Annotated in this window: 47 protein-coding genes and 1 riboswitch (1 of these 48 running past the window's edge); of the genes, 34 read left to right on the top strand and 13 right to left on the bottom strand. The window is 59.0% G+C overall.

What is annotated here, in order from left to right:
• Both ACIF4X_RS17515 and ACIF4X_RS17510 read left to right on the top strand, forming a co-directional pair.
• Positions 1-115, top strand: the 3' end of a protein-coding gene (locus ACIF4X_RS17515; RefSeq protein WP_397483104.1) for a hypothetical protein. 593 nt of this gene lie to the left of the window's left edge; the window shows 115 of its 708 coding nt (coding positions 594-708); its start codon lies off the left edge, out of view; its stop codon occupies positions 113-115.
• Positions 116-173: 58 nt separating this feature from the next.
• Positions 174-974: a hypothetical protein gene (locus ACIF4X_RS17510; RefSeq protein ID WP_397483103.1), complete on the top strand. Its 801-nt coding sequence runs from the start codon at positions 174-176 to the stop codon at positions 972-974.
• Positions 975-978: 4 nt separating this feature from the next.
• Here ACIF4X_RS17510 and ACIF4X_RS17505 read toward each other — a convergent pair whose 3' ends face one another.
• The 4 genes from ACIF4X_RS17505 to ACIF4X_RS17490 form a co-directional block, all read right to left on the bottom strand.
• On the bottom strand, positions 979-1941 hold the full coding sequence (locus tag ACIF4X_RS17505) for a hypothetical protein (protein WP_007915727.1): 963 nt from the start codon (positions 1939-1941) through the stop codon (positions 979-981).
• Between the two features lie 31 nt (positions 1942-1972).
• Positions 1973-2785 (bottom strand): aldo/keto reductase, encoded by an 813-nt coding sequence (locus ACIF4X_RS17500; protein ID WP_397483102.1) that lies wholly within the window; start codon positions 2783-2785, stop codon positions 1973-1975.
• Positions 2782-3957, bottom strand: a complete 1176-nt coding sequence (locus ACIF4X_RS17495) for an NAD(P)/FAD-dependent oxidoreductase (protein ID WP_397483101.1) — start codon at positions 3955-3957, stop codon at positions 2782-2784. The genes ACIF4X_RS17500 and ACIF4X_RS17495 overlap by 4 nt, the downstream gene beginning before the upstream one ends.
• A 199-nt stretch (positions 3958-4156) precedes the next feature.
• Positions 4157-4489, bottom strand: a complete 333-nt coding sequence (locus ACIF4X_RS17490) for a multidrug efflux SMR transporter (protein WP_007915730.1) — start codon at positions 4487-4489, stop codon at positions 4157-4159.
• A gap of 109 nt (positions 4490-4598) precedes the next feature.
• On the opposite strand from ACIF4X_RS17490, the gene ACIF4X_RS17485 reads away from it, so the two are divergent.
• The gene (locus ACIF4X_RS17485; RefSeq protein ID WP_397483100.1) at positions 4599-5495 is read left to right on the top strand and encodes a LysR family transcriptional regulator; all 897 of its coding nucleotides are present in this window, start codon (positions 4599-4601) and stop codon (positions 5493-5495) included.
• Between the two features lie 11 nt (positions 5496-5506).
• A complete protein-coding gene (gene waaA / locus ACIF4X_RS17480; protein WP_397483099.1) occupies positions 5507-6781 on the top strand; it encodes a lipid IV(A) 3-deoxy-D-manno-octulosonic acid transferase in 1275 nt (424 codons plus the stop codon).
• A 90-nt stretch (positions 6782-6871) separates the two neighbouring features.
• Here the strand turns inward: waaA and ACIF4X_RS17475 are convergent, their stop codons facing one another.
• Entirely contained in the window at positions 6872-8305 is a 1434-nt protein-coding gene (locus tag ACIF4X_RS17475; RefSeq protein ID WP_242208834.1) for a TolC family outer membrane protein, read from the bottom strand.
• A gap of 206 nt (positions 8306-8511) precedes the next feature.
• Positions 8512-8617, top strand: a riboswitch (TPP riboswitch).
• Positions 8618-8763: 146 nt separating this feature from the next.
• Here ACIF4X_RS17475 and thiC point away from each other — a divergent pair.
• Positions 8764-10656, top strand: coding sequence for a phosphomethylpyrimidine synthase ThiC (thiC, locus tag ACIF4X_RS17470; protein ID WP_093430149.1), 1893 nt, complete (start codon positions 8764-8766; stop codon positions 10654-10656).
• Positions 10657-10803: 147 nt separating this feature from the next.
• Positions 10804-12096 (top strand): putative hydroxymethylpyrimidine transporter CytX, encoded by a 1293-nt coding sequence (gene cytX, locus ACIF4X_RS17465; RefSeq protein WP_397483098.1) that lies wholly within the window; start codon positions 10804-10806, stop codon positions 12094-12096.
• Here the strand turns inward: cytX and ACIF4X_RS17460 are convergent.
• Positions 12065-12811: an RsiV family protein gene (locus ACIF4X_RS17460; RefSeq protein WP_397483097.1), complete on the bottom strand. Its 747-nt coding sequence runs from the start codon at positions 12809-12811 to the stop codon at positions 12065-12067. The genes cytX and ACIF4X_RS17460 overlap by 32 nt on opposite strands.
• 225 nt (positions 12812-13036) lie before the next feature.
• Between ACIF4X_RS17460 and ACIF4X_RS17455 the strand changes: the two genes are divergently transcribed.
• The 9 genes from ACIF4X_RS17455 (at position 13037) to ACIF4X_RS17415 (ending at position 22521) form a co-directional block, all read left to right on the top strand.
• Positions 13037-13654 carry an NUDIX domain-containing protein gene (locus ACIF4X_RS17455; RefSeq protein WP_397483096.1) on the top strand — a complete coding sequence of 206 codons (618 nt, stop codon included), beginning with the start codon at positions 13037-13039 and terminating at the stop codon, positions 13652-13654.
• On the top strand, positions 13645-14097 hold the full coding sequence (locus ACIF4X_RS17450) for a DUF1249 domain-containing protein (protein ID WP_397483095.1): 453 nt from the start codon (positions 13645-13647) through the stop codon (positions 14095-14097). The genes ACIF4X_RS17455 and ACIF4X_RS17450 overlap by 10 nt, the downstream gene beginning before the upstream one ends.
• A 97-nt stretch (positions 14098-14194) precedes the next feature.
• Positions 14195-15010, top strand: coding sequence for a 3',5'-cyclic-AMP phosphodiesterase (gene cpdA / locus ACIF4X_RS17445; protein ID WP_397483094.1), 816 nt, complete (start codon positions 14195-14197; stop codon positions 15008-15010).
• Positions 15011-15293: 283 nt separating this feature from the next.
• Positions 15294-15902: a YqiA/YcfP family alpha/beta fold hydrolase gene (locus ACIF4X_RS17440; protein WP_397483093.1), complete on the top strand. Its 609-nt coding sequence runs from the start codon at positions 15294-15296 to the stop codon at positions 15900-15902.
• Between the two features lie 41 nt (positions 15903-15943).
• Positions 15944-17851: a DNA topoisomerase IV subunit B gene (gene parE, locus ACIF4X_RS17435; protein WP_397483092.1), complete on the top strand. Its 1908-nt coding sequence runs from the start codon at positions 15944-15946 to the stop codon at positions 17849-17851.
• The gene (locus ACIF4X_RS17430) at positions 17851-18840 is read left to right on the top strand and encodes an esterase-like activity of phytase family protein (protein ID WP_397483091.1); all 990 of its coding nucleotides are present in this window, start codon (positions 17851-17853) and stop codon (positions 18838-18840) included. Before parE ends, ACIF4X_RS17430 begins: the two co-directional genes overlap by 1 nt.
• Positions 18837-19361, top strand: coding sequence for a TIGR02281 family clan AA aspartic protease (locus ACIF4X_RS17425; protein WP_397483090.1), 525 nt, complete (start codon positions 18837-18839; stop codon positions 19359-19361). The genes ACIF4X_RS17430 and ACIF4X_RS17425 overlap by 4 nt, the downstream gene beginning before the upstream one ends.
• A gap of 7 nt (positions 19362-19368) precedes the next feature.
• Positions 19369-21633 (top strand): DNA topoisomerase IV subunit A, encoded by a 2265-nt coding sequence (parC, locus tag ACIF4X_RS17420; RefSeq protein WP_397483089.1) that lies wholly within the window; start codon positions 19369-19371, stop codon positions 21631-21633.
• 177 nt (positions 21634-21810) lie between these two features.
• Entirely contained in the window at positions 21811-22521 is a 711-nt protein-coding gene (locus ACIF4X_RS17415) for a membrane integrity-associated transporter subunit PqiC (protein WP_397483088.1), read from the top strand.
• A 387-nt stretch (positions 22522-22908) separates the two neighbouring features.
• On the opposite strand, the gene ACIF4X_RS17410 is transcribed toward ACIF4X_RS17415, so the two are convergent.
• Entirely contained in the window at positions 22909-24414 is a 1506-nt protein-coding gene (locus ACIF4X_RS17410) for an AhpA/YtjB family protein (RefSeq protein ID WP_397483087.1), read from the bottom strand.
• A 134-nt stretch (positions 24415-24548) separates the two neighbouring features.
• Here ACIF4X_RS17410 and serB point away from each other — a divergent pair, with 134 nt between their 5' ends.
• On the top strand, positions 24549-25763 hold the full coding sequence (gene serB / locus ACIF4X_RS17405; protein WP_008079219.1) for a phosphoserine phosphatase SerB: 1215 nt from the start codon (positions 24549-24551) through the stop codon (positions 25761-25763).
• 118 nt (positions 25764-25881) lie between these two features.
• Here serB and ACIF4X_RS17400 read toward each other — a convergent pair whose 3' ends face one another.
• Positions 25882-27636, bottom strand: a complete 1755-nt coding sequence (locus tag ACIF4X_RS17400; RefSeq protein WP_397483086.1) for a molecular chaperone — start codon at positions 27634-27636, stop codon at positions 25882-25884.
• A 220-nt stretch (positions 27637-27856) separates the two neighbouring features.
• On the opposite strand from ACIF4X_RS17400, the gene ACIF4X_RS17395 reads away from it, so the two are divergent.
• On the top strand, positions 27857-28258 hold the full coding sequence (locus tag ACIF4X_RS17395) for a lectin OAA (RefSeq protein WP_397483085.1): 402 nt from the start codon (positions 27857-27859) through the stop codon (positions 28256-28258).
• A 68-nt stretch (positions 28259-28326) separates the two neighbouring features.
• On the opposite strand, the gene asd is transcribed toward ACIF4X_RS17395, so the two are convergent.
• The 3 genes from asd to ACIF4X_RS17380 are packed head-to-tail and all read right to left on the bottom strand — an operon-like array spanning position 28327 to position 31602.
• Positions 28327-29187, bottom strand: coding sequence for an archaetidylserine decarboxylase (asd, locus tag ACIF4X_RS17390; protein WP_077570589.1), 861 nt, complete (start codon positions 29185-29187; stop codon positions 28327-28329).
• An 18-nt stretch (positions 29188-29205) separates the two neighbouring features.
• A complete protein-coding gene (gene rhdA, locus ACIF4X_RS17385) occupies positions 29206-30021 on the bottom strand; it encodes a thiosulfate sulfurtransferase (protein WP_397483084.1) in 816 nt (271 codons plus the stop codon).
• A 42-nt stretch (positions 30022-30063) separates the two neighbouring features.
• Positions 30064-31602, bottom strand: coding sequence for an HDOD domain-containing protein (locus ACIF4X_RS17380; protein WP_397483083.1), 1539 nt, complete (start codon positions 31600-31602; stop codon positions 30064-30066).
• Positions 31603-31768: 166 nt separating this feature from the next.
• Here ACIF4X_RS17380 and motA point away from each other — a divergent pair, with 166 nt between their 5' ends.
• The 3 genes from motA (at position 31769) to ACIF4X_RS17365 (ending at position 34952) form a co-directional block, all read left to right on the top strand.
• A complete protein-coding gene (gene motA, locus ACIF4X_RS17375) occupies positions 31769-32620 on the top strand; it encodes a flagellar motor stator protein MotA (RefSeq protein WP_007952169.1) in 852 nt (283 codons plus the stop codon).
• Between the two features lie 3 nt (positions 32621-32623).
• Complete coding sequence (gene motB, locus ACIF4X_RS17370) at positions 32624-33697, top strand: flagellar motor protein MotB (protein WP_397483082.1); 1074 nt, start codon at positions 32624-32626, stop codon at positions 33695-33697.
• Between the two features lie 91 nt (positions 33698-33788).
• Positions 33789-34952, top strand: coding sequence for a sterol desaturase family protein (locus ACIF4X_RS17365; RefSeq protein ID WP_397483081.1), 1164 nt, complete (start codon positions 33789-33791; stop codon positions 34950-34952).
• A gap of 48 nt (positions 34953-35000) precedes the next feature.
• Here the strand turns inward: ACIF4X_RS17365 and rsgA are convergent, their stop codons facing one another.
• Positions 35001-36032 carry a small ribosomal subunit biogenesis GTPase RsgA gene (rsgA, locus tag ACIF4X_RS17360; protein WP_025110158.1) on the bottom strand — a complete coding sequence of 344 codons (1032 nt, stop codon included), beginning with the start codon at positions 36030-36032 and terminating at the stop codon, positions 35001-35003.
• A gap of 107 nt (positions 36033-36139) precedes the next feature.
• On the opposite strand from rsgA, the gene orn reads away from it, so the two are divergent.
• The 7 genes from orn (at position 36140) to ACIF4X_RS17325 (ending at position 48894) form a co-directional block, all read left to right on the top strand.
• Complete coding sequence (gene orn / locus ACIF4X_RS17355; RefSeq protein WP_034151653.1) at positions 36140-36682, top strand: oligoribonuclease; 543 nt, start codon at positions 36140-36142, stop codon at positions 36680-36682.
• Between the two features lie 507 nt (positions 36683-37189).
• Complete coding sequence (locus ACIF4X_RS17350) at positions 37190-38215, top strand: hypothetical protein (protein ID WP_397483080.1); 1026 nt, start codon at positions 37190-37192, stop codon at positions 38213-38215.
• Between the two features lie 65 nt (positions 38216-38280).
• Positions 38281-38892 carry a trimeric intracellular cation channel family protein gene (locus tag ACIF4X_RS17345; RefSeq protein ID WP_397483079.1) on the top strand — a complete coding sequence of 204 codons (612 nt, stop codon included), beginning with the start codon at positions 38281-38283 and terminating at the stop codon, positions 38890-38892.
• 172 nt (positions 38893-39064) lie between these two features.
• On the top strand, positions 39065-40096 hold the full coding sequence (locus ACIF4X_RS17340; protein ID WP_397483078.1) for a hypothetical protein: 1032 nt from the start codon (positions 39065-39067) through the stop codon (positions 40094-40096).
• Between the two features lie 186 nt (positions 40097-40282).
• A complete protein-coding gene (locus ACIF4X_RS17335) occupies positions 40283-42712 on the top strand; it encodes a hypothetical protein (protein WP_397483077.1) in 2430 nt (809 codons plus the stop codon).
• A gap of 340 nt (positions 42713-43052) precedes the next feature.
• The gene (locus tag ACIF4X_RS17330; protein WP_397483076.1) at positions 43053-44039 is read left to right on the top strand and encodes a hypothetical protein; all 987 of its coding nucleotides are present in this window, start codon (positions 43053-43055) and stop codon (positions 44037-44039) included.
• A gap of 82 nt (positions 44040-44121) precedes the next feature.
• On the top strand, positions 44122-48894 hold the full coding sequence (locus ACIF4X_RS17325; RefSeq protein WP_397483075.1) for an RHS repeat-associated core domain-containing protein: 4773 nt from the start codon (positions 44122-44124) through the stop codon (positions 48892-48894).
• Between the two features lie 25 nt (positions 48895-48919).
• Here ACIF4X_RS17325 and queG read toward each other — a convergent pair whose 3' ends face one another.
• A complete protein-coding gene (queG, locus tag ACIF4X_RS17320; protein WP_397483074.1) occupies positions 48920-49993 on the bottom strand; it encodes a tRNA epoxyqueuosine(34) reductase QueG in 1074 nt (357 codons plus the stop codon).
• Between the two features lie 63 nt (positions 49994-50056).
• Between queG and ACIF4X_RS17315 the strand changes: the two genes are divergently transcribed.
• From ACIF4X_RS17315 to hflX, 7 genes are all read left to right on the top strand, one after another.
• Positions 50057-51556, top strand: a complete 1500-nt coding sequence (locus ACIF4X_RS17315) for an NAD(P)H-hydrate dehydratase (protein WP_397483073.1) — start codon at positions 50057-50059, stop codon at positions 51554-51556.
• Positions 51544-52014, top strand: coding sequence for a tRNA (adenosine(37)-N6)-threonylcarbamoyltransferase complex ATPase subunit type 1 TsaE (gene tsaE, locus ACIF4X_RS17310; protein ID WP_007915806.1), 471 nt, complete (start codon positions 51544-51546; stop codon positions 52012-52014). Before ACIF4X_RS17315 ends, tsaE begins: the two co-directional genes overlap by 13 nt.
• A gap of 57 nt (positions 52015-52071) precedes the next feature.
• Positions 52072-53445, top strand: a complete 1374-nt coding sequence (locus ACIF4X_RS17305; RefSeq protein WP_397483123.1) for an N-acetylmuramoyl-L-alanine amidase — start codon at positions 52072-52074, stop codon at positions 53443-53445.
• Positions 53446-53453: 8 nt separating this feature from the next.
• A complete protein-coding gene (gene mutL, locus ACIF4X_RS17300) occupies positions 53454-55355 on the top strand; it encodes a DNA mismatch repair endonuclease MutL (protein WP_397483122.1) in 1902 nt (633 codons plus the stop codon).
• Complete coding sequence (gene miaA, locus ACIF4X_RS17295) at positions 55355-56326, top strand: tRNA (adenosine(37)-N6)-dimethylallyltransferase MiaA (RefSeq protein WP_397483072.1); 972 nt, start codon at positions 55355-55357, stop codon at positions 56324-56326. The genes mutL and miaA overlap by 1 nt, the downstream gene beginning before the upstream one ends.
• Before the next feature lie 95 nt (positions 56327-56421).
• Positions 56422-56682, top strand: a complete 261-nt coding sequence (hfq, locus tag ACIF4X_RS17290; protein WP_007902656.1) for an RNA chaperone Hfq — start codon at positions 56422-56424, stop codon at positions 56680-56682.
• Between the two features lie 12 nt (positions 56683-56694).
• On the top strand, positions 56695-57671 hold a 977-nt coding region (gene hflX, locus ACIF4X_RS17285), incomplete at its 3' end, for a ribosome rescue GTPase HflX (RefSeq protein ID WP_397483071.1).

Here is a 57671-nt window from a genome sequence, read left to right as displayed (position 1 = left end):
ACTCTGGGGTGGCCATGCGTGGGATTATGAGCGCGACTGGCTGCAGCAATCGGACATCATCGTGGTGCCGCTGCAACCCCGGCGCTGGTGGCAAAAGCTGTTTCGGCAAAAGTAAGCAACAACGTGTATCCGGTTGCCGGCAGGCCCGAACTACTTTCAAAAGGTGCTGTTGAGTGTTGAAAATTGCCGTAGCTTTTTTCGGGATCCCGAGAAATTCGCCGATCTGTTTCCCCTCCATCGAACAGAATGTTCTGGCGCAGTTGCCTGCGGGCAGCGATGTGAAGTGCTTTTATCACCTGTATAAAATCGATGAGGTGCAGAACACACGGTCTGGCGAAAAAGGCGAACTGTCGGCAGACAACTACCAGCCCTTCGAGTCGATGACCGGTGCGCTTACTTCGACCGAAGGAGTGCTGGAGCGCTGGGATTTCGATCAGGTTAAAGCGCAGGGCGACACTTGGGCCGATGACTATGCGTCGCTGCGCAATCTGATCTATCAGCTCAACTCGCTGCACACCGTGACCGCAATGATCGAATCCTTCGATCCGGATTTCGTTGTGTTCGTGCGCCCGGATAACTTCTTCCACACCGCGTTGCCTGGCTATGTGTTCAATCATCCGCAGGCACGGCGACACAACGCCTACATCCCGGACTGGCAGTGGTGGGGAGGGTTGAACGACCGCTTTGCGGTGTGTGGGCGCGATACTTATGTCGCGTATGGCAAGCGGATTGAGCGCATTTTTGAATTCTGCAAGGCGACAGGTCGCAAACTGCATTCCGAACGCTTGCTCAAATATGCGCTGCAGCAGGTCGATGCCAAGATCTGCACGCTGCCGACTCAGGCATCACGAGTGCGCATTACCGGCGTATTTGCCGAGGAGTCGTTCTCGCCCAAGCGCGGCATGGGCAAGCGCGAGAACCGCTACTTCCATTTCTTCGCCGCGTTGCGCACGTGGTGGGATCGCCGCCGCTAAACTGCTATTTGGCGGTTTTTTTGCCCAGCCCGACCAATCGCAACGCCTTGATACTCAACTGCTTGAGCCCCTGACGCGGGGCTTTCGCCGGTTGCAGGCCCTGTTGCACCAGCCAGTCCTTCCAGCGAATCCGCTCCTCGCGCACGACCCAGCCGGTTTGTGTGGCAAAACTCTCGGCCAGATAAAGACCACGAGTACTGGCAGGAACGAGTTTGTCGCGCTTGAGCGTGTACAACTCGGCCAGTGGCGCGCCGTCCTTGAGTGGCATCAAGTACAGGTCGGGGCGCTTGCGGTCGAGTCGGGCCACCAGTTGATCACCCTCCAGACGCTCGTCGACGTGGAACAGACTCAGGGACTTGGCTTCCTTGGGGACATCCAGGCGCAAATCGTAGATCAATTGCAGTGACGCGGTCGGGAGATGCACGTAGGCCCTTGGCCGTTCGAGCAACTGCAGATTGGCGCTGCGTATAGGCCGCGCCGAGCCGGACAACGGGGTCAGCCGAAACGGCAGGGCTTCGCGATAATGCAGGGCCGCAGAGTAGGGGGCTGGCAGCCAGGTGTCGTTGAAGCGCCCGCCGAGCCAGCCTTCCGGTGTCTCGAGCAAACACTCTTCAGCAATTTCCTGAATGGCCGTGTGTAACGGGATATTCAGTTCATGAGCCGGCACGTAACCGGAAATCAATTTGAGCACGACGTCGCCACGGTCCTGTCGGCGCTGGCGCACCAGCACCCAGTAATCGCGATTCTGCCAATGCAGTGTCAGACGTACCGAAACGCCAAGATTGGCCAGCTCCAGCGAGAAACGCTCAGTGTCGGCCACGCTCACCGGTTTGCGCCGTTGCAGGGTTTGCGCGAAATTCAGCGGCATGCCGACGCTCTGATAGGTCAGGCCTTCGGGCGTGGCTTCGACGAACAATGGCAGGGTCTTGAAGTTGCTCGGGTTCTTTCTGATGAGCGTGCGCGGCATATCGGCTCCTGCTTAAGGCCGCGGGGCGGCGTCAATGACCACGAAGGACCTGGGCAACGGTCGCAACGTTGTGGGCGAGGTGCAGCGGATTGATCGTCCCGACAATAGCACTGGCCACGCCAGGTTGTGCGAACAGCAATTCGAAGCTGGCGCGCACCGGGTCCACGCCCGGGCTGAGGCACACGTGACCGCTGGCCAAGGCTTTTTTCACCAGAATGGCTTTGCCGTGCGCAGCAGCATAGTCAATGACAGCCTTCTCGTTTTGTTCGTTCAGATTGTAGGTGACCATCGCGCAGTCGCCTTGCTCCAGTGCTTTCAAGCCACCTTCGACAGTCTTGCCGGAGAAGCCAAAGCCGCGAATCTTGCCTTCGGCCTTGAGCGCCGCGAGAGTCGCGTAAACCTCTTCGTGTTCGAGGATCGCCATGTCATTGCCGTCGGAATGCACCAGCACGAGGTCGATAAAATCGGTTTCAAGACGTTGCAGGCTGCGCTCGACGGACATCCGCGTGTGCGCTGCGCTGAAATCGTGATGCGAGAGGCCGTCGGCGAACTCTTCGCCAACCTTGCTGACGATCACCCAATCCTTACGCTGGTCGCGTAGCAGCGGGCCAAGGCGTTCTTCGCTGCGGCCATAGGCCGGGGCGGTGTCGATCAGGTTGATGCCCAATTCCCGCGCCTGACGCAGCAGCATCCGCGCTTCGTCATCACCGGGAATCTGAAAACCGTTGGGGTATTTCACCCCTTGGTCACGGCCGAGTTTGACCGTGCCCAGGCCCAGTGGCGAAACCGTCAGGCCGGTGCTGCCCAGCGGGCGATGAAAGTCATGCAGGCTGGCAATGGTCATGGCAGCAGTTGCTCCCAGGCGGGAACGCCCATCGGTGGTTTTGGCAGGGCCGGCAATGGTTCGCTGGCGTGCGGCTCGATGCCGTCGCGTTCCAGAGAGGCGATGACGCGATCGGCGAAGTCTGGCGCCAGCGCCAGTTTGGTTGGCCAGCCGACCAGCAGGCGGCCCTGTTCGGCAAGGAAGGCGTTGTCCGGGCGAGTCAGCCCGGTTTGCAGCGGCTCGGCACGGTCAACCCGCAGGGTCGCCCATTGGGTAGTGCTGAGGTCGATCCACGGCAACAACTGCGCGATCTCTTTCTGCGCGGTGGCGATCTGCTCGGCCGGCTCGCGGTTAACACCTTCGCTTTCGGCGATGTCGCCGCCCATGTACCAGACCCACTGACCGTCAGCCGCCGGGTGCGTGGTCACGGTGATCCGCGGTTTGGTGCCGCCACCGAGGCAGTGGGCGTACAGCGGTTTCAGGCCCGGGCCTTTGGCGATGATCATGTGCAGCGGACGGCGTTGCATGGCCGGCTGGCTCAGACCGAGGTCTTCAAGCAATTGCGCGGTACCGGCGCCGGCGCTGAGGACGATGCGCTGGGCGCGGATCTCGCGGCCGTCGACTTTCAAACCGACCAGCACGCCCGCTTCCAGCAGCGGCTCGATGGTTTGCCCGGCGAGCAGGCCATCGCCGGCCAGATCGGCGAGGCGCTGAATCAGGCTCGGCACGTCGACCACCAGTTCGGCGAGGCGGTAGACCTTGCCCTTGAAGCGCTTGTCTTGCAGGGCCGGAGGCAGTTGCTCGCCCTTGACCTGATCGACCCGACCACGCACGGCTTTGCTGGCGAAGAAACTGGTGAGGTTGCCGGCGAGGGTGCCCGGCGACCATAGATAGTGAGCTTCGGAGAGCAGGCGCACACCGGACAGATCCAGTTCGCCATTACCGGCCAACGCTTCACGCCAGCGGCGCGGCATGTCGGCGATGGCCTCCGAGGCACCGGTCAGCGCACCGTGCAGTGCGTACTTGGCGCCGCCGTGGATGATGCCCTGGGACTTCACACTTTGCCCGCCGCCGAGGCTGGCGCTTTCCACCAGCACGGTCGAAAAACCCTGACGGCGCAGACGCGCATTCAGCCAGAGGCCGGCGACACCAGCGCCGACAATCAGAACGTCGGTGGAAATAACGGATGGCATGCAGCGACCTCAGGTGTTCAAGACGAGGGCGCAGTATACAGACTCGGGAAAGGGGCGGATTTGTCGATGATCAACAGAGGGAACGCAGAACCAAATGTGGGAGCGAGCTTGCTCGCGAAGAGGGTGTCAGATAGCAATCATGCGACTGACGAACCGCTTTCGCGAGCAAGCTCGCTCCCACAGGGATTGTGTTTGGATTTTAATGGCCGGCGGTTTTCGAGAACAGCTGGATCACGACGACGCCCAGCACGATCAGCGCCATCCCCAGCATTGCCGGGATATCCAGTTTCTGCCCGTAGATGAACAGCGCCGCGACGCTGACCATCACGATGCCCATGCCGGCCCAGACCGCGTAGGCTACGCCGACCGGAACGGTGCGCACCACCAGCGTCAGCATCCAGAACGCAATCGCGTAGCCGACGATGACCAGCACCAATGGCAGCGGCGTACTGATGCCTTTGACCGCTTTCATGGAAACAGTGGCGATCACTTCGGCGCAGATGGCAATGGCCAGGTAGGCATAGGCGTTCATGGTTCAAATCCTCATGTAAATCGTTGCTTGCTGAGGTGGCATTCTAGTGATTCGCCAGATGGGGTAAAGTCATTACCTATCTGTTCTGAAGATGGGTTGGTGGATCGGCATGCAGTGGAATCTGGATCAACTTCGGGTGTTTGTCGACGTCGCCGAACACCGTTCGTTTTCCGCCGTGGCGCGCCAGCAGCGCAAAGCGCAGTCGGCGATCAGCAGCGCGATTGCCATGCTCGAAGATGACTTGGGTGTCAGCCTGTTCGAGCGTAGCAGCGGCCGTCAGCCAACGCTCACCGAGGCGGGCGAAGCGCTGTTGGAAGAGGCACGTGAAGTCCTGCGCCAATGCGAGCGTCTGAATGGCCGGGCGATGGCGATGATGCGCGGTCAGGAAGCGCAATTGCGGGTGGCCCAGGATGAGGCGATGCCGTATCAGGCACTGGTGGAAAGTTTCGGCGCGCTCGCCGAACAATTTCCCAGCCTCGAAGTGCAACTGACCAGTGCCGCCCAGGGCGAAGTCGCGCGCAAACTGGTCGAGCGCCGTGCTGACCTCGGCCTGCTGTTCTATCACGATGAAATCCCCGAAGCGCTGGAGCGCCGCGTGCTCGGTAGCGTGGAAATGGTCACCGTCTGCGGTATTAATCATCCGTTGGCCACGCAGTCTTACGTGACCTGCCAGCAACTGGCGCAACATCGGCAATTGCTGATGTCGACGCAAACCAGTGTCTATCCCGGCAACGAGCCGGCCAGCCCGCAGGTATGGCGTGCCGACAGTTTTTACGTGATGTCGGAATGGCTGGTGCGTGATCTCGGCTGGGCCTGGTTGCCGCGCCATGTGGTGCAGTACTCGGCGTATCAGGGCTTGATGGTCGAACTCGACAGCGAATGGACGCCACCGGCGCTGGTGGTGGAACTGGTCTGGCGCCGCGACGAACCCCTCGGACCGGCCGCGCGCTGGCTGGCCGAACGTTTTGCCGTGCACTTGCGGGCGATCGGTGAAAAAAGTCGATAAACTCCGCCGCCATGAATAGAACTCTCTACACCGCGCTGTTTTACCTGGGGCTGCCATTGGTGGCGATTCGGCTGTGGCTGCGAGCGCGCAAGGCACCGGCGTATGCCAAGCGGATTGGCGAACGCTTCTCCTACGGCATGCCGAAACTGCAACCTGGCGGCATCTGGGTGCACGCGGTATCGGTGGGCGAAAGCATTGCTGCCGCGCCGATGATCCGCGCTTTGTTGCAACGTTATCCACAGTCACCGATTACCGTGACCTGCATGACCCCGACCGGATCGGAGCGGATTCAGGCGCTGTTCGCCAACGAACCGCGCATCCAGCATTGTTATCTGCCCTACGACTTGCCGTGTGCGGCGGCGCGTTTTCTGAATCGCGTTCAGCCCAAGCTCGCGGTGATCATGGAAACCGAGTTGTGGCCCAACCACATTCACCAATGCGCCAAGCGCGGGATTCCGGTGGCGCTGGCCAACGGACGTTTGTCCGAGCGCTCGGCACGCGGCTATGGCCGGTTCAGCAAACTGACCGCGCCGATGCTTGCCGAGATGAGTCTGTTCGCTGTACAGACCGAAGCCGAAGCCCAGCGTTTCCGCGATCTGGGTGCGCGCCCGGAAACGGTCGAGGTCACCGGTTCGATCAAGTTCGACCTGACTATCGACCCGCAATTGCTGCAACGCGCGGCCGACCTGCGCGGGCAGTGGCAGGCGCTGGAACGTCCGGTGTGGATCGCCGCCAGCACCCACGAAGGCGAGGACGAAGTGGTGCTCGATGCCCATCGTCGCTTGCTGGCCAATCACCCGGATGCACTGCTGATTCTGGTGCCGCGTCACCCGGAACGTTTCAACTCGGTATTCGAACTGTGTCAGCGTGAAGGCTTCGCCACGGTACGACGTTCGACCGGGACCCATGTCGATGCGCGGACGAGCGTGCTGCTCGGCGACACCATGGGCGAGTTGTTGTTTCTCTATGCCTTGGCGGACAGTGCGTTTGTCGGCGGCAGCCTGGTGGCCAACGGCGGACACAATCTGCTGGAGCCGGCAGCCTTGGCAAAACCGGTGATCAGTGGCCCGCACCTGTTCAACTTTCTCGACATCGCCGCGCAATTGCGTGAAGCCGGAGCGCTGGCCGAAGTGGATGATGCCGAAGGGCTGGCGGTGGAGGTGCAGCGCTTGTTCGAATTGCCGCGTGATGCGCAGCGCATGGCCGACGCCGGGCTGGCGGTGATGCGCCGCAATCAGGGCGCGTTGCAGCGCTTGCTGGATGGCTTGGGCCGACTGATCAAATAAAGCAAAAAGATCGCAGCCTTCGGCAGCTCCTACATTGGAATACGTTTCCTGTAGGCGCCGCCGAAGGCTGCGATCTTTTGTTTTTAAGGCTTAAGGCCGGGCCTTGAGCTGCGCCTCGGCAGCCTTGGCCAGATCCGGCGGCAGGAAATCCTTGTCCGGGTTGTAGTCGGCTTTCAGATAACGCCGCAGGTCTTCCAGATCACCCGGGTTCAGCGTTCCCGCCGCCTGCTTCAAACGCAGGTTGTCGAGGATGTAGTCATAGCGTGTGTTGTTGTAATTGCGCACCGAAGTGTACAGCTGACGCTGCGCATCGAGTACGTCAACGATGTTGCGCGTACCGACCTGATAACCGATTTCCGTCGCTTCGACAGCACTCTGGTTGGAAATGATCGACTGACGACGCGCCTGCACCTGCTCGACATCGGTATTTACCGCGCGGTGCAGGTTGCGAGTGTTCTCGACGATCTGCCGACGCAGCGATTCGCGCTGTTGTTCGCTCTGATTCAGTTGCTCATACGACTGGCGCACTTGCGAACTGGTCAGTCCGCCGCTGTAGATCGGGATGTTCAGTTGCAGGCCGACCGTGCTCTGTTCGACGTTGCCGTGATAAGGCGTGCCGAACGAGTTCGGGTTGGCAAAACCGAGCGCATCGTTGTCGCCTTTCTCGTATTTGGCCACCGCATCAAGGGTCGGCAAGTGGCCGGCCTTGCGCTGCTTCAACGTTTCTTCAGCCGAGCTGACAGCGAAGTTGCTGGCCAGCAGATTGAGGTTTTGTTTCGCCGCAGTATCGACCCACGCCTTGGCGTCGTTCGGCGCCGGCGGCAGGATCGGCAACGTGTGGACGATGCCTTGAATCGAGTTGTACTGACGGTTGGTCAGGGTGATCAGCGCTTCAAACGCATCATCAACCTGACGCTGCGCAACGATACGGTTGGCGCGTGCGGTGTCATAACTGGCTTGCGATTGCAGCACGTCGGTCTTGTCCGACAGGCCGACGTCGAAGCGCTCGTTGGACTGGTCGAGCTGGCGCTTGAACGCGGCTTCTTCGGCCTTGGTCGAGGCGAGGTTGTCCTGGCTGCGCAGCACGTTGAAGTAATCTTCTGCCGATTGCAGGATCAGGTTCTGCTCGGTCGCCGAAAGTTGCAGTGCAGCTTGCTCGTTGACGTCCTTGGCAGCCTGATACTGGAACCAGCGATCGGCGCGGAACAAGGGTTGGGCGAGGGTCGCCTGATACGAATGAGCGCTGCGGTTGGCCACGGCAGAAGGCTGGTCGATCGAGGTGCGCACGTTGGCAGTCTCGGCACCGCCGGACAGGTTCGGCAGCAGCCCGGCGCGGGCCTGCGGCACTACTTCTTTCTGTGCGCCGTACTGAGCGCGCGCAGCGGCCAGATCGGCGTTATTGTCGACCGCCTCCTGATAGACGCTGACCAGGTCGGTTTTGGTCGACAAGGGCGCTTCTGCTGCCCAGGCCATTGCGTTGGACGCACAAGACACGGCAACAGCCAGTGAGAGTTTGCGCAGCATGAGGCGATCCCTAGCATTAATATTATGGAAGTAATCCGGGCGCCAAAGGTAAGGCGCAGGCCCCACAGCGTCAAGGCATGGCAGGGCAAAGCGAGTGTAGTTGCGCATTTGCCTCACAACAATCGGCCAAGCCCCTGTATTTATGCCATTCATCATGGTGTTTGCTGCGGTGTTGGCGTTCTTTGCCGGTTGTGTCTAGACTGGCCGGGTTCTTGTCGGGGTGCCTTGCTATGAGGCTGAGATCGAATAATTTCGGATCCCGTTGAACCTGATCAGGTTAGCGCCTGCGTAGGGAACAAGATTTCTCGTCACCCGGCGAGTCCTCTTGTGCTTCGTCCGGGAAATTGTTCGACAATCGAACGCTCGACGACGATGCACAGCACCGGTCCTGGTGCGTCCGTGCCTTTCAGGTTCTGCTCCGACAATCCACTGCCTGGATGCTGTCTGGAGAGCCCGTGATGACGACTACAAAATCAAAAAACGCGATCAACCTGAGTGACTCGGCCAAGGTCGACGAGCAATCGGTCAAGCCGTTCACCCGTTCGCAAAAAGTCTACGTTCAGGGCTCGCGCCCGGACATCCTCGTGCCGATGCGCGAAATCACCCTCGATGTGACCCCTACCGACTTCGGCGGCGAAATCAATGCGCCGGTGACCGTCTACGACACCTCGGGCCCGTATACCGATCCGAACGTGGTGATCGACGTACGCAAAGGCCTGGCCGATGTGCGTTCGGCGTGGATCGACGACCGTGGCGACACCGAGCGTCTGGCGGGTCTGAGTTCCAACTTCGGTCGCGAGCGCCTCGCCGATCCGGAACTGACCAAGCTGCGCTTTGCCCACGTCAACAACCCGCGCCGTGCCAAGGCTGGCGCCAACGTCACGCAAATGCACTATGCGCGTCAGGGCATCATCACGCCCGAGATGGAATTCGTTGCCATCCGCGAAAACATGAAGCTCGAAGTGGCCCGCGCCGCCGGCTTGCTGGATCAGCAACACCCGGGCCACAGCTTCGGCGCCAGCGTGCCGAAAATCATCACCCCGGAATTCGTCCGTGAAGAGATCGCCCGCGGCCGCGCAATCATTCCGGCCAACATCAACCACACCGAACTGGAACCGATGATCATCGGCCGTAACTTCCTGGTGAAGATCAACGGCAACATCGGCAACAGTGCTTTGGGTTCGTCCATCGAAGAAGAAGTGGCGAAACTGACCTGGGGCATTCGCTGGGGCGCGGACAACATCATGGACTTGTCCACCGGCAAGCACATTCACGAAACCCGCGAATGGATCATCCGTAACTCGCCAGTGCCGATCGGCACGGTGCCGATCTATCAGGCCCTGGAAAAAGTCGGCGGCGCGGCTGAAGACCTGACCTGGGAACTGTTCCGCGACACGCTGATCGAGCAGGCCGAGCAGGGCGTCGACTACTTCACCATCCACGCCGGCGTGTTGCTGCGCTACGTGCCGCTGACCGCCAAACGCGTGACCGGCATCGTTTCCCGTGGCGGCTCGATCATGGCCAAGTGGTGCCTGGCGCATCACAAGGAAAACTTCGCCTACACGCATTTCGAAGAAATCTGCGAAATCATGAAGGCCTACGACGTCAGCTTCTCGCTGGGCGATGGCTTGCGTCCGGGTTCGATTGCCGACGCCAACGATGCCGCGCAATTCGGCGAACTGGAAACCCTCGGCGAACTGACCAAGATCGCCTGGAAGCACGACGTGCAAACCATGATCGAAGGCCCGGGCCACGTGCCGATGCAGTTGATCAAGGAGAACATGGACAAGCAACTGGAGTGCTGCGACGAGGCGCCGTTCTACACCCTCGGCCCGCTGACCACCGACATTGCGCCGGGCTACGACCACATCACCTCGGGTATCGGTGCGGCGATGATCGGCTGGTTCGGTTGCGCCATGCTTTGCTACGTGACGCCGAAAGAACACTTGGGCCTGCCGAACAAGGATGACGTGAAGACCGGGATCATCACGTACAAGATCGCCGCGCACGCAGCGGACTTGGCCAAAGGGCATCCGGGCGCACAGATTCGCGACAACGCCTTGAGCAAGGCGCGCTTCGAATTCCGTTGGGAAGACCAGTTCAACCTGGGACTTGATCCGGACACCGCGCGTTCGTATCACGATGAAACCCTGCCGAAGGATTCGGCGAAAGTCGCGCATTTCTGTTCGATGTGCGGGCCGAAATTCTGCTCGATGAAGATCACTCAGGAAGTCCGCGAGTATGCGGCCAACCAGCGGATCGATGCGGTCGACGTGGACGTCGCCCAAGGCCTGGCGGAACAGGCCGAGCGGTTCAAGAAGGAAGGCAGTCAGCTGTACAAGAAGGTTTGACCCCGTACTGATCGTTCCCACGCTCCGCGTGGGAATGCAGCCCGTGACGCTCCGCGTCACTGGACGCGGAGCGTCCCTAGAGGCATTCCCACGCAGAGCGTGGGAACGATCACAACACAACAAAAATGTCCCTCTGAGATAACACCCTTGAGCATTCAACCCAGCACCTATTCTCCCGACCTCGCCGTGCCCGCCGACAAGCGTGTATTCGGCGGTCGCGATCTGTTTTCCCTGTGGTTCTCCCTCGGCATCGGCCTGATGGTTCTGCAGACCGGCGCATTGCTCGCGCCAGGTTTGGGCCTGTCCGGTTCGCTGCTGGCGATTTTCCTCGGCACGCTGGTCGGCGTGCTGCTGCTGGCCGCCGTCGGCGTGATCGGCAGCGACACTGGCCTGTCATCGATGGCCGCGCTGAAACTCAGCCTCGGCAGCAAAGGCGCAAGCCTGCCGGCGCTGCTCAATCTGCTGCAACTGATCGGTTGGGGCTCGTTTGAAATCATCGTCATGCGCGATGCGGCCAGCCTGCTCGGCACCCGCGCGTTCAGTGAAGGCTCGCTGTGGTCGAACCCGGTGTTGTGGACACTGTTTTTCGGTACGCTGGCCACCTTGCTCGCGGTCAGCGGCCCGCTGACTTTCGTCCGGCAGATCCTGCGCAAGTGGGGCATCTGGCTGTTGCTGGCGGCGTGTCTCTGGCTGACCTGGAACCTGTTCGCCAAAGCCGATCTGGCTGATCTCTGGTCGCGTGCCGGTGACGGTTCGATGCCATTTGCCGTGGGCTTCGACATTGCCATTGCGATGCCGCTGTCGTGGCTGCCGCTGATCGCCGACTACTCGCGTTTCGGCAAGCGGGCGAAGAATGTTTTCGGTGGCACTGCGGTCGGTTTCTTCATCGGTAATTTCTGGCTGATGAGCCTTGGCGTCGCGTACACGCTTGCGTTCGCGCCTAGCGGTGAAGTCAACGCGTTGCTGCTGGCACTGGCCGGCGCCGGACTGGGCATTCCGCTGTTGCTGATTTTGCTCGATGAGTCGGAAAACGCCTTCGCCGACATTCATTCGGCAGCGGTATCGAGCGGGATTCTGTTGCGCCTGAAAGTCGAGCACCTGGCCTTGGCCATCGGCGTGATCTGCACGCTGATCGCACTGCTGGCGCCGTTGGCGCAGTACCAGAATTTCCTGCTGCTGATCGGTTCGGTGTTTGCACCGCTGTTCGGCGTGGTGCTGGTGGATCACTTCATTCTGCGCAAGCGCAGCGCTCAAGTCGCGTCAGCCGCCTTGCGCTGGCCGGCGTTGTTGGCGTGGCTGGGGGGCGTGAGCACCTACCACTTGCTGGCGAATCTGTATCCGGATGTCGGTGCAACCCTGCCGGCGCTGGTGCTGGCAGGGCTGTTGCAGCTAGTGCTGGGCCGGGCTTTCAGTTACGGCCGGGAAACAGCTCAGGCTTGAGAATGCCATTCAGACGCGGGTAAGGAATCTTCAGTTCGACGTGGCCCAGCGCGTAAGGCGCAATGGTGGTCACGTCGTACTTGAGGATCACGCCGCCATAAGTCAGCGCCACGTTCGGGGTTTTCACGAACGGCCAGTTCGCCACGAACTCCGGTTCCTGATCGAGCTTGGTGCTGATCAGCCAGCTATTGTGCGCGACCTGCGCCGCCTTCCAGAACGCCTCTTCCTGGCCCGGCACAAGCATGTCGGACAGGTTCAGCACCTTGTGCTGCTGGCGCGAATAGTTGATGAAGCCGCGACCCGGTGTGCCATGCGCGCCGCCGGTGTCGAGGTAGCTAGACACCTCGATGATCACCAAGCCGTCATGCTGCTCGCGTACTTTCGCCTGCAGATAGCTGCTGTTGCGCGGGCCGGCAGTGGCCAGAAACTGATCGCGATAGGCCGCCAGGGTTGGCGCCACCGGTGCGTTTTTTTCGGTGCGGGTCATTTGCAGCAGGCGTTTTTCGATAATGCCGTCCAGCGCAGGTTCGGCCGGGAAGCGCAGGGTGTCGATGTTCACCAGTGGGCAGTCAGGGTTGGAACAGCCCGGTTTCAGTTGTTCCGACGCATCGCGGGTAGTTTCCAGCGGCGTGCGGTAGTTGGGTTGGAACAGGCTTGCGCACGCGCCCAGAGTCAGGGCAATGGCGGCCACGGAGGCAATTTTGAAAAGCGACATGGGCGTCCTTTCGAAAGCAGGGGAAGGCAAAAAGATATCCGCTTCGACTCTCGCAGAAGCAGTCAGTTCGCCACTAAGCTAATTAGAGTGGGTTTCGCCTCCACCGTCCATCCCGCTGACGGTAAAGGGGCTGCATCAAACGGTGCGGGCGCGTTAGGATGGCGCGAAGTCGAGGTTGCCAATAACAGGAACCTCGTAATGGATTTGCAGTAGACGAGGATGCTCATGACTGATTTTGCCAACGCCATTCCGACCACCGTTGACGTCGTGCGGCGTGAACGTTGCTACGAGGGCTTTTACAAGCTCGACCGTTTGCACCTGCGCCACGAATTGTTCGCTGGTGGCATGAGCCGCGAGATCAATCGTGAAGTGTTCGTGCGCCACGATGCCGTGTGCATGCTGCCGTACGATCCGCAGCGCGACGAAGTGGTGTTGATCGAACAGTTCCGCGTCGGCGCCATGGGCAAGACCGACAACCCGTGGCTGGTCGAACTGGTCGCCGGTCTGATCGACAAGGCCGAAGTGCCGGAAGAAGTTGCTCGTCGCGAAGCGCAGGAGGAAGCTGGGCTGGACATCAAGGCCCTGTGGCCGATGACCCAATATTTCCCGTCGCCGGGCGGCAGCAACGAGTTCGTGCATTTGTATTTGGGGCGTTGCAGTACCGAAGGCGTAGGTGGCCTGCATGGCCTGGAAGAAGAGGCAGAAGATATCCGCGTCACGGTCTGGGCCTTTGAAGATGCCTTGCAGGCCGTCCGTGACGGACGCATTGCCAATGCGGCGAGCATCATCGCGTTGCAGTGGCTGGCGCTGAACCGCGCCGAAGTGAGGGGGTTATGGTCGTAAACAAGTTGCGCGATCGCTATCGAGTCGACCTCGCGGGGCTGCAAGCCGCCTGCGAGGCCAACTACGCGCGTCTGATGCGACTGCTGCCGGACATGCGCAGCGAGCCCGAGGCGAGGCGCATCGCCGTGACTCAGGGCGAGCAGATGCTCGGCGTGCTGGCCCTCGAGGTGCTGCAAACCTGCCCTTACACCACGACGTTGCAAGTGCGCCAGGAACACAGCCTGCCGTGGTTGCCGGTGCCGCAACTGGAAGTGCAGGTCTATCACGACGCGCGCATGGCCGAAGTGGTCAGCGCCGAGCATGCACGACGCTTTCGCGGCATCTATCCTTACCCGAACGCGGCCATGCATCAGCCAGATGAAAAGGCCCAGCTCAATCTGTTCCTGGGGGAATGGCTGAGTCATTGCCTGGCGTTGGGGCACGAGTACGAAGTCGTACGCTAGTTGTGAACTGCGTCCGGTTCGGCAGTTTCCTCTTTCGGTGATCCCCCAGCATAATTGCGGCACTATCGATTCCGTGCTTTTGCCTTGGGAGAACGCCTTGCCGAGCGTATCCACGTTGACCTCCGCCGATTCGCCGCTGCTGGTGCAGTTGTCCGACAGCCATCTGTTCGCTGAAGCGCACGGTACGCTGCTGGGCATGAACACCCGCGAGAGCCTGCAAAAGGTCATCGAATTGGTGCTGGGGCAGCAGCCGCAGATCGACCTGATTCTGGCCACCGGCGATATCTCGCAGGACGGCACGCTGGAGTCGTACCAGCAGTTTCGCCAGATGAGCGCGCAGATCGACGCGCCGGCGCGCTGGATTCCCGGCAATCACGACGAACCGATGATCATGGCCCAGGCCGCCGTGCAGAGCACGCTGCTGGAGCCTGTGGTGGATATCGGCAACTGGCGGGTGACCATGCTGGATTCGGCAGTGCCGGGTTCGGTGCCGGGGTATCTTCAGGATGATCAATTGCAGCTGCTGGCGCGCTCGCTGAGCGAAGCGCCGGAGCGTCATCATCTGGTGTGTTTTCACCATCACCCGGTGTCGATCGGTTGCGCGTGGATGGAACCGATTGGTTTGCGCAATCCCGAGGCATTTTTCGAAGTGCTGGATCGTTTTCCACAGGTCCGCGCCGTGCTGTGGGGGCATGTGCATCAGGAAATTGACCGCGAACGTAATGGCGTGCGGTTGATGGCTTCGCCGTCGACCTGCATTCAGTTCGAGCCGGGGAGTGAGGATTTTAAGGTCGGTGAGCAGGCGCCAGGCTATCGGTGGTTGCGGTTGTTGCCGGATGGGCGGTTGGAAACCGGGGTTGAGCGCGTCACGGACTTCGAGTTCACTGTCGACTACGGTTCTGAAGGTTACTGACGCCGAAGCCCCTCACCCCAGCCCTCTCCCAGAGGGAGAGGGAGCTGACCGAGGTGTATTGCGTCATGCGCCGACCTGAAATGCCGAGTCGATTATGGATTCGCCCAATCACTTTCAGGTCGGCGTATCTCTTAAATATCTCCTAATCAGTCCCCTCTCCCTTTGGGAGAGGGCTAGGGTGAGGGCCGCCCCTGCAGAATGACCAATTTCTCGAAACCACCCCCAATCCGCTCTTCTCTCCCTGTAAACTCCGCAAACCCAAACCGACACCCAGGGAGCTCAAATGTCCGGTTCGATCCTCTACATCCACGGTTTCAACAGCGCCCCGGTCTCGAAAAAGGCCTCGCAGCTGTTAACGGTGATGGAGCAACTGGCGTTGAGCGACAAACTGCGTGTCCCCGCCCTGCATCACCACCCGCGCGAAGCCATCGGTCAGTTGGAACAAGCGATTGCCGAACTGGGCAGCCCGCTGCTGGTGGGAAGCTCACTCGGCGGCTACTATGCGACTCACCTGGCCGAGCGCCATGGCCTGAAAGCCCTGCTGGTCAACCCGGCGGTCAGCCCGCACCGGATGTTCGACGGCTATCTGGGCCCGCAGAAAAACCTGTATACCGATGAAACCTGGGAGTTGACTCACGACCACGTCACGGCTTTGGCCGAACTGGAAGTGCCGGCGCCTCAGGATGCGCAGCGCTATCAGGTCTGGTTGCAGACCGGCGATGAAACACTGGATTATCGCCTCGCCCAGCAGTATTACCGCGCTTGTGCCTTGCGCATTCAGGCCGGCGGCGACCACAGTTTCCAGGGTTTTGCCGGGCAATTGCCGGCGTTGCTGAGTTTTGCCGGCATTGGCCCCGATGTGTATCAGGCAATCGATTTCACCGCACTGTGAAGTCTTGCCCCTATTTCATGAATGACTGACGACGAGACCCTATGGCCACTCCCAGCGCTAGCTCTTATAACGCCGACGCCATCGAAGTCCTCTCGGGCCTCGACCCGGTGCGCAAACGCCCCGGCATGTACACCGACACCAGTCGGCCGAACCACCTCGCCCAGGAAGTCATCGACAACAGCGTCGACGAAGCCTTGGCCGGCCACGCCAAATCGGTGCAGGTCATCCTGCACGCCGACCATTCGCTGGAAGTCAGCGACGACGGCCGTGGCATGCCGGTCGACATCCACCCGGAAGAGGGTGTGTCGGGCGTCGAGCTGATCCTCACCAAGCTCCACGCGGGCGGCAAGTTTTCCAACAAGAACTACCAGTTCTCCGGCGGTCTGCACGGTGTGGGTATTTCCGTGGTCAACGCCTTGTCGACCGAAGTGCGCGTACGCGTAAAGCGTGACGGCAACGAATACCAGATGACCTTCGCTGATGGTTACAAGGCTACCGAGCTGGAAATCGTCGGCACCGTCGGCAAGCGCAACACTGGCACCAGCGTGTACTTCGCGCCGGACCCGAAATACTTCGATTCCCCGAAATTCTCCATCAGCCGCCTTAAGCACGTGCTCAAGGCCAAGGCTGTTCTGTGCCCAGGTCTGCTGGTCAGCTTCGAAGACAAAGGCACTGGCGAGAAAGTCGAGTGGCATTACGAAGACGGTCTGCGCTCGTATCTGGTCGACGCCGTCAGCGAATTCGAACGCCTGCCGAACGAGCCGTTCTGCGGCGCGTTCGCCGGTAATAAAGAGGCGGTCGACTGGGCGCTGCTGTGGCTGCCGGAAGGTGGCGACGCAGTGCAGGAAAGCTACGTCAACCTGATCCCGACGGCGCAGGGCGGTACCCACGTCAACGGTTTGCGTCAGGGCCTGCTCGACGCGATGCGCGAATTCTGTGAATTCCGCAGCCTGCTGCCGCGCGGAGTGAAGCTGGCGCCGGAAGACGTCTGGGAGCGTATCGCCTTCGTCCTGTCGATGAAAATGCAGGAGCCGCAATTCTCCGGCCAGACCAAAGAGCGACTGTCATCCCGTGAAGCGGCGGCGTTTGTCTCTGGCGTGGTCAAGGATGCGTTTAGCCTGTGGCTCAACGCCAACCCGGAAACCGGTCTGGCGCTGGCCGAACTGGCGATCAACAACGCCGGTCGTCGCCTGAAAGCGAGCAAGAAAGTCGAGCGCAAACGCGTCACCGCAGGTCCGGCATTGCCGGGCAAACTGGCCGACTGCGCCGGTCAGGATCCGATGCGTTCCGAACTGTTCCTGGTCGAAGGTGATTCCGCCGGCGGTTCCGCCAAGCAAGCGCGGGACAAGGAATTCCAGGCGATCCTGCCGTTGCGCGGCAAGATCCTCAACACCTGGGAAGTCGACGGCAGCGAAGTGCTTGCCAGTCAGGAAGTGCACAACATCGCCGTGGCCATCGGTGTCGATCCGGGCGCGGCGGACATGAGCCAGCTGCGCTACGGCAAGATCTGCATCCTCGCCGACGCCGACTCCGACGGTCTGCACATTGCGACCTTGCTGTGCGCGCTGTTCGTCCAGCATTTCCGCCCGTTGGTGGATGCCGGTCACGTCTACGTGGCGATGCCGCCGCTGTACCGCATCGACCTGGGCAAAGAGATCTACTACGCCCTCGACGAAGCCGAGCGCGATGGTATTCTCGACCGTCTGGTCGCCGAGAAAAAACGCGGCAAACCTCAGGTCACCCGATTCAAAGGTCTGGGTGAAATGAACCCGCCGCAGCTGCGCGAAACCACCATGGACCCGAACACTCGGCGCCTGGTGCAACTGACGCTGGGCGAAGATTTTGCCGAAACCTCGGAAATGATGGACATGCTGCTGGCGAAGAAACGCGCCGGTGACCGCAAGACCTGGCTCGAATCCAAAGGCAACCTCGCCGAGGTGCTGGCCTGATGCGGTTTGGCTGGGCCTTGGCGGGTGCCTTGCTGCTGAGTGCAATGACCGTATCGGCTGAGCCATTACAGGAATTGCGCCTGCTCTCCGAGCATCCGGTCGACGGCATGCGCGGCGGTAATTTGTCAGGGCTGGCGCTGTGCGGCAATGAGTTGTGGACCGTGTCCGACCGCGATGACGACCAGATCTACCGGCTTAAAACCGCTGATCAGGTCTGGCAGGCGGAAACCGTGCACATCGACGTACCACCGGTGCCTGACAGCGGCTTGCCGTGGGGCTTGAGTTCGCGCACCTGGGCGGCGTCGTTCATCCGTGGCGGTGATCTGGATTTCGAAGGCATTACCTGCGACAGCACCGGCAATCGCTACATCGTCAGCGAGGCCCATGCCGCCGTGTTGCAGGTGCCGCCACAAGGCCCGGCCTCGTGGCTGAAAATCTCGCCGATGCTGGTGAAGGAAGCTCGGGCCAGTGGCATGTTGCTGCACTTCAACGCGCTGTTCGAAGGTCTGGCGATCAACCCGGCGGGTGATCAGCTGTGGCTGGCGGCGGAGCGTGAGCGCCGTGGCCTGCTGAAGATCAAGCGTCAACAAACGGTCTGGGATTGCGACGGTGCTTGCGTGCTGCTCAGCGAGGCCGGGGTCGAGATGCAGCCGCCGCAATTTCCCAAGGCGCGCGCCGTGACTCGCGACTTTGCTGATCTGTCGCTGTTCAACGGCAAGTTGTTCACCCTTGAGCGCAACGCGTTTCAGATTTGCCGCCGCGATGCGGTCACCGCCAAAGTCGAACAATGCTGGTCGTACGCCGAAGATGCCTTGCAGCCACAGCGCCTTTATTCACAGGCCTATGGCCTGGCGGAAGCGCTTATCGTGGATGCGCAAGGTGCATGGATTGGCCTGGACAACAACGATGGCGTGCGCGCCGATGGCGAGAAACGCCCGATCGTCTGGCGCTTTGCTGCCCCGGATGGCGGTTGGAGCGCCAAGCCATGAGTCAACAGCCGCCGGGCAAGCGCGCCGGTCGGGTGCTGATGATTCTGGCGTGGTGCGCGGCACTGTTTCTGGCCACGCGGTTTTTCGGTCAGTGGGAGCAGCGCCAGCAGAATCCGAACGTCGTAGTCAGTTCGGAGCAGGGCGAAGGTTTTATTGAAGTGAAGCTGGCCGGCAACGCCCAAGGGCATTTTGTCGCCAGCGGTCAGATCAACGGTGAGCCGGTGGAGTTCATGCTCGACACCGGCGCGACCGATGTGGCGATCCCGGCGGGTCTGGCCAAACGTTTGAAGCTGGAAGAAGGTTTCGGTGTGACCCTGAGCACGGCCAATGGCCTGAGCCAGGGCTATCGGACCAAAATCGACCGCCTGCAACTGGGTGACATCGTGCTGCGGGATGTTCGCGCACTGGTGGCGCCGGGACTGCATGGCGATCAGGTGCTGCTCGGCATGAGCGCCCTGAACAAACTTGAATTTACTCAGCGCGGTGGCACCATGCTGCTGCGCCAGACAACGAACCGATGAGGCCTGCATGAGCAACCCCCTTGATCTCAGCCTGGACGGCGTAGAACGCCGGTCGCTGGCCGACTTCACCGAAAGTGCCTACCTCAACTACTCCATGTACGTGATCATGGACCGTGCCTTGCCGCATATCGGCGACGGTCTGAAACCGGTACAGCGTCGCATCATCTATGCGATGAGTGAGCTGGGGCTGGACGCCGATTCCAAGCACAAGAAGTCGGCGCGAACCGTCGGCGACGTGCTCGGTAAATTCCACCCGCACGGCGACTCGGCGTGCTACGAAGCGATGGTGCTGATGGCCCAGCCGTTCAGCTATCGCTACACGCTGGTCGACGGCCAGGGTAACTGGGGGGCGCCGGACGATCCGAAGTCCTTCGCCGCCATGCGTTACACCGAAGCGCGCTTGTCGCGTTACTCCGAAGTGCTGCTCAGCGAACTGGGCCAAGGCACTGCAGATTGGGGCCCGAACTTCGACGGCACGCTGCAGGAACCGCTGGTGCTGCCGGCGCGCCTGCCGAACATTCTGCTCAACGGCACCACCGGCATCGCCGTGGGCATGGCCACCGACGTGCCGCCGCACAACCTGCGCGAAGTCGCCACCGCGTGCGTGCGCTTGCTCGATGAGCCGAAAGCCACGGTTGAACAGCTCTGCGAACACATTCAAGGCCCGGACTATCCGACCGAAGCAGAAATCATCACCCCGCGCGCCGACCTGCTGAAAATGTACGAAACCGGCAAGGGCTCGGTGCGCATGCGCGCCGTGTACCACGTCGAGGACGGCGACATCATCGTCACCGCGCTGCCGCACCAGGTCTCCGGTGCGAAAGTGCTGGAGCAGATCGCCGCGTTGATGCAGGCGAAACCGTCGAAAGCCCCGCAGATCGCTGACCTGCGTGACGAATCCGACCACGAGAACCCGTGCCGCATCGTCATCATTCCGGTCAACAGCCGCGTCGATCACGAAGCGCTGATGCAGCACCTGTTCGCCAGCACGGAGCTGGAGTCGACCTACCGGGTCAACGTCAACATCATCGGTCTGGACGGCAAGCCGCAGCTGAAAAACCTCCGCGCCTTGCTGGTCGAATGGCTGGAATTCCGCGTGCAGACTGTGCGCCGACGCCTGCAATTCCGCCTCGACAAGGTCGAGCGTCGTCTGCACCTGTTGGACGGTTTGCTGATTGCCTACCTCAACCTGGATGAAGTGATCCACATCATCCGTACCGAGGAATACCCGAAAGCCAAGCTGATCGAGCGTTTCGCCCTCAGCGAGATTCAGGCCGACTACATTCTTGACACCCGTCTGCGTCAGTTGGCGCGACTGGAAGAGATGAAGCTGCGCGACGAGCAGGACGAACTGCTCAAGGAGCAAGCCAAGCTGCAAGCCCTGCTGGGCAGCGAAGCCAAGTTGAAAAAACTGGTGCGCACCGAGCTGATCAAGGACGCCGAAACCTATGGCGACGATCGCCGCTCGCCAATCGTCGAGCGCACCGAAGCCAAAGCGTTGACCGAGCACGATCTGCTGCCGAACGAGAAAGTCACCGTCGTGCTGTCGGAAAAGGGCTGGATTCGTTCGGCCAAGGGTCACGAGATCGACGCCACCGGCCTGTCGTACAAGGCTGGCGACGGCTTCAAGACCTCGGCGGCAGGGCGTTCCAACCAGTCTGCGGTGGTGATTGACTCCACCGGCCGCAGTTATTCGGTTGCCGCGCATACGCTGCCGTCGGCGCGTGGCCAGGGCGAACCGTTGACCGGTCGTCTGACACCGCCACCGGGCGCGACCTTCGAATGCGTGCTGATGCCGGAAGACGACGCGCTGTACGTGATCGCTTCCGACGCCGGTTACGGTTTCGTGGTCAAAGGCGAAGATCTGCAAGCCAAGAACAAGGCCGGTAAAGCCCTGTTGAGCCTGCCAAACAACGCCAAAGTGATCGCGCCGCGACCCGTGGCTGACCGCGAGCACAACTGGCTGGCATCGGTGACGACCGAAGGTCGCCTGCTGATCTTCAAAATCAGCGATCTGCCACAATTAGGGAAGGGCAAAGGCAACAAGATCATCGGTATTCCCGGTGAGCGTGTGGCCAGTCGCGAAGAATATGTCACGGACATCGCCGTCATTCCGGAAGGCGCCACCTTGGTGCTGCAGGCCGGTAAACGGACCCTGTCGCTGAAGGCCGACGACCTCGAACACTACAAAGGTGAGCGTGGACGTCGTGGCAATAAGCTTCCAAGGGGCTTCCAGAGAGTGGATGCGCTGCTCGTCGAAAACCTCAATTAAGCGTCCTAGAGCGTCCGATCCACGATTTAACGCGTAGATCGACGCTTTGGCGCTGGAGTCGGAACGCATATTCACGGATGATATGGCCTTTCCAAGCGCCGGCGTGGCCGAGCGTTCTTCATATTTATTGAGTATTTTCACTGTGGTCAGCCTTGTGGCGGCCACCTGGACGGGATGATGACTGCTCTGCGCCCCCTTATTTTCCTGCTCGCCGGCGTTTTGGGCCTGGCGGGTTGCAGCGTTCGCCAGCCGGTGTCGCTGTATCAACTGGACAGCGGAAGTCCGGTTCAGCCTGCGCAAAGCGCGGGCATGGCGGTTTTGTTGGGTCCGGTAGTCGTAGCCGATTACCTGCAACGTGAAACATTACTGCAACGTCAACCGGATGGCAGTTTGCAAGCGGCGACCGACGGTCGTTGGGCCGGCAGCCTTTCGTCGGATATCGATCAGTTGTTGATGCGTCAGGTGGCGGGTCATCTGGACAGCCAGCGCGTGGTGCTGGCTCCGGCCACCGGTGGGTTCACTCCGGATGTGCAGGTGTTGTTGACTATCACGCGTCTGGACTCGGGTGAAAAACAACCGGCGATTCTTGATGCGCAGTGGCGTCTGATCGACCGCCGTGGTCAGGTGCGCGATAACCGCATCGTTCATCTGCAAGAGCTGCACGCCGGCAGTACGGCTTCGCAGGTTCAGGCGCAGGGTATCTTGTTGCAGCGTCTGGCCGAGCAATTGTCGGTGGCGCTGAAACCGTTGGCCAATCAGCCTCCGGTGGCCGAGGCACCGCGTAAATCGGCGCCGAAGCCGGCAGCGCCGGCGGCGGAAGCCGAGAAACAGCCGAAGATTCCGATGGCATCGCCGATACGTACCGATATGGAAGTGTTCCGCTTCTAAGCCTGGATCGAGTCAAGACAGAGCCCGCCTTGTGCGGGCTTTGTTGTGTCTGGGGGGGTGGAGAGACCAGAAGCCCCTCACCCCAGCCCTCTCCCCGAGGGAGAGGGAGCCGACCTAGGTGTCTGGCGCTATGCATTGACCTGAACGAGCTTGGCGATTATGGGGTCGGTAGGGCAGGGGCCGACCGTGGTGTCTGGCGCTATACTTCGACGATCCTGGCGATTATGGATTCACAGCTGGGCGTTCAAGTCGCTGCAGGTCTTCAATATCCCCGGATCGGTTCCCTCTCCCTCTGGGAGAGGGCTAGGGTGAGGGGGAAAGTGCAGGCAACAAAAAAGCCCGCAGACAATCACTTGTCTGCGGGCTTCTGTGTTTCAAGCCTAAAACTTAAGCCCGACGCTCATGCATCCGCGCCAGTTGCCGCTCCAGCATCGACGGATAAGGCTCCATCAAGCGCTCTACGCAGCAAGCACCCTCAGGGCTGGCGATCGGCCGGATTCGCGCACGCTGGCGGATCAGCGCGTCATCACTGATCTTGCGCTCAACCAGCAGCAGGTTGCGGCTGTGTTGCGACAAGGCCAGTGCGTCCTGTGCGGAATCGGTCAGCAGCAGATCAATCTGGCTCAAGCCAAACAGCTCGTCACCCAAAGTCAGGCCCAGCTGCAATTGCAGGGTGATACCACTGTCAGCGACCTCAATCTGCAACTGATGACCCAATGCCCGTAGCAGTTCGCCGCAGCAGATCGCATTGGTCAGGTAGTCATCGCCACTGTCTTCGGTGTGAAACAGCATGAGCGTGCTGCCGTCATTGAGGGTTTCGATTTCGCCCTGATACAGCGAAGCGGCCTGATCGAGGCAGTCGCGATAACGCTCCTGCAACTCTTCCAGGCGTGCCCGCGGCAAGCGGCGCAGTTGTTCCTGCGAGCCCAGTTGCACGGCCAGCACGGCGGTGTGCTGCGGCACGCTTGGCGACGGTTGGCGGACGACGGGTTGGGGGGCGTCATCGAGCGACTCGTCGCGCAGATCGGCGAACGCGTCATCGTCATCATCGTCTTCGACGGTGCTGACCAGATGCCGCGGCGCAGGCTTCTGCGCGGCCATCGGACGGGTTTCGTCGAAACTCGGATCACGCAAGTTGCGCATTTCGAATTCCGGCTCGTCTTCTTCGTCCTCGAATTCCGGCTCCGGTTGAGGTGCAGGCTCCGGCGCGTAGTTGGCGTGTAGTTGACGCGCCAAATCACCGATTTCATCCTGACGATCGATGCCCGGCGTGTGTTCGTCGATACGACGCAACCAGACGCGCAGTTGCAGCAGCGGCGTCGACAGATAGCGGCCCATGCGCAGGCTCAGGGCCAGCGACAGCGCCAACAGAATCCCGCTGAGAATGCCCATGCTTTGCAGGCTGATGGTCATCGGCTGCTGGAACTGATCCATGTCGAGGCTGATGCGCAGTTGCCCGGCGGTCACGTCCTGAAAGGTGATCTTGCTCTCGTACATGCCTTCGGCTTCGCCCAGCAGGCTGTGCTTGGGCCGCTGACCGGACTCGGCGAGGATGCGGTTATCCACGCTGTAGATCGCCGCGTGGGCCACCAGTTTGTTCTTGGTCAGGTTGTTGAGCAGCACATTGAGGCTGAGGATGTCGTTGGACACCAACAGCTCGGTAGCAGAGGTCGCGGTCTGCGTGGTCAGGCTTTCGCCCAGTGCATCGGCCTGCTGGTGCATGGCCTGCTTGAATTGCAAACCCATCACGCCGGCATAGATCACCAGGGCCAGAGCGACCAGGATCACGTTATGGCTGGCAATGCGCAATGCAATCGGTACACGGCGGTGGCGCAGTGCACGGAAGATCAGCAGGAAGAAGTTATCGGTTTTAACTGGCGTGGGCCGGTTCACTGAGCTCGGCTCTTTTGTCCGTGAAGTTGACGCGCAGTATAGCGACAGGCCCTAGACCGGCATAGCGCTCGCGGTGCCCGATGGTCACTGAAAGTGGGTAGAATGCGGTTTTTTTCCAGTTGCGGGGGTGCGCGTTGCGCGAAATCGTCCTGATTAACATCACGGGGGTCGACCGTCCGGGTCTGACTGCGGCCATTACCGGCGTTCTGGCACAAGGTGGTGTGAACATTCTCGACATCGGTCAGGCGGTGATCCACGACACCCTGTCGTTCGGCATCCTGGTTGAAATCCCCGATTCCGAACAGGGCAAATCGGTGCTCAAGGACATCCTGTTCAAGGGCTATGAGCTCGACCAGCAGGTGCGCTTCACCCCGGTGTCCGAAGAGGATTACCAGCAATGGGTGGGCAATCAGGGCAAGAAGCGCCATATCGTCACCCTGCTGACCCGCAAAGTGACGGCCGGCCAATTGCAGGCGGTCAGCTCGATCACCGCCAAATATGGTCTGAACATCGATCACATCGACCGTCTGTCGGGTCGCATGCCGCTGGACACGCCAGCCGACAAAGGCAAGGGCTGCATCGAGTTCTCCGTGCGTGGCGAAGCGGCCGATCCGCAGGCGCTGCGTGCCGAATTCCTCAGCGTTGCCCAAGAGCTGAATGTCGACATCGCGTTCCAGGAAGATTCGCTGTTCCGTCGTAATCGTCGTCTGGCGGTGTTCGACATGGACTCGACGCTGATTGAAGCCGAAGTCATCGACGAATTGGCCAAGGCCGCCGGCGTTGGCGAGCAAGTATCGGAAATCACCGAGCGAGCGATGGCCGGCGAACTGGACTTCCGTGCCAGCTTCAAAGAGCGTCTGGCCTTGCTCAAAGGCCTCGACGTCAGCGTACTCGACTCGATCGGCGCTTCGCTACGCCTGACCGAGGGCGCCGAAACGCTGTTCGCCGAGCTCAAGCGTCTGGGCTACAAGACCGCGATCCTCTCGGGCGGCTTCACCTATTTCGCCAAGCAGTTGCAGGCCAAACTCGGCATCGATTACGTGTTTGCCAATGAACTGGAAGTGGTCGACGGCAAGTGCACTGGCGTGGCGATCGAGCCGATTGTCGATGCGCAGCGCAAGGCTGATTTGCTGAAAGAGTTGGCGCACAAGGAAGGTTTGCGTCTGGAGCAGACCATCGCGGTCGGCGACGGCGCGAATGACCTGCCGATGCTGGCGATTGCCGGGCTGGGCGTGGCGTTTCGCGCCAAGCCACTGGTCAAGCAGTCGGCGAAGCAGGCGATTTCGACGTTGGGTCTGGATGGCGTGCTGTATCTGCTGGGTTTCCGTGATCGCGACGGGCAGCTCTAAGATCTTCAATGCTTGATCTGGCTCCTTCGCGAGCAGGCTCGCTCCCACATTGGAATGCATTTCAATGTGGGAGCGAGCTTGCTCGCGAAGGCCGCAACGCCGATTTATGACTGATCGCTCAAAGCGACTTCCACAGCGAATCGAAATCCTCCTCGCTCCCGCTATTCTGCGCGGCCTCCAGCGAGCGATAAGCGAACTGATTGAAACTGTGCGTACTTGCCACCCGCCGATCCAGCCCGGCACGGTGTTCTTCGCCCTGAGTGTTGATCAGCACCTTGCTGCCCTCCTGAAACGGCAAGCGTGGCGCCAGCAAGGTCGCCGGCAAATCGATCGAACTGATCTCCGGTAACAATAGTCCGCGCAAATACTGACTGTGATCGTCCCGCGAACGTACCAGTTGCAAACCGCAGGGCTGCGCGTGCGGTGCCACCAGTTCAATGCCCATCTGCGTGCCGCCGCCGCGCACCTGTCGAATCCAGCGGATCACCGCAATGCTCCAGCCCAGACTGACACTGTCCTGAACCCCGAGCATCTCCCCGGCCTGTAATTCGGCGGGCACTTCACTTGGCCACGCCAGACAGTAACCGCCGGGGCTGTGATTGATCACCGGCAAGGCATGAGTCGGGTAATGCGGTGTGCTGTCGGTGCCGTTTTCATCCTCGAGCAAATGGTCGTACTGAATTTCCTCGTAGGGTAAAAATTCATCAGCCTTGCTCTGCGGCGCTGCGTCGAAGGCCTGGCTCCAACTGTCCTTTTCACCTTGGGCGACGGCGCTGCTGAAATTCGCCGAGCGCGCGCCGGGATGCTTGAGCAGTTCGCTGAAACTGCGCTCGCCAGCGAGGTAGAAGTGCAGAGCGCTCATGCCGACGCAAACGGTCAGATTGCCTTGGCCGACGGTGCGCTGAAAGCTGCGCTCGGCGGCGTGCCCCCAGCTTGCGTGCAAGTGCTGCAGGGTATCGAAGCTCAGTCCGGTCGGTACAGACAGCGGCGTCGTCGTGTTCTGATGCAGCAGATGCGCTTCGATGGCGTTCACCAGCGGCTGTGGATCGAAGCTGAGCAATCCGCGCTGTTGCTCGCTGCGAAACATGCTGCGGTAGCGTGGCCCCGCATCCAGTTCCGCGCTGATCGCCAACAGGCCAGCGTCCGGGCTTGCGGGATGCAGCTTGAGCAACGCACTCCACGGCTCCAGCACTTCAGCCAAGCGGGCGATCTGGTTCTGCCGCAACTGATTACAACGGGCGCTGCCCAGCAAGAGTGCGGCGATGTAGGTCTGTTCCAGGCTCAGGTCTGTCGTCAGGCTGGCCAGATCGTCGTGCACGCGGCGGTGTTGCAGTTGCAGTTCAACGGCGCTGCGATACAGCTGATGCAGTTCGAACCACAGATGCTCCGGCGGCGAGCTGTACAGCTGCGTGGCGCGCAGCAACTGCCCTTTGAGTGCATGGGCTGCCCGTTGCAGGGCCAAGCTGACCAATGCTGCGCGATCCTTGCTGTACTTCGGCGCAATGCGCAGCACGATCTGTTTGTAGCCGACGGCCAGATGGCTTTGCAGTGCCTGACAGAGATTGCTGATCTTGCGCGAACGCACGTCGAGCATGATCGCTTGATGCAGGAAGTGCCGCTCCAGATGCTGGCAGACGAAATACACCTCGGGTCGCAACAGCTCCAGCAGGCTGAGGCGGTTGTCGCTGGGCGTGAGCAGTTGGTTGAGTTCGCCCATGGCTTGATAAAGCAGGCGAGCGGTTTCGCCGATATTGGCTTTTGGCAGGCCGGCGATCCAGCGCTTGAGGTCACGCGGGGTGGCTTCGCAAAACGACAGGCGTATTTGCGTCGGAGTTGGGGCGCTCAGGGAGGCTTGGGGGCGAGATTCACTCATGCCGTGAATGGCTCCGGCGGCGAAATGGGCAATGCCCCAAACTCTAGCAGCTGTGGTCTTTTTCGTCGGATGGCGTCAGGCTTTTTGACCGCTGGTCTGCTGGCCGGATGCCAGTTCATGAGCCCTACTAGTCTCTCAGGCGTGCGATCGGAAACGCACGGTTGCACGGCCTGCCGCCAATCTCGGGCAGGTCTCCCGAAACTTCAAGGAGATGAGGTTCATGTCTAAATATGCAGTGGCAAATCAATGGGGTGGCAGTTCGGCGCCGTGGCATCCGGGTGGAACCTGGGAACTCGGCGGGCGGGACAACCAGAATGTCGTCGCTATCGAGATCAATTCGCGCGATGACGGCAAAACGTTCACCGGCACCATGACCTATGCCGGGGAAGGTCCCATTGGCTTCAAAGCGCAACGCACCGGTCAGAACCAGTACAACGTCGAAAATCAGTGGGGTGGCAACGATGCCCCATGGCATCCGGGCGGCAAGTGGGTGATTGGCGGCCGGGACAATCAGAACGTTGTTGCGTTGAGCGTCACGTCCAGTGACGGAGGGAAAAACCTCAGTGGCACCAATACCTATGTCAACGAAGGCCCGATCGGCTTCCGTGGGCAGATAGAGTAACGGCACCACCGAGTCGTATCCGCCCTTTCGCAGACGTGCGAACGGGCGGATCAGTGGCTCACAGCATTTCAGGCGTTTGGCAGCGCCAGGCCTTGACCCATCTGCACAGGCGAACCCGCGACCAGTTCTTCAGCCCACTTCACCTGATCCGGCCCGAACAGCACGATCGCGGTCGAACCCAGCTTGAAACGACCCAGTTCGGCGCCTTTTTCCAGGTGAATCGGCGCACGCGCGGCTTCGTCGTAGCGGAAGGTTTTCAGTTCGCGCTTCGGCGGCGTGACCAGGCCGGCCCAGACGGTTTCGATCGAAGCGACGATCATCGCGCCGACCAGTACAACGGCCATCGGCCCGCGCTCGGTGTCGAAGATGCACGCCACGCGCTCGTTGCGGGCGAACAGTTCCGGAACGTTTTCGGCCGTGGTCTGGTTGACCGAGAAGATGCGGCCCGGGATGTAGACCATCTCGCGCAGGGTGCCGGCCAGCGGCATGTGCACGCGGTGGTAGTCTTTCGGCGACAGGTAAATGGTGGCGAAGTCGCCGCCCATGAACGGTGCCGCGTTGGCCGCGTCACCGCCGAGCAGTTCGAGCACGCTGAAGCTGTGGCCCTTGGCCTGGAACACGCGACCGTGTTCGATCGGGCCGAGTTGGCTGACTGCCCCGTCGGCCGGGCTGAGGATTGCGCCCGGGGTTTCATCCAGTGGACGCGCGCCGTCTTTCAGGGCGCGGGTGAAGAAGGCGTTGAAGTGCTCGTAAGCGGTCAGGTCTTCGACCAGCGCTTGCGACATGTCCACCTGATAACGCTTGGCGAACCACTGGGTGAACGCATTTTTGAACCAGCGCACGCGGCACTCGGCAATGCAGCCGGCGAGGCGCGACAGCAGGTGATGAGGCAGTAGGTACTGGCTGAGGATAAACAGACGCTCTTTCATTAGTTGTCCTTAAAAACCTTAAATCTCGACGGGCGTATCAGGGTGGTTACCCCATTCGCCCCAGGAACCGGCGTAGCCCTTGACCCGCGGATAACCGAGGGACTTGGCCACCAGATAAGTGAAGCCCGACCGGTGATGGGTCTGGCAGTGGGTAATGATTTCTTTGTCCTTGGTGATCCCGAGATCGTCGAGGATCTGCGGCATGTCCGTGCGAATGCGCAGCTGACGCGCCTTGTCCATGCCCGCTGTCCACTCGAAGTTGACCGCGCCGGGGATGTGCCCGGCCTTGGCGGCCAGGACTTTCTCGCCGGAATACTCCAGCGGCCCGCGCGCATCCCAGATCGCCAGATCGGCAGCACCGAGACGGCTTTGCAGATATTCGCGCGTGGCAGTCGGCTCGTCGTGCAAGGTCAACGGCAGCGGGCCACCGACGGCTGCTGGCACCTGGATCGACATCGGCATGCCATCTGCCAGCCATGCCGGCAGACCACCGTCTATATAGTGGTACTTGTCATGACCGATGACGTCGAGCAGCCAGATGAAGCGCCCGGCCCAGCCGCCGCCTTCGTCGTCATAGACCACATAGACCGCGTCCTTGCGATGGCCCAGCTCACCGAACAAGGCTTCCAGATCGGCTTTGGCCGGCAGCAAACCTGGCGCCGGCGGCTGGCCGAGCTGGGTACGTTTCGGATCGACAAAGCGTGCACCGGGAAGGTGACCTTCGGTGTAGCGCGCGGGACTGGTCAGGTCCACCAGAATCAGGTTGCTGGCCTCCAGCCGAGGAAGCAAGTCGCTCGGTTCGATGACGAGCGGCAAGCCAGAGAAGTCAGACATGTGAGGTCTCCAGAGCACAAAGGGGAGGATTGTAGCGCAGCCTCATCGGCCACGGCTGCTAAAGCTGTGCAGGGCTTTTTCGATGCACTGGGCGGTTTTACCAAAGGCTTGCACGGTGATGTCGGCGAACGGCCCGCCGCCCTGATCGGCGACGACGATCATGATCACTCGGCCGTTATTGACCAGTGAACGCAGGAATAGATGCTCGCCGCGAAACAGCGTGCGCAGGCTCGCCGGTAGCAGCGCGGAGAACTGCGCATTGTTCTCCGGCGTGATCCGCACCTGCGCCTGTTGCGCAAGCAGCCGTTGCAGAACCTTGCTCTGGCTGACGACAAAATTCAGCGCCGCCGCTTCTTTCGGCAAACCATAGGTTTGCTGCACGCGCAGACTGGATTGCGTACGATCGGCCATCAGGATCATCACCCGGCGCATGCCGCTGGCGGCCAAGGCATCGCGCGCGGCGACGGTCAGGCTCATGGCATTGGTGAAGCGGCTCGGTTCGGCGAGCAGTTCGGCGCATTGCTTGCGCCACTGGCCCAGGTCTTCAGCGGTGGGCGCGGCGGCAGGCAACATGCCGGCCGGCAAACGACGGGTGCCCCACGGCCACAGCAATGAAACCGCCGGGTGCCACAAGTCCGGCATCGCATGATGGCGCGCGCTGTTCGCGGCTTGCTGGTGCAACTGTTGTTGCACTTCATCCATGGAAATCTGCAGATACAGGCTGGTCAGGTACTGCCAGCGTTCGCTGTGTGGACTGTCCCAGGCCTGTTGCGCCGACAGCGCCAGACCATTGGCCAGCAGCACGGTATTGGCCGGCTGATTGAGCCAGCGGCGCAACGTCGGATCATCGTCGAGGCGATTCTGCTGGCGCAGCGGATGTTCGCTGTCGCGGGCGATGCGCAGCACCTTCACCAGTTCGCGTTGCTCACTGAGCAGCAGTTTATAGCCCTGCTGCACCCAGATCGGCAGGTGCCAGGCCTCGACCAGCGCTTCGGCGATTTTCAGCAGGCGCACGCCGAATAATTGCTTTTCGACCGTATGCGCCGATTCACCCTTGTGGATAACCCGCAGTTCCCACTCTTCTAGCAATTGCGGATAGGTCAGCGCCAATGGCCATAGCGGCGACAGAAACAACAGGCTGCCCCAATGAATGTCCTGCCACAGCCGCGCCAGGCGACTGGCAAAGAAACCGTTGGCCTGTTGCGTCGCGTGCTGACTGATCATCTGCAATTGGCGCAGGGCCTTGGGGATTTGCATCAGCGGTTCGGCGGGGAGTCGCGCGAGCAATTCTTCGGTGCGGGCGAGGCCCAGACGATTGATCGCCACCTCAAGATTTTCTGCCGGCGTGGCCATGGTGCCGTGGGTGTGACGATTCGCCTCACGGATGATGCTCAAGGCCAGTGCCGGGCTGTCCTGCATCAGGTCGGCGATGTCGCGCAGCGAGCTGCGATTGTCACGGATCGCGCGGCAGACTTTGTCGTGAGCCTCTTGCGGGACGGGCAGTCGCACGCCATCGAGCAACTTTACCCAGCCGTCGAGGGTGGTCGGTTTTGCGTGTGGGACGTTCGTTTCATTAGCCATGTCTGGACGGGATCTTCACTGACTGTAGACGCGCCCGGCATGGGCTAAATTGGCTTTTCGCCTGAACTGGCTATAGTCTGGCGCAGTTTTGCCGATAAGTAGAAGAAGAGATTTTTTAACTTCCGAATATGACCTTGAACCCGACTTAAGTAAGTACTTTCTACCTATGGCTAAAATTATCGGCATCATCGTCGTATTCGCGAGCGTGCTCGGCGGATACGTGCTCTCCCACGGCAAGATTGCCGCCCTGATCCAGCCTTTCGAGGTGATGATCATCGGTGGTGCTGCACTCGGTGCATTCCTGCAGGCCAACCCTGGCTACATGACGATGCACGTGCTCAAGAAATCCCTGAGCATGTTCAGTTCGCGCTTCAGCCACACGTTCTATCTGGAAGTGCTCGGGCTGATCTACGAGATCCTCAACAAGAGCCGCCGCGAAGGCATGATGGCCATCGAAGGCGACATCGAAGATGCCGCTGCGAGCCCGATCTTCGCCAAGTACCCGGCCGTGCTCAAAGACGAGCGCATGACCGCGTTCATCTGCGACTACCTGCGCATCATGTCGTCCGGCAACATGGCCCCGCACGAGCTCGAAGGCTTGTTCGACATGGAGCTGTACAGCCTGAAGGAAGACCTTGAGCACCCATCGCATGCAGTGAATGGCATCGCCGACGCCATGCCCGGTTTCGGTATCGTCGCGGCGGTACTCGGTATCGTGGTGACCATGGCCTCGCTGGGTGAAGGCGATCAGAAGTCCATCGGTCTGCACGTGGGTGCGGCACTGGTCGGTACCTTCTTCGGTATTCTCGCGGCGTACGGTTTCTTTGGCCCGCTGGCACATTCCCTTGCCCACGATGCCAAGGAAGAACTGAACGTCTATGAAGCCATCAAGGCTTCGCTGGTGGCTTCGGCTTCCGGCATGCCGCCATCGTTGGCGGTCGAGTTCGGTCGCAAGGTGCTGTACCCGGCCCACCGTCCAAGCTTTGCCGAGCTGGAACAAGCCGTTCGCGGTCGCTAAGCCATGGAAAATAATCAGCCGATTATCATCAAGCGCGTCAAGCGCATAGCCGGCGGGCATCACGGCGGGGCGTGGAAAATCGCCTTCGCCGACTTCGCCACGGCGATGATGGCGTTCTTCCTGGTGTTGTGGCTGTTGTCCACGGCAACGCCGGAGCAGAAGATCGCCATCGCCGGTTACTTCAAGGACCCGGTCGGCTTCTCCGAAAGCGGCACGCCATACATCATCGACCTGGGCGGTACGCCGACTTTGGCGCCGGAAAACACCCTCAACCCTGAGGTGAAATCTCAACCGCAGCCTGACAAGGTCACGGTCGACACCGAGCAAGTTGAAGGCATGGCCGAGCAGGTCGAGAAGGAGCGTCTGGAACTGCTCCTGCAAGAACTGCAGAACAAGGTCGACGAGAACCCGCAACTGCAGAAATTCAAGGATCAGATTCTCTTCGAGATCACGCCGAACGGCTTGCGCATCCAGATCATGGACGCCGAGAACCGGCCGATGTTCGACTCCGGTTCTGCACGCCTGAAGCCGTACTTCGAAGACATCCTGCTGGCGATGGCCGACACCATCAAAGCTGTGCCGAACAAGATCAGCATCAGCGGTCACACTGACGCCAAGCCGTACACCGGCACCGGCGATTTCGGTAACTGGGAACTGTCGGCCAACCGCGCCAACGCTGCACGTCGTGCCTTGGTCGCCGGCAGCTATCCGGATGCGCAAGTGGCGCGGGTCGTCGGTTATGCCTCGTCGGCGCTGTTCGACAAGGAAAACCCGTTCAACCCGGTCAATCGCCGTATCGACATTGTGGTGCTGACCAAAAAAGCCCAGGCGGCCATCGAAGGTTCGCAAGGTGCGGATCCGGCGAAGCCGGCGGATCAGGGTCAGAACGGTGCTGCTCCGGCAGCGCCTGTCGACCCGAATGCACTGCCGGCGGATCAGCAACCGGTGCCAGCGCACGAACTGCGCGAACGTCTGAACCTGTTCGACGACGCCGCGCCGAAACCGGCCCAGCCGGGGAGTGCGGCGCCAGCGCCTGCTCCCCCAGCCACTGCCCCGGCCCCCGCGCCGAAGCAGTGATCCACAAAAAGCCACGGTCACCGTGGCTTTTTTGTATCTGCCTGCGTCGCAATGACCAGTCGCAGTTTTCGCAATCACGGAAGATCAGTAAATGGAAAGACTCAAAGCCTATTTTCAACGGCATGGCAACGCACCCTTCAAATTTGGCGAGGGGCGGGTCAGTGGCTATATTTCCGCCACCCTCGGGCTGTTGAGCCTGCTGGCGGTGTTCTGCTTCCTGTTTCCCGAATGGCTGACCACGGCTGAGTTGCGCAAGGTCTATGACGAGCAGTTCGCGAGGACCACGCTGTTGCTCGGTCTGGTGCTGTCGTTCGGTCTCGGTACCCTGAATATTCTGCTCAACAAGCGCAAACGTCTGGGGATTACCGGGTTGGTGGCGTCGGGGCTGGCGGTATTCCTTGGCGGCACCAATGTGCAGGTCAGCTCGATCGGGCAGACGCCGTACTCGCTGGGTCTGGACTGGTTTGTTTTGGCGCTGCTGGTGTCGGCCATCGTGTTCATTCCGCTGGAAAAGCTCTACTCCAAAGACCCTGAGCAGAACATCCTGCGCCCGCACTGGCGCACCGACCTGACCTATTTTTTCGTCAGCCACATGCTGGTGCAGTTCATCCTGATCTTCATCACCGCCTCCTCAAGCTACATCGCCGGTTGGGCGGTGTCGCCCGGCTTGCAGGCGAGTGTGCAGAGCCTGCCGCTGGTGGTGCAGTTTCTGCTGGCGATCCTGGTCGCTGATCTCGGCCAGTACTGGCTGCACCGGCTCTATCACGTGGTGCCATTTATGTGGCGTATCCACGCGGTGCATCACTCCAGCACGCACATGGACTGGCTCGCCGGCTCGCGCGTGCATTTCATCGAAATCCTGCTGACCCGCACCGGCGTGCTGGTGCCGTTGATGTTGCTGGGCTTCGCCCCGCAGGCGCTGAATGCCTATGTGATTCTGGTCGGTGTCCAAGCGGTACTGGCCCACGCCAACGTGCGAATCAACGGCGGCTGGCTGAATTACCTGATCGTGCTGCCGCGCTATCACCATTGGCACCACGCCCGGCACAAGGACTACATCTACAAAAACTACGCGATCCACACGCCGCTGGTGGACATGCTGTTCGGCACCTTCAAATTGCCGCCCAAAGAATGGCCGGTACGTTACGGCGTGTTCGGCAAGGAATTGCCGGGCGGGATTGTGCGTCAGCACCTGTACGCGTTTCAAAAGCCTGAGCCGAAGATAGCTGTGCCAAAGCCGCCAGCCAGCGTTTGAGGCAAAAAAAAGCCGCGAGATGATCGCGGCTTTTTTGTGTCCGGCTACTTAATAGCCATTTTCCGGCAGGCTGGCGATGATCGAGCGGTAGCTGTTCATCCGCTGTTGTTGCACTCGGCCATCTTCAAGGGCCTTGAGCAACGCGCAACCCGGTTCACGGTCATGCTTGCAGTCGCGGAAACGGCAAGTACCGAGCAGATCATCGAACTCGATGAAGCCTGCCTCGACATCAGCGCGGCTTACATGGCCCAAGCCAAATTCGCGAATACCCGGGGAGTCGATCAGCTCACCGCCACCGGGAAAGTGGAACAGCCGTGCGGTGGTCGTGGTGTGCGTGCCTTGACCCGATAGCTCAGACAACGGCCCGACGCGGGTTTCGACTTCCGGCAACAGGCTGTTGACCAGCGACGACTTACCGACGCCGGACTGTCCGACGAACACGCTGATGCGTCCGTCGAGCTGCTTCTGCAACTGTTCCATGCCGTTGCCGTGATGCGCGGAGACTTCCAGCACCGGGTAGCCCAGCGTGCGATACACCGCCAGCAGCGCATTGAGCGCCGGGGCATTCTGCTCGTCGATCAGGTCGAACTTGTTCAGCAGCAACAACGGACGGATGCCGGCGTGTTCGGCCGCGACCAGATAACGGTCGATCAGGTTGGCGTGAGGCTCAGGCAGCGGCGCGAAGACGATGACGATCATGTCGACGTTGGCCGCTACCGGTTTGAGCTGGCCACGGCTGTCCGGGCGGCACAGTTCGGTGGTACGCGGCAATTGCGCGACGATCACCCCGATGCCCTGATTGCCGGCACGCCAGACGACGGTGTCGCCGGTCACCAGCGCAGGCAGGTTGGCGCGCAAGTGGCAGCGGAACACCTGGCCTGCCTGATCACCGTCAACCGCTTCGACCTCGACCTGCACACCGAAGTGGGCGATCACCAGGCCGGTTTGTTCCGGGCCCAGGTCGCCGCCCTCAAGGGCTTCGACCGCCGAGGACTCGCGTTTGGCGGCGCGGGCAGCGCGCTCGCCCTGAATCTTTTCGATGCGCCAGTTTTGACGACGATTGAGTTGGCGTTTGGCCATGGGTGTTCCGTCTGAAGAATGCTGCGATTAGGTAAAACGGCCGCGAGTTTAGCACGCCCGGCCATCGGCCTAGGCTAAACTGCGCAGCATTGCTTAGGAGCCGACATATGCCAAACCCGCAGAACCTGATCTGGATCGACCTGGAAATGACCGGTCTGGATCCGGAAAACGACGTCATCATCGAGATGGCCACCATCGTCACCGATAGCGATCTCAACACCCTGGCCGAAGGCCCGGTGATCGCCATCCATCACAGCGACGAAGTGCTCGCGCGCATGGACGAGTGGAACACCCGCACCCATGGCAACTCCGGCCTGACCCAACGCGTGCGCGACAGCCGCATCAGCATGGCCGAAGCCGAAGCCGAAACCATCGCCTTCCTGGAAAAATGGGTGCCGAAGGGCAAGTCGCCGATCTGCGGCAATAGCATCTGCCAGGACCGCCGCTTCCTTTATACGCACATGAAGGCGCTGGAAAGCTACTTCCACTATCGCAACCTCGACGTTTCCACCCTCAAGGAACTGGCCGCGCGCTGGGCTCCGGACGTGCGCGACAGCTTCAAGAAGGGCAGCACGCACCTGGCGCTGGACGATATCCGCGAATCGATCGCCGAACTGCAGCACTACCGCAAACATTTCATCAAGTTCTGATGTGTTTGTGCAGGAGCTGCCGCAGACCGTGATTTTTTTTGCGCTTGTTGTGCATATCGCAAATATTCAAAGATCGCAGTCCTTGGCGGCTCCTAATTGAAACATGCCGCTCATACTCTGTCGTGCCTGCGCGAAATGATGTGGAGGCGTTTACCCTGACCGCTGCATCTGTGCGAAATCTGTTGCAACAACTTCTCGCTGACGTTTCGAAACGAAGTTATACCAACGTTACTGTTGCACCTCTCGCATTTACATATTGTACCTTTGGCTGATATTCCGAGCGGGCACGCCAGGCTGTGTTTGATCTTGCGTATTTATTGTCATGCTCGGTAAAGCAATGCGTTGGCCGCTTGGTTTAAGTGTGATTCCTTCCAGAATTAGATCTCGAATAACTATTTTATTCTTACACTTTTGCATGAGAGGTTTTTTTGGGTGGATGTTATTACTGTCGCTCCATGCTTCGAATTTTAGAAAAGTTCGGGTTTATGACTATCAAGGAAGAAGTTAATGAGTGAGAGGCTTAATGCGTCACAGGATCAACCCCATGAGGCAGGCGTGGCAGAAAGTATCGGTAGCCTTGCCGTAAAGTTTGACGCGGGTGCATCCAGTCGAAACAAAGTGCTATACGCAAATGGGCGTATGCAGGTCAAGGTACAAGTTGTAGTGACGGGGCTGGATCGCAATGGTGATGTCGTTACTGTTTCCGACGAGGTCATGGAGAGTATTCGTCTTATTCACTACGATAGCGGCAGAGCCTTGCGCAATGGTTGGCGAGCCAGCACGGAGCAGGGCCGTTTCACCCTGGCGGTAGCGCACTCCGCCACGGTTGTGGAGGATGAGGATGATGGAGACGAGGATCTTTCCGGCCAGCGCCGGGTACGAACGTTCTGGGTATCCAGCGAAAACGTTGAAACCATCCAGATCGGTGCTTCCATAAAACTTGATAACACAGTCATCCGCAGTAATGGAACAACTCTGTCGAGCAGGCATGACAGCAGTATCAGCATTGAGGCCATCCTGCCGGTAACCTACGCGATTGAGCAATTCCGTTGGGAAAATGTCTGGTATGACGGCGGCTTTAAAAATCAGCGTGTCTACAAATACTATCTCGGCTTGTATCCCCATGCACAACAAGTAAAGTTGGTGGACTGGATTGTTGAGAATTCTGATGACAGCGTTGTATTTGCCTTCGGAAATAAAGTCGATGGATGGAATGCAGCGTTTCAGGCAGGCGTTCTGATCCATCCGGACCTGCACACGTTTAACATGTCGTTACCGTTTGTCGAGGCCTCCGGTGTGGTGCCGGAGGCCGTCAGGATGATTTACCATGAAAAGGACTATAGGGTTAAAGTCAACGACCGTATCGGAGAACTGACGGTTGTCCAGGCACTGTCCCCGGCAGCACGAAATCAACCACCCGTCGACAGGTCGGAAATATTCCGCTTCACCGCTCTGGATCAATTTGGCACTAAACATGAGCTGGCTATCCGCACTAACTTTAAAGAGCGAAGCTTCAGGCTTGAACGCGGCTGAGACTTTTATTGTTGGTGCCGGCGCGTAGTGGCTAAACTGCGCGCCTCACTGCCAGGATTGCCACCATGTTGCTGATGCTCTATCTGATCGCCATTACCGCTGAAGCCATGACCGGCGCGCTGTCTGCCGGACGGCGAGGCATGGATTGGTTTGGCGTGGTGTTGATCGCCTGCGTAACAGCCTTGGGCGGTGGCTCGGTGCGCGACGTGCTGCTCGGGCACTATCCGCTGACTTGGGTCAAACACCCGGAATACCTGGTGCTGACCTCGGTCGCAGCGATGTTCACGGTGTTCACCGCACGCTGGATGCGCCACTTGCGCTCGCTGTTTCTGGTACTTGACGCCGTCGGTCTGGTGGCATTCACCCTGATCGGCTGCATGACCGCACTGGAAATGGGCCACGGCATGTTGGTGGCTTCGGTCAGCGGCGTGATTACCGGGGTATTCGGCGGCATTCTTCGCGATATTTTCTGCAACGACATTCCGCTGATTTTTCGCCGCGAACTTTATGCGAGCGTTTCGTTTGCAGCTGCATGGTGTTACATGCTCTGTCTTTATCTGAATATGCCGAGTGAGCAAGCTATGCTGATAACCCTGTTCGGCGGTTTTTTGTTACGTCTGCTGGCGATCCGTTTTCATTGGGAAATGCCAAAATTCGTTTATAACGACGAGCATTAACCCTCGGCGCAGGGATATGTTGGTTTGCCGGATAAAAACCTGTGACCCGCTGAAGCTTGCAAATGCATGTTTCTTACATTTTTCGCTTTGCTGTTTATTTGAAAGGTATGTAGTTTTTTTGTTGGCATATTCCGATGCCGATATTAAATATAACTTTTCAAAGGGATACATCATGAGCGAAAGCATGGATGCTACAACCGATCAGCAAAACAGTCCGCCGGTTTTTGCAGGCCTTGCCAGTATCAAGGTCAAGTTTGATGCCGGCGACAGTGCTCGCAGTAAGTCACTGTTCGCCAATGGCCGGATGCAGGTGAAAGTTCAAGTTCTGGTTTCCGGGATAGATGCCGACGGTAATGCTATGCACGTACCGGCAAATGTTATGGAAAGCATCGAACTGATTCATTACAGCTCGGGCAGGACGTTGCGCGACGGCTGGGCCGCGAGCCTGGAGCAAGGGCGGTTTACCATTGAGGCGCGTCCTTCATCCACGGCAGGAGACGTTCAAGACGGTGATCTGGAAAATGACAGCATCCATCCTCAGGTTCGCACGTTCTGGGTGTCCTCATCGAGCGCCGGAACGACCCAGATTGCCGCGCGCCTGTCTCTGAACGGTGAGAGGATTCTCAGTAATGGCACCACGCTGTCGAGCGTTCATGACAGCAGCGTAACCGTCGAAGCACAACCACCTTCGGCGTATAGCCTGACGGAGTTTCGCTGGTATCAAACCCGGCGCGGTAATGAGGCCCCCGGCAATCGCATCTTCAGCTATCGCCTTGGACTCTATCCAGGGGGGCAGCAGATTAAACTCGTCGATTGGATTGCGGAGGGAATAGAAGAAGGCGCTGACTATAGCTTTGCAGGGGGTAACAGGCTTAATGAATCAAAAACCAATTATATGGAAGTCACGCTTGTTCGCCCCGGAAGAGGCACGCTGACTGTGACCTTGCCGAGTAGAGGCGATCCTTTTGTATTCGCTTTTTTTTCTGACGCTCATACATGGTCTCAGGATCATTATGATGTAAGGATTCAGAGCGACGGGGAGCTGACTGTCGTGCAAGGCCTTTCCGAATTCTCGACACAACAGGAAAAATATAAGTACGGTAAAAAACTATACTTTCTCGCTGTTGATGAACACGGTACGGAGCATAAGCTGGCAATTCGCGTGAACTTTTATGAGCGTAATTTATATCTGGAACGAGGCTGAGTCTCACCGTCACTGATTCAATTTCTGCGGGTGTAGTAGATATATATGCTTTTTGGCATGGCGGCTATCGGTAAGCTGTTGTGTTCAATTGTCAGGTATTCGCACCCAACGTGCTTTTACTTATATCGAGTGTTGGCCCTTGAATTATGCGGGGCCAACACAACTACATCTCAAGGATGAGTATTCATGACTGGCAAGCCGCCTAAGGTCAAACCTGTAACTGCCCCGACAAAAAAAACCGATTTCAACGTAGAGGGAATTCATCGCCCACCGTCCCCCGCTTCCGCAATGCAGCAACCGCCCAAACCGCATCGCCAGGAACCCTTGCATCCTTCCTTCGGGTCTGACTCTGTCGCATTGACGCCAGCGATCAGGGTGAGCGTAAGTCCGAGGTCATCCACGATCGCTGAATTCGCGATGCATGCCACAAAGTCGGCACTGGCCGATTACTGGATACCCACACCCAAAGGCCTCGGCGAGGCCGATGCGCAGGGCATCCGGATTGTGAAGCAGCGTCAGTATGTCGTTGTAGCCGATGACCATATCGTGCAAGTGGTCGCGGACGCCGAAAGTGGCCTGTTTCGGGCCACTCTGGCCAGTGAGCTCGACCCCTCCGGCCCGCTCATGAAGCGGGACAGCGAGGGCCGGTTCTGGGTCCCGCTGGACGGCGATTTCCCCACCTTCACTGATTCAATATCAGTACAGACCGCACAACTTTTTCGCCGGATGGGCCGTTCCGTGGCGCAGTTTTCCGACGCCACGGTGCACCGCATGCTGGCAGTGAGCGGGGTCAATGAATCAGTGCTGCACGATGTGCTCATCAATGATCGCCCTGTGCCTTTTTTACTGGAGGACACCATCAGGCGGTTCGAACTTGATCAGCAGATTCAGGCCCAGGGACGCGGGGGCGCACCTGATCGGTTTAAGCGGTTCAGGGATCTGGACGATGCATTTGAATCCGACTGTGATGAAAACACTTTGCGGATGCGCCGGGTATTTCCAGATCTGCCGAAAATGGCTGCGCTGGCGATATGGCGCAATATGAGCGCTGCCGAGCGTTTGCATATGCACAACCAGCCAGGCATGCCTCAGCGAGTGGCGAAAGAGGCACTGGTGGCACTGCGAGACATTCGCCTGGCAAGGGCCGTGGAAGGCATTTACTTAGAGGCCGTAGCCAATCCGGACAGTGATCGGTTAGTGCTGCATATGATCGGGGATCTCGTGAATTGGCCGCAGCAGATTCGTATCGAGATTCGCCAAGGAGTGATGGACGGGGATGTCCTCAGCGCTATCGGCGATGCCCGATCGCCGGTTCGTCACGTATTGATTCGTCAGGATGATGGCTATTTCATTCAGAGCAGCGACACTCAATTAACTCAAGGATCGAAAGATCTGTATTCAACTCTCTGGCTTCTCTTGTTGCCCAGGCATCGTCATTTGCTGGGTGTAACAGAAGGTGATGGTTCGGCACTGCAACAGTTGATCCGTGCACAGCCGTTGCCGCCACGCCAAGCCGTGAGCGGGTTGCTGGGGCTGGCGCCACTTCCGGTGACCGTCGATCCTGCCACCGTACAATACAGGCAGGCGGGCCAGTTGCGTGGTGGTGGCGACAATCAGCCGGCAGCGAAAAAGTCCCTCGTAGAACGCGTGCGTGATCTTTACCCGCAGCTTCCAGATAAGGACGTGACGGCATTTATCAATGAGCGCTTGAAGAATGATCCATCAGGCGTTTTGTTTCGCTTGGATACGGAGCTTGCGACGTTGCGTGATGAACTGGCGATATGGACTGCCGATGACGAGTCGCCTCATACGCAGAGGTCCGAACCGGAAGGCGCGCTGACACCCGCCGAACGACGCCAGGCTCGTGAGAAGTTCAGCGAAAAGTTGCAGGATATCTGGCAGCGCAAGTCGGTTTCGAAGTGGGAGGAAGGAGACTTTCAGTTTTCTCACTATGTAGATTTTTCGGGTGAGCTACCAAGGTTGTCCTCCCGATTTGAATATGTAACGGAGTTGTTATTGACCGCCAATGAACCAGGCGCACGGTTAGGCGCGTTTCTTGACAGTTTTCCCAATATTCAATGTTTGGGGATCTTTGGCATAAAAATGGAAGAGTTCCCTTCAGGAATATTTCAAATGCGCCAGTTAAGTGAGCTTACGCTGGACGGGTGCTCGCTAAAACTATCCGAGGTCACAGCTGAAGGATTGTCCAGAATCGAAACACTTACCAGATTGAATCTGGCTAACAATCCTCTGACAGTTAGCCCGCATGTAGGCTACATGGCAGGGTTGACCGGATTGATGCTGAGCAATGCCAATCTTTCCCGCGTTCCTTCAGGCATAGATACGCTTAGGGAACTGGGTGTCGTGGCGTTGCATGATAATAATATTTCCGACGTGGGATATGAGCTGTTCGAAATTCCGGATACACAGGATCTGTTCGTTGGTTTATTGAATAATCCGCTGAGTGACGCCTCAAGGCAACGGATCAGTCAGTATCTTGAAAATTCAAGTATGGATCGGAAGGTGGAAATCCAGGCGGAGGATGTAGTTTCAGAATCTGACTCCGATAGTGAGTCCTCAGAGAGCGGATTCTCGACAGGTTCAGAAAGTGACTGAATGTTGATGGAAGTAACGGCTTCTTTGTTTTTCTCACATGATCTGACATGAATTGGCTGCCAGGCTGCTCCCCTTTTGATTCTCTATGATTTGGGTCGAGAGGGGAGAAAGATCATTGAGTGTTGGAATCAAAGGCGCGAGAAGAGTTTTGGTAAGTTGCGTTTCATCAAGTCTGGGGTTATTGAATATATTGGTATTTGTGTGGGTTTTTGAAGGAGGTTTTAAAATGTTGCCTCTTCACAATTTGTCTGATGTCGCTGCTGTTTTTATTTAAATCGATCTTCAATACTTTGCTGAGTCCTTAAAGGGCGAAATCTATTAATCAGCAAGGTGTTTTTAAATGTTTGATGATCAAATTGGTGTTTCCCGTATCGAGGTGAAGCTCGACGCTACAAGGTCTGGCCAGCATAAAGTACTTTATGCCAACGGTCGTATGCAAGTGCGTGTGTTAGTGCTACTGCACGGGATCGATAACAATGGCGACGGCGCTTCACTGCATGGACACCCTGCGTTGCAGTCACTGCGGTTGATCGCCTATAACGGCGCGCGGCCTCTGGAGGGGGACTGGAGTGTATCGCTTCAGGAGAATCGTTATGCTCACGAAATGTCGGGTGGAGCAACGCGGCTGACAGAAGTCCCACGTACCACGCACAACCGGATAAGCGATGACTCTGATCCGGTACAGATTTTTCAATTCTGGGTTTCGGCTTCCAGGCCTGGAATCATGGAAGTGGCCGCGGAGATTTCCATAAATGGCGTCGTATTGCGAAGCAACGGAATTGGTTTCGACAGCAGTGTTACGCTGGAGGCGATTCCGCCGAAAAAATATAATCAGAACAGTTTCTCTCTTCATAAGTACGGTGCACTCACCGAAAGAGTATACGAGGAGCGAATTCAATACTTTCATCTCGGACTACACGCTGATGGTCGTCAGATTCACCTGCTTGACTGGTACAGCAAGGAGATAAAACTTAACCCGTATGATGCTGAAGATGCGGTAATGGTGTACTCGTCAGGCACGATAAACCTCTACAGTGGCGGCGGCAGAAGTTTTTATGGCTATCTTGCGCCGATCTATGGGCGATCGGCCTCGGTCAAAACGTATCTCGGTTATATCACGTTCCCGATTAACGATGTGCCGGGGGTGTTGACACTATTGCAACGAATTACTATCCAGACAGAGGAAAAACCGGCTAACGAAGGTGCGTTCGAACTCGCTGTTATTGATGAGTTCGGTACGGAGCACTGGCTTGGTATTGAAGGTGATAAAGAGAAGCGAACATTTATTCTGGGTGAGTCGAAACGGGCTACAAAACAATTTACCTGATTGCATTTCTTTGGTCGGTGAATTTTCGCTGGCCGACTTGACCTGCCATTGTCTATATCTGGAATAAAGGAGATTTTTTTCTATGGAAAGTAATTCGTCTTCCGCTGTTCAATCAAACGCTTTCAACTTCGGTGAGTTTGTTTCCGGGGGTGTTGATCCGCGTACAGGAATGTATACGTGCTCCTTTTCTTTGGGAAAGTTGCATTCGTCGGATCTTAACGGCCCTGAGTTTGCACTTTCACTGGGTTTTAATCCGCTCAATCAGACAGATGTCGGGTTCGGCATTGGCTGGTCTTTGACCCTGACAAATTACGACTTGCGCAGCAAAGTCATGACATTGTCCAACGGTGAGCGCTACAAGGCTGTCGAGACGTCTGCCGGTCTGAAGTTCAAGGAAATGAAGCTGCAGACGGCGAAAGTGTTGGTGACCGGGGCAGGGCGTTATGAAGTTCGATACAAGGATGGTCGGCGTGAATTGCTAAAAGTCCAGGCTGGCACTCAGGTGGCGGTAGCGGAAAAAATAATCGCGGCGAACGGTGTGAGCATTGCGTTTAAGCACGAGTTGTTCAACCAGTTTCCCAGATTGAGCGAAGTCCGTGACGCCAAACGATGCCTACTGAAAATTACACGCAATGCAGGTCAGGTCACATTGACCCGGCATCCCGAAACCTCGTCCAGCGTCGACTACAAGTTGATCTTGAAAAACGCTCGAGTAACGGCAATCGAACTGCCGGTCGGTAAAGGGTGGGAACTCGAATATGAAGTCATTGATGAGGCCAGCTATTTGCACCGCGTCGTAAATCCATTGCGCGGCGTGGAAATCATTCGCTACAAACGGCAAGGTCATCAGTTCGTCAATGGCGTGGAACAGACATTGCCGTTTGTCATCGCTCACGATATTTATCCTGGCTTCGGCCAACCCAGGCTCTGCAAGGTATACACGTACTCCGACCATAACTTCCTTGGGCAGGGTCTCCTTCCGTCCAAGGACAGTGATCTGGATCCTCTCTATCTGGCGCCCGGTCACTATGTCTACAGTTCGGACGAGCAGTTGTTGGTAAGCGGCAAAGTACATACCCACATTAAACGCACCTACAACAAGTTCCATCTGTTGGTGGCTGAGGTCACAACCTGTGGCGACGCCCGGATCGCCACCGCCACGGAGTATCACTGTTCCGTCACCAAGCCCTTCAATGATCAGGTGGCCCAGTTCCGCCTGCCGAAAGTCCAGACTGTGACTCATATTGATCGGCGCACCCAACAGCAGCGTGTGGAAACCACCGTCACCGAGTTCGATGGCGAAGGCAACTTGCTCAAGCACGTTGAGCCAAGCGGGGTGATAACTTCGACGGAATTTTATCCGGCAAGTGGCGGCGTTAATTGCCCAGAGGATCCGCTGGGTTTCTCCAGATTCCCGAAAAAGAGGACAGTTACCGCTGCTGCGTCGGATGGGGGGGCGACTGTCACGTACTACGACTATGCCCTGCATACTGCGTTGGAAGGTGCGGAGCTGGCATCGGTGTTACCGGTTGGGGAACGCTTTTTCGAAGTCGTGGAGGACATTGAAGTATTACGTTCGAAAACCGAACGCAGTTACCTGAATACGCCCAAGGACCCACTCAAGCACGGGGCCACAAAAGAGCAAAGTATCCTCCTGAATGATAAAAAAACCGCTACCGGATTTTCCTATGAGCTTGAGGGTGACAGGTTGCGGGTCAAATCCAGTACACGCGGATTTGACGGCGCGCTACAGACCACTGAGAAAGTGCTTTCGACGCTAACCGGATTACCGGTGTCAGAGGTCGGTGTCGATGGCGAACGCATCGAGCATGAATACGATGCGATCGGCCGGGCAGTGTGCAAAACGGTCGCTTCCGGCACCCCCTACGCCGCCTCTACCACGTGGTCCTATCTGGCCGCCAGCCGAAAGCAACCGGCTACGAGGGTGACCACCGATCCCGCCGGCGGCGAGCAACGAGTGAGCTATGACGGCCTGGAGCGAGTGATCACCGTTCAGGAAAAGGATTGCGATCATCCAGACGAAGACGGGCTCATCCCGACTCGTACGCTTTATTCTGCCCTGCATGATTCGGTCGGTCACAAGATGGAAGTGACGCTGACCGATTGGCGTGATGGCAAGCCTTATCCGGTCAGCACCCGCTACGAATTCGATTCCTGGGGCCAGGTCAGCAAAACGCTGCATGCCGATGGGCGTATCGAACACAGCGAGGCGGATCCAGTCCTTCGCCAGCAAACCCATTGGTTCCAGGGGATGGGCAAGACACTCACCCTCATCAATGAGTTCGGTAAACCGCTCAGTGTCGAGAGCTTCAATCTGAACAACAAGAGTCTAGGCAAAAGCGTTTATACCTATGACGGGTTCGGGCGCACAACCAGCGCGACAGATCCTGTCGGCAATACCACGCGATATGAGTACGACGTTTTTGACCGGATGATCCGCTCTGTCCTGCCCGACACCAGTGTGGTCGTGACCGACTACGCCGAGCATAGCGATGAAGGGCTACCGATCGGCATCAAGGTCGGTGACAAAGTGTTGGGGCAACAATCTTATGATGGTTTGGGGCGTTTGACGCAAAGTACCGTGGGCGGGCGCAAGTCCGAGGCCGGTTATGAAGCAGGCTTCACTCAACCACAGTGGTACACGAGTGCTGATGGCAAAAAAACCGAATTCACTTACTTGCGCGATATGGGTGGTTCACTGATTGAGCGCAAGTCAGGGGAACTGGTCACGACCATGACTTATGAGCCCCTCAGCGGCAAGCCCTTGACCTGTACCGAAAACGGCCGGGAACGGCGCTTTACCTATTACCCTTCCGGACGCGTCAAATCCGAAACGACGACCTTCGGCGCTATCACGAAAGCAACGTCCAGTACCTGGTCCCTGCAGGGGCGACCGATCACCCATGTCGATGTACTCGGAGCCGAAAGCAGATCCGAATACGATCAGCATGGCCGCCTGCTATCCACCTCGCAGGGCACGCTGAAAACCGAGTTCCACTACAACATCCAGACGGGGATGCTGGACTGGACGAAAACCGAAGAAACGTCGATCAAGCGTCAAATGATCACGCGGTTTGCCTATGACGATATCGGTCGTGAAACCCGTCGTACATTCGAAATACAGGGGCAGCCGGACCAGACTCTGGAATCGACTTATACCCTTGCCGGCAAACTGGCGCAGAAAGTCTCCAGGCGTGGCACGCAACTATTGCGCGATGAACAATTCACTTACGACGTGCGCGGGCGTCTGATCCAGTACGACTGTGCTGGCAATCAAAAACCCCGCGATCCGTATGGCAAGGAAATTGTCCAGCAGACGTTCACCTTCGATGCACTGGACAACATTCTTACCGTGCAGACGAAGTTCCCGCTGGGCGTGAATCTGACCACCTTCAGTTATGACAATCCCGATCCTGTACAGCTCAGTGCAGTCAAGCATTCCCATGTCGACTATCCACCGGCAGTGACGCTGGAGTACGACGCCAACGGCAGGATGATCAAGGACGATCAGGCGCGAACTCTGGCCTATGACGCGTTCGGACGTCTTGAGCAATTGTCCGGCGCAGGGGAATCAGTCATTCGTGGCTACCATTACGACGGTTTCGACGATCTGGTTGAACTGTCGCAACCCGACAAGGTAACTACGCAGCGTTACTACTATGCAGGCTGTGTCGCCAACGAGGTGAGTGGTGAAAATTCATCCAGTGTTGTGCGTCACGGTGGCGCGCTTGTGGGGCAACAGCAACTCGGTTTGAACGCCGGCGCGCAACTGTTTGGCACCGATCAGCAGCAAAGTGTGCTGGCAACGCTGGGCAAGGAACAGCTCACCGATTGCGTCTACAGCCCCTACGGGCATCGTCCGGCTGAAGGTGGTTTGTTCAGTCTGGCGGGGTTCAACGGCGAGCAGCTGGATCCGGTAACAGGGCTGTATCTGCTGGGTAACGGTTACAGAGCCTATAGTCCGACACTGATGCGTTTTCTCGCCCCCGACAGCATGAGTCCGTTCGGCGCGGGCGGATTGAATGCCTACAGTTATTGCCTGGGCGATCCTGTCAATCGTGTCGACCCGACCGGGCATATCTCTTGGCAATCGATCCTGGGCATCGGGCTCAGTATCCTCGGGGTTGTCGCCAGCGTGCTGACGATGGGCGCGGCGACGCCATGGGCAGCGGCGGCGTTGGGACTGGCAGTGACTTCAGGCTTGGCAGGTATTGCCAGCGAAGTGGTCGACGGGCTTGCACCGGGTTCTCAAGCAGGCGAGATATTAGGCTGGATCAGTTTCGGTCTTGGGCTGGCTTCGCTCGGTGCAGGGTTGGCAGCGGGTGCAAAAGCGGCTGTGAATGCTGGCAGGAAGATGGCTTCAGCTTTTAGCAAAGGGCTCAGTCCCGGCGCCGATGACACAGCCAAAGCGGCAAAACATTTTAAGAAGCCTGGAAAAGGCGCCAAGGCTTCGGCCAAAAAAACCAAGGCGCCCGCGGAGGAAGTGGCGCAAGAGCCCTGGCAATTGCAGAAAGCCAAGGAAAACCAAATCTCGACTGACGTTAGGAATAAAATGGCTGAAGAGTTCTACAAAAATGTGGAAAGCAATAAGTCCGCCAGACAAGCCGCGGGCTTGAGCGAGATGTATTACGAGGAGTTCGGCGCAGCTGGCGATGGAAGAAAAGTAACGCATGTTTTTTTTGCGCGTTCGAAAGGACGTGGGGAGCGTATTTACCTTCTAGAAGACAGTAATACGAGAGTTTGCAAAGTCCTGCAGGCGGGGGGGCATTGGGATGATGGGCACACCAACTCAGTACTGAAATCGGCTAAAAAGATGAAAACAACACGCGTGTAAGCGGCCTGAGTACTTTGTTTGCCCGTTATGGGTTTGAAGGTCTGGAGTGCCGTTCCAGCGCCCACTCCACATGCTCTCTAACCAACTCTGACGGATAATCCCGTCGCGCCTTCAGCGCTTCCAGCACCGGAATCGTTGAGGGCGCATTGCCCAATCCCACCGCCAGATTCCTCAACCAGCGCTCATACCCGGCTCGCCGCAATGGCGAACCTTCAGTGCTACTTAAAAATTTCTCTTCGTCCCACAAAAACAGCTCGGCCAGTTCAGCATTGTCGAGGTTGTGCCGTGGCTTGAAATCGCTTTCCCCGGAAGGCTTGGCGAAGCGGTTCCACGGGCAGACGATCTGGCAGTCATCACAGCCGAACACGCGATTGCCGATCAACGGACGCAAGTCTTCAGGGATGGCGCTTTTCAGTTCGATGGTCAGATAGGAAATGCAGCGCCGCGCATCCAGCACATATGGGCCGACGAAGGCGTTGGTCGGGCAGATATCCAGACACGCAGTGCAACGGCCGCAATGTTCGCTGCTGTGCGGTTCATCCACCGGCAGCGGCAGATCGACGAACAGTTCGCTCAAGAAGAAATAACTGCCGGCCTTGCGATTGAGTACCAGCGTGTTTTTGCCGATCCAGCCCAGGCCGGCCTGTTCGGCGATGGCTTTTTCCAGCACCGGGGCGCTGTCGACAAATGCACGGAAACCGAACGGGCCGATTTCGGACTGAATCTTGTCGGCCAATTGCTGCACGCGTTTACGGATCAATTTGTGGTAATCGCGGCCCAAGGCATAACGCGAGACGTAGGCTTTTTCCGGTTGCGCGAGCATTTGCGCCATTTGTGTGTCGCCGGGCAGGTAGTCCATACGCAGCGAAACCACGCGCAACGTGCCCGGCACCAGCTCTTCCGGGTGCGAGCGTTTGCTGCCATGGGCGCCCATGTAGTCCATTTCGCCGTGGTAGCCGGCCTCGAGCCAGCGCGCGAGGTGCTGCTCATGCTCGGCCAGATCCAGACCGCTGATGCCGACTTGCTGAAAGCCCAGCTCGCGGCCCCAATCCTTGATCGATTGGGCGAGGGCGGGCAGGTCTGTGGTGATGGCGGACATGAGGCGAGAGAAACCGGAGCTGAGGTGCGTATAATTCTGCCAGACATCGGAGCCCGAAGACGCATGCCGCACACGAAAGATGAATTACCCGACGCGCTGTATGGCGCCGCACAGGTGCGCGAACTCGATGCGCGGCTGATTGCCGCTGGCACGCCGGGCTTCGAATTGATGCAGCGCGCGGCCCATGCGACCTGGCGAGCGCTGGTGCGGCAATGGCCGTCGGCGACTGAACTGACGGTGCTGGCCGGGCATGGCAACAATGCCGGTGACGGTTATCTGGTCGCAGCCATGGCACAGCGGGCCGGCTGGCAGGTGCGGGTGTTGGCGGTCGGCGATCCGCAGCGTTTGCGGGGCGATGCGGCGTTGGCCCATGCCGAAGCGTTGGCGGAGGGTGTCGCGGTGCCAGGCTGGCCGCCTCAAAGTGAACTGCGCGGCGTCATACTCGATGCACTGCTCGGCACGGGTCTGAGCGGTGATGTGCGCGAGCCTTACGTGTCGGCGATCAAGGCCATCAACGCCAGCGGTTTGCCGGTCACAGCCGTCGATATCCCTTCCGGACTGTGTGCCGACACCGGACATGTGCTGGGTATCGCCGTGCAGGCCGATCTGACGGTGACCTTTATCGGCCTGAAACTCGGCTTGTTCACCGGGGACGCGGCGGATCACGTCGGCCAATTGGTATTTAACGATTTGCAGGCCAGCGCCGACATCTATCGTGACATTCCAGTCATCGCCCGACGGCTCAACACGGCTAATCTTCCGGGATTGGCGGCGCGTGCACCAGCTTCGCACAAGGGCCGTTTCGGCCACGTGCTGCTGATCGGCGGCGATCACGGATTTGGCGGAGCGATCTTGCTCAGTACCGAAACCGCCTTGCGCAGTGGCGCGGGCATGGTGTCGCTGGCGACCCGTCCTGAACACGTCCCGGCGGCGCTGACGCGAGTGCCGGAAGCCATGGGGCTCGGAACCTCGTCGGCCAATCAGTTGATGAGTTTGCTGGAGAAAGTTTCTGTACTGGTGGTTGGTCCGGGGTTGGGACAGGCTAGCTGGGGGCGGGCGCTGTTGTCAGCTGCCGCCAATGCCGCGCTGCCGCAAGTCTGGGACGCCGACGCGTTGAACCTGTTGGCCAGTGGTCTGGTCGAGTTGCCCAAGGATTGCGTGATCACCCCGCATCCGGGCGAAGCCGCACGTTTGCTGGGAATCAGCACCGCAGAAGTGCAAGCGGATCGTCCGGCGGCAGCGTTGGCATTGAGCAAAAAATATACAACGGTTGTGGTGTTGAAAGGCGCCGGCACCCTGATCGCCCATCCCGATGGCCGTCTGGCGCTGTGTCACCAAGGTCATCCGGCCATGGCCACAGCCGGGCTGGGCGACGTGCTCGCCGGTTTGACCGGTGCGCTGCTGGCGCAAGGCATGACCGGTTTTGATGCGGCGTGTCTGGCGGTCTGGCTGCACGCCAATGCCGGTCTGCAACAAGGAAAATTCGGCCGTGGGCTGGCGGCCAGTGATCTGATTCCAGTCATTCGTCAGTTGTTGGAGGAGCAAGCACCGTGTCTGAAGTAACCCTGTACCTGGCCGATGAACAGGCCATGAGCGACTTTGGCGCACGGATCGCCCGCGTGACCCAGGGCCACGGGCTGATTTTTCTCGAAGGCAATCTGGGCATGGGCAAAACCACCCTGTCGCGGGGCATCATTCGTGGCTTGGGTCATGTTGGCGCGGTAAAAAGTCCGACCTTCACCTTGGTCGAACCTTACGAAATCGGTGACATCCGCGCCTTCCACTTTGACCTGTATCGCTTGGTCGACCCGGAAGAACTGGAGTTTCTCGGCATCCGCGACTACTTCGAAGACGACGCGATGTGTCTGATCGAATGGCCCGATAAAGGTGCAGGCTTTTTGCCAAAGCCTGACCTGACCATTACCATTAGCCCGCAAGACAGCGGGCGTTCGCTGAAAATTTTATCCCAGGGCTCGCGTGGCGAGGCCTGGTGTGCCGCTTTGGCATTGGAATCCAATTAAATGATGGGGTTAGGTATGCGCTTTCGCGCGATGGTGGCTGCCGCTGGACTGTTGTTGATGGCAGTAACCGTCAACGCTGTGGCCGATTCAAAGGTCAACAGCGTGCGCCTGTGGCGGGCGCCGGATAACACGCGACTGGTCTTCGACCTGAGCGGCCCGGTGCAGCACAGCGTTTTCACCCTGACTGCGCCGGACCGGCTGGTGATCGACATCAACGGCGCCACCCTCGGTGCGCCGTTGAATGTGCAGACCGCAAACACGCCGATCACCGCGATGCGTTCGGCCCAGCGTACGCCGACTGATCTGCGCGTGGTCATCGACCTGAAAAAAGCCGTCACCCCGAAAAGCTTCTCGCTGGCGCCGAACGCGCAGTACGGCAACCGTCTGGTGGTCGACCTGTTCGATAATCCGGCCGACGCCGCGCCGCCACCAGCGCCAACGCCGCAGGTCGCGACGGTGCCAGCCGTGCCGGTGACCCCGACAGAACCGGCAATCAAGTTGCCGCCAGCCCCCGCCGGCAAACGCGACATTATTGTGGTGATCGACGCCGGCCACGGTGGCGAAGACCCGGGTGCGTCCGGTTCGCGTGGCCAGCGTGAGAAAGACGTGGTACTGCAAATCGCCCGCGAACTGCAGCGTCAGGTCAACGGCATGAAAGGCTTCCGCGCCGAATTGACCCGTACGGGTGACTACTTCATTCCGTTGCGCGGCCGTACCGAAATCGCCCGCAAGAAAGGCGCCGACCTGTTCGTTTCGATTCACGCCGACGCCGCACCATCTGCTGCAGCCTTCGGCGCTTCGGTGTTTGCCCTGTCTGATCGTGGCGCAACCTCGGAGACCGCCCGTTGGCTGGCCGACAGCGAAAACCGTTCTGACTTGATCGGTGGCGCCGGCAACGTCAGTCTCGATGACAAGGACCGCATGCTCGCGGGCGTACTGCTCGACCTGTCGATGACGGCCTCGCTGACCTCCAGCCTCAACGTCGGGCAGAAAGTCCTGACCAACATCGGTCGCGTGACCCCGCTGCACAAGCAGCGCGTGGAGCAGGCCGGGTTCATGGTGCTGAAGTCGCCGGACATTCCGTCGATCCTGGTCGAAACCGGGTTTATCTCCAACGCCAACGAAGCGAACAAGCTCTCGGCCTCGGGCCACCAGCAAGCGCTGGCGCGTTCGATCAGCAGCGGCGTGCGCCAGTTCTTCCAGCAGAACCCGCCACCAGGCACCTACATTGCCTGGCTGCGTGATTCCGGCAAGATTGCTCAAGGCCCGCGTGATCACCGCGTTGGTCCGGGCGAAACGCTGGCGATGATCGGCGTGCGCTATCAGGTGTCGCCGGCCACGCTGCGCGCCGCCAACAACCTGAAAAGTGATGAGCTGAAAGTCGGTCAGCATCTGACCATTCCTGGCACCGAACTGGCGTCCAAAGAATGAACGAAGTGCTGAACGCCGCTGCTCGCATTGAACTGCTCAGCCCACGGCTGGCCAACCAGATTGCCGCCGGTGAGGTGGTTGAACGCCCGGCCTCGGTGATCAAGGAACTGCTGGAAAACAGTCTCGACTCCGGCGCCAAACGTATCGACGTCGACGTCGAGCAGGGCGGCGTCAAGCTGCTGCGCGTACGCGACGATGGCAGCGGTATTTCCGCCGATGATCTGCCGCTGGCCCTGGCCCGTCACGCCACCAGCAAGATCCGCAACCTCGAAGACCTTGAACAGGTGATGAGCCTCGGTTTCCGTGGTGAGGCACTCGCCTCCATCAGCTCCGTGGCGCGCCTGACCCTGACCTCGCGTACTCGCGATGCCGATCAAGCCTGGCAGGTGGAAACCGAAGGTCGTGACATGGCGCCTCGGGTTCAGCCAGCGGCGCACCCGGTCGGCACCTCGGTGGAAGTGCGCGACCTGTTCTTCAACACCCCCGCGCGACGCAAATTCCTCAAAACCGAAAAAACCGAATTCGATCATCTGCAAGAAGTGATCAAACGGCTGGCGCTGGCGCGTTTTGACGTCGCGTTTCATCTGCGCCACAACGGCAAAACCATCCTCAGCCTGCACGAGGCCCACGATGATGCGGCCCGCGCACGGCGTGTGGGGGCGATCTGTGGCTCAGGTTTCCTTGAGCAGGCGCTGCCGATCGAGATTGAGCGCAACGGCTTGCACCTGTGGGGTTGGGTCGGTCTACCGACCTTCAACCGCAGCCAGGCGGATTTGCAGTATTTCTTTGTGAATGGCCGGGCGGTGCGCGACAAACTGGTCGCCCACGCCGTGCGTCAGGCCTATCGCGACGTGCTGTTCAACGGCCGGCACCCGACCTTTGCATTGTTCTTCGAAGTTGATCCGGCTGCCGTCGACGTCAACGTGCACCCGACCAAGCACGAAGTGCGTTTCCGTGACGGGCGCATGGTGCATGACTTCCTCTACGGCACGCTGCACCGTGCGTTGGGCGATGTGCGTCCGGAAGATCAACTGGCCGGTTCCGTGACCACCGCCGTCGTGCGCCCAACCGGCCTCGATGCCGGTGAATTCGGCCCACAGGGTGAAATGCGTCTGGCGGCCAATGCGCTGCTGGAGCAACCGCAGCCGCAACCGGCGTTCAATACCTCCTCCGGTGCCAGTGCTGGCGGCGCTTATCAGTATCAATACACACCGCGCCCCCAATCGGCGGTGCCGCCGGCTGCCGAGGCGCAAGCTGCTTATCGAGAGTTTTTCGCACCGCTGCCGGAAGCCAATGCCAACGCATTGCCGGCCGGTCAGGAAGACATTCCGCCGCTCGGTTACGCGCTGGCGCAGCTCAAAGGCATTTATATTCTGTCCGAGAACGCCCAAGGTCTGGTGCTGGTGGACATGCACGCCGCTCATGAGCGGATCATGTACGAACGCCTGAAAATCGCCATGGCCAGCGAAGGCCTAAGTGGCCAGCCGCTGCTGGTGCCGGAATCCCTGGCCGTCAGCCAGCGCGAGGCCGATTGCGCTGAAGAGCACGCCGCATGGTTCCAGCGTCTGGGCTTCGAATTGCAGCGTCTGGGTCCGGAAACGTTGGCGATTCGCCAGATTCCCGCGTTGTTGAAGCAGGCCGAAGCCAACCGCCTGGTCGGCGACGTGCTGTCGGACCTGATGGAATACGGCACCAGCGACCGGATTCAGGCGCACCTCAACGAATTGCTCGGCACCATGGCCTGTCACGGCGCGATTCGCGCCAACCGGCGCCTGGCCCTGCCGGAAATGAACGGTCTGCTGCGTGACATGGAAAACACCGAACGCAGCGGTCAATGCAACCATGGCCGACCGACCTGGACCCAACTGGGCCTGGACGATCTGGACAAACTGTTCCTGCGCGGTCGTTGATGAGCCAGCTCCCTCCAGCGATTTTCCTGATGGGCCCGACCGCTGCGGGCAAGACCGATCTGGCTATCGAGCTGACCAAGGTGCTGCCGTGTGAATTGATCAGTGTCGATTCGGCGCTCGTCTACCGTGGCATGGACATCGGCACCGCCAAGCCTTCGAAAGAATTGCTGGCCGAGCATCCGCACCGTTTGATCGATATTCTTGATCCGGCCGAAGCGTATTCCGCTGCGGATTTCCGTCGCGATGCCCTGCAAGCCATGGCCGAGATCACCGCGCGCGGAAAAATTCCGCTGCTGGTCGGCGGCACGATGCTCTATTACAAGGCTTTGGTTGAAGGCTTGGCGGACATGCCAGCCGCCGACCCCGACGTCCGCGCGCAGATCGAAGAAGAGGCTGCACGCCTTGGCTGGCAAGCTCTGCACGACCAATTAGCGTCCATCGACCCAGTGTCGGCGGCGCGAATTCACCCGAACGATCCGCAGCGCCTGAGTCGCGCGCTGGAAGTTTACCGGGTCAGCGGTCAGAGCATGACCGAGCTGCGTCAGCAACAATCTGCGCAAAGTACTGAAGCAGCCGCTTCGGGACTGCAACAATTGCCCTATACTGTCGCGAACTTGGCCATTGCCCCGGCGAATCGTCAGGTACTGCACGAGCGCATTAAACAAAGATTCACAAATATGTTGGAACAGGGGTTCATCGACGAGGTCGTAGCCCTGCGTAAAAGAAGTGACCTGCATTCGGGGTTGCCGTCTATACGTGCGGTAGGCTACCGCCAAGTCTGGGACTACCTGGATGGCAAGCTGACATTGGCTGAGATGCAGGAACGGGGCGTCATCGCCACGCGCCAATTGGCCAAGCGCCAGTTCACCTGGCTGCGCAGCTGGGAAGATATACACTGGCTGGACAGTCTGGATTGCGACAATCTGCCACGCGCCTTGAAATACCTTGGGACCATCTCCATATTGAGCTGAGTCCTTGCAATTGCCGTCTATCCTTGGGGGTGTGACGGCCAAAGCCATCTGAATTACCTATTTTTTATTATTGAATCCTTAAAGGAGTGCGGCACATGTCAAAAGGGCATTCGCTACAAGACCCTTACTTGAATACTTTACGTAAAGAGAAAGTTGGGGTTTCCATCTATCTGGTCAACGGTATCAAACTGCAAGGCACGATCGAGTCGTTCGACCAGTTTGTGATCCTGCTGAAAAACACCGTGAGCCAAATGGTTTACAAACACGCTATCTCGACAGTAGTGCCGGTTCGTCCAATTCGTCTGCCTAGCGCAACCGAATCCGAAGCAGGTGACGCTGAGCCAGGTAACGCCTGATAGGAGTCTCCTTTGTTCTTTGAGCGCCACGGTGGTGGTGAACGAGTCATCCTCTTTCACTTGGATGGACAGGACCCTGAGGCGCGCGAAGATCCGCAGGAGTTTCAGGAATTGGCTAATTCGGCCGGCGCCGAGACCGTTGCGTTTTTTAACGTGCCGCGTCATCGGCCAACCGCCAAATACCTGATCGGCAGCGGCAAGGTCGAGGAACTGCGCGACCTGGTCAAGGCTGAAGAAGCCGATCTGGTGATTTTCAATCACATCCTCACGCCCAGTCAGGAACGTAACCTCGAACGTGTTTTCGAGTGTCGCGTGATCGACCGTACCGGCCTGATTCTCGATATTTTCGCCCAACGCGCCCGTACCCATGAAGGCAAGCTCCAGGTCGAACTGGCCCAGCTTGATCACATGAGCACGCGGCTGGTTCGTGGCTGGACTCACCTTGAACGTCAAGGTGGCGGTATCGGCATGCGTGGCCCGGGTGAAACCCAGCTCGAAACCGACCGCCGTCTGCTGCGGGTTCGCCTGCGCCAGATCAAGGGCCGGCTCGAGAAGGTGCGCAGTCAGCGCGAGCAATCGCGACGCGGCCGCTCCCGTGCGGATATCCCTACCGTGTCTCTGGTGGGATACACCAACGCCGGCAAATCCACACTCTTCAACAACGTGACGAAATCCGACGTCTACGCGGCCGACCAATTGTTCGCCACGCTGGATCCGACCCTGCGCCGTCTCGACATTGACGACCTGGGGCCGATTGTTCTGGCGGACACGGTGGGCTTCATTCGTCACTTGCCGCACAAGCTGGTCGAGGCATTTCGGTCTACCCTCGAAGAGTCGAGCAATTCCGACCTGCTGTTGCACGTGATCGATGCGGCCGAACCGGATCGCATGTTGCAGATCGAGCAGGTGATGGTGGTGCTGGCGATTTTGTCCGTGTTGCTGCCGGTGCTGCTGATGATCGACATGGCGCTTCCCTCTGGAGTGTCAGC

The organism is Pseudomonas sp. NPDC085632 (assembly GCF_044541255.1).
GTDB lineage: Bacteria > Pseudomonadota > Gammaproteobacteria > Pseudomonadales > Pseudomonadaceae > Aquipseudomonas.
The sequence above is the reverse complement of the archived record's forward strand: the minus strand, read 5'-3'. Positions and strand labels throughout refer to the sequence as shown.

Excerpts from the sequence above, each read along its gene's own strand:
- ACIF4X_RS17505 (WP_007915727.1), bottom strand. The coding sequence starts at position 1,941 with ATGCCGCGCACGCTCATCAGAAAGAACCCGAGCAACTTCAAGACCCTG.
- ACIF4X_RS17500 (WP_397483102.1), bottom strand. The coding sequence starts at position 2,785 with ATGACCATTGCCAGCCTGCATGACTTTCATCGCCCGCTGGGCAGCACC.
- ACIF4X_RS17495 (WP_397483101.1), bottom strand. The coding sequence starts at position 3,957 with ATGCCATCCGTTATTTCCACCGACGTTCTGATTGTCGGCGCTGGTGTC.
- ACIF4X_RS17490 (WP_007915730.1), bottom strand. The coding sequence starts at position 4,489 with ATGAACGCCTATGCCTACCTGGCCATTGCCATCTGCGCCGAAGTGATC.
- ACIF4X_RS17485 (WP_397483100.1), top strand. The coding sequence starts at position 4,599 with ATGCAGTGGAATCTGGATCAACTTCGGGTGTTTGTCGACGTCGCCGAA.
- waaA (WP_397483099.1), top strand. The coding sequence starts at position 5,507 with ATGAATAGAACTCTCTACACCGCGCTGTTTTACCTGGGGCTGCCATTG.
- ACIF4X_RS17475 (WP_242208834.1), bottom strand. The coding sequence starts at position 8,305 with ATGCTGCGCAAACTCTCACTGGCTGTTGCCGTGTCTTGTGCGTCCAAC.
- thiC (WP_093430149.1), top strand. The coding sequence starts at position 8,764 with ATGACGACTACAAAATCAAAAAACGCGATCAACCTGAGTGACTCGGCC.
- ACIF4X_RS17460 (WP_397483097.1), bottom strand. The coding sequence starts at position 12,811 with ATGTCGCTTTTCAAAATTGCCTCCGTGGCCGCCATTGCCCTGACTCTG.
- ACIF4X_RS17455 (WP_397483096.1), top strand. The coding sequence starts at position 13,037 with ATGACTGATTTTGCCAACGCCATTCCGACCACCGTTGACGTCGTGCGG.
- ACIF4X_RS17450 (WP_397483095.1), top strand. The coding sequence starts at position 13,645 with ATGGTCGTAAACAAGTTGCGCGATCGCTATCGAGTCGACCTCGCGGGG.
- ACIF4X_RS17440 (WP_397483093.1), top strand. The coding sequence starts at position 15,294 with ATGTCCGGTTCGATCCTCTACATCCACGGTTTCAACAGCGCCCCGGTC.
- parE (WP_397483092.1), top strand. The coding sequence starts at position 15,944 with ATGGCCACTCCCAGCGCTAGCTCTTATAACGCCGACGCCATCGAAGTC.
- ACIF4X_RS17430 (WP_397483091.1), top strand. The coding sequence starts at position 17,851 with ATGCGGTTTGGCTGGGCCTTGGCGGGTGCCTTGCTGCTGAGTGCAATG.
- ACIF4X_RS17425 (WP_397483090.1), top strand. The coding sequence starts at position 18,837 with ATGAGTCAACAGCCGCCGGGCAAGCGCGCCGGTCGGGTGCTGATGATT.
- parC (WP_397483089.1), top strand. The coding sequence starts at position 19,369 with ATGAGCAACCCCCTTGATCTCAGCCTGGACGGCGTAGAACGCCGGTCG.
- ACIF4X_RS17415 (WP_397483088.1), top strand. The coding sequence starts at position 21,811 with ATGACTGCTCTGCGCCCCCTTATTTTCCTGCTCGCCGGCGTTTTGGGC.
- ACIF4X_RS17400 (WP_397483086.1), bottom strand. The coding sequence starts at position 27,636 with ATGAGTGAATCTCGCCCCCAAGCCTCCCTGAGCGCCCCAACTCCGACG.
- ACIF4X_RS17395 (WP_397483085.1), top strand. The coding sequence starts at position 27,857 with ATGTCTAAATATGCAGTGGCAAATCAATGGGGTGGCAGTTCGGCGCCG.
- asd (WP_077570589.1), bottom strand. The coding sequence starts at position 29,187 with ATGAAAGAGCGTCTGTTTATCCTCAGCCAGTACCTACTGCCTCATCAC.
- rhdA (WP_397483084.1), bottom strand. The coding sequence starts at position 30,021 with ATGTCTGACTTCTCTGGCTTGCCGCTCGTCATCGAACCGAGCGACTTG.
- ACIF4X_RS17380 (WP_397483083.1), bottom strand. The coding sequence starts at position 31,602 with ATGGCTAATGAAACGAACGTCCCACACGCAAAACCGACCACCCTCGAC.
- motA (WP_007952169.1), top strand. The coding sequence starts at position 31,769 with ATGGCTAAAATTATCGGCATCATCGTCGTATTCGCGAGCGTGCTCGGC.
- motB (WP_397483082.1), top strand. The coding sequence starts at position 32,624 with ATGGAAAATAATCAGCCGATTATCATCAAGCGCGTCAAGCGCATAGCC.
- ACIF4X_RS17365 (WP_397483081.1), top strand. The coding sequence starts at position 33,789 with ATGGAAAGACTCAAAGCCTATTTTCAACGGCATGGCAACGCACCCTTC.
- rsgA (WP_025110158.1), bottom strand. The coding sequence starts at position 36,032 with ATGGCCAAACGCCAACTCAATCGTCGTCAAAACTGGCGCATCGAAAAG.
- orn (WP_034151653.1), top strand. The coding sequence starts at position 36,140 with ATGCCAAACCCGCAGAACCTGATCTGGATCGACCTGGAAATGACCGGT.
- ACIF4X_RS17350 (WP_397483080.1), top strand. The coding sequence starts at position 37,190 with ATGAGTGAGAGGCTTAATGCGTCACAGGATCAACCCCATGAGGCAGGC.
- ACIF4X_RS17345 (WP_397483079.1), top strand. The coding sequence starts at position 38,281 with ATGTTGCTGATGCTCTATCTGATCGCCATTACCGCTGAAGCCATGACC.
- ACIF4X_RS17340 (WP_397483078.1), top strand. The coding sequence starts at position 39,065 with ATGAGCGAAAGCATGGATGCTACAACCGATCAGCAAAACAGTCCGCCG.
- ACIF4X_RS17335 (WP_397483077.1), top strand. The coding sequence starts at position 40,283 with ATGACTGGCAAGCCGCCTAAGGTCAAACCTGTAACTGCCCCGACAAAA.
- ACIF4X_RS17330 (WP_397483076.1), top strand. The coding sequence starts at position 43,053 with ATGTTTGATGATCAAATTGGTGTTTCCCGTATCGAGGTGAAGCTCGAC.
- ACIF4X_RS17325 (WP_397483075.1), top strand. The coding sequence starts at position 44,122 with ATGGAAAGTAATTCGTCTTCCGCTGTTCAATCAAACGCTTTCAACTTC.
- queG (WP_397483074.1), bottom strand. The coding sequence starts at position 49,993 with ATGTCCGCCATCACCACAGACCTGCCCGCCCTCGCCCAATCGATCAAG.
- ACIF4X_RS17315 (WP_397483073.1), top strand. The coding sequence starts at position 50,057 with ATGCCGCACACGAAAGATGAATTACCCGACGCGCTGTATGGCGCCGCA.
- ACIF4X_RS17305 (WP_397483123.1), top strand. The coding sequence starts at position 52,072 with ATGGCAGTAACCGTCAACGCTGTGGCCGATTCAAAGGTCAACAGCGTG.
- miaA (WP_397483072.1), top strand. The coding sequence starts at position 55,355 with ATGAGCCAGCTCCCTCCAGCGATTTTCCTGATGGGCCCGACCGCTGCG.
- hfq (WP_007902656.1), top strand. The coding sequence starts at position 56,422 with ATGTCAAAAGGGCATTCGCTACAAGACCCTTACTTGAATACTTTACGT.